This is a genomic window from Vibrio sp. J1-1, assembly GCF_021728395.1.
GTDB lineage: Bacteria > Pseudomonadota > Gammaproteobacteria > Enterobacterales > Vibrionaceae > Vibrio.
In genome coordinates this window covers 114,179-171,849 of record NZ_JAKKCM010000009.1, presented here as the reverse complement: position 1 = coordinate 171,849, position 57,671 = coordinate 114,179, and the positions used below count along the sequence as shown (strand labels likewise).

At 43.9% G+C, this 57,671-nt stretch carries 44 protein-coding genes and 5 pseudogenes (2 of these 49 running past the window's edge); 25 read left to right on the top strand and 24 right to left on the bottom strand.

All coding sequences use genetic code 11. The annotated features are described in order from the left end of the window. The 8 genes and pseudogenes from L3V31_RS15815 to L3V31_RS15775 all read left to right on the top strand — a co-directional run. Nucleotides 1-496, top strand: the final stretch of a protein-coding gene (locus tag L3V31_RS15815) for an MFS transporter (RefSeq protein WP_237317259.1). 794 nt of this gene lie to the left of the window's left edge; 496 of the gene's 1,290 nt are visible here — the last part of the coding sequence; the start codon falls outside the window, past its left edge; it ends in the stop codon at nucleotides 494-496. A 228-nt stretch (nucleotides 497-724) separates the two neighbouring features. After that, entirely contained in the window at nucleotides 725-961 is a 237-nt protein-coding gene (locus L3V31_RS15810; RefSeq protein WP_042487463.1) for a hypothetical protein, read from the top strand. A gap of 327 nt (nucleotides 962-1,288) precedes the next feature. Then, nucleotides 1,289-1,936 carry a glutathione S-transferase gene (locus L3V31_RS15805; RefSeq protein ID WP_237317258.1) on the top strand — a complete coding sequence of 216 codons (648 nt, stop codon included), beginning with the start codon at nucleotides 1,289-1,291 and terminating at the stop codon, nucleotides 1,934-1,936. Between the two features lie 1,122 nt (nucleotides 1,937-3,058). Further along, nucleotides 3,059-3,877 (top strand): alpha/beta hydrolase, encoded by an 819-nt coding sequence (locus L3V31_RS15800; RefSeq protein ID WP_237317256.1) that lies wholly within the window; start codon nucleotides 3,059-3,061, stop codon nucleotides 3,875-3,877. 194 nt (nucleotides 3,878-4,071) lie between these two features. Continuing rightward, nucleotides 4,072-4,449: a cupin domain-containing protein gene (locus tag L3V31_RS15790; RefSeq protein ID WP_237317254.1), complete on the top strand. Its 378-nt coding sequence runs from the start codon at nucleotides 4,072-4,074 to the stop codon at nucleotides 4,447-4,449. A 252-nt stretch (nucleotides 4,450-4,701) separates the two neighbouring features. Further along, nucleotides 4,702-5,166, top strand: coding sequence for a hypothetical protein (locus L3V31_RS15785; protein WP_237317252.1), 465 nt, complete (start codon nucleotides 4,702-4,704; stop codon nucleotides 5,164-5,166). 866 nt (nucleotides 5,167-6,032) lie between these two features. Next, nucleotides 6,033-7,124 (top strand): ATP-binding protein, encoded by a 1,092-nt coding sequence (locus L3V31_RS22090; RefSeq protein ID WP_346014858.1) that lies wholly within the window; start codon nucleotides 6,033-6,035, stop codon nucleotides 7,122-7,124. After that, a pseudogene (locus tag L3V31_RS15775) lies at nucleotides 7,072-7,623 on the top strand (IS5 family transposase); the annotation flags it as partial. The gene L3V31_RS22090 and the pseudogene L3V31_RS15775, both read left to right, overlap by 53 nt. A gap of 285 nt (nucleotides 7,624-7,908) precedes the next feature. Here the strand turns inward: L3V31_RS15775 and L3V31_RS15770 are convergent. The 3 pseudogenes from L3V31_RS15770 to L3V31_RS15760 form a co-directional block, all read right to left on the bottom strand. Next, nucleotides 7,909-8,929, bottom strand: a pseudogene (locus tag L3V31_RS15770) (IS110 family transposase). 51 nt (nucleotides 8,930-8,980) lie between these two features. Then, nucleotides 8,981-9,947, bottom strand: a pseudogene (locus L3V31_RS15765) (ISAs1 family transposase). A 32-nt stretch (nucleotides 9,948-9,979) separates the two neighbouring features. Next, nucleotides 9,980-10,171 (bottom strand): annotated as a pseudogene (locus L3V31_RS15760) (IS5/IS1182 family transposase); the annotation flags it as partial. Between the two features lie 260 nt (nucleotides 10,172-10,431). On the opposite strand from L3V31_RS15760, the gene L3V31_RS15755 reads away from it, so the two are divergent. From L3V31_RS15755 to L3V31_RS15745, 3 genes are all read left to right on the top strand, one after another. Further along, nucleotides 10,432-12,867 (top strand): TonB-dependent receptor plug domain-containing protein, encoded by a 2,436-nt coding sequence (locus L3V31_RS15755; RefSeq protein ID WP_237317250.1) that lies wholly within the window; start codon nucleotides 10,432-10,434, stop codon nucleotides 12,865-12,867. Nucleotides 12,868-12,933: 66 nt separating this feature from the next. After that, on the top strand, nucleotides 12,934-15,729 hold the full coding sequence (locus L3V31_RS15750; protein WP_237317248.1) for a M16 family metallopeptidase: 2,796 nt from the start codon (nucleotides 12,934-12,936) through the stop codon (nucleotides 15,727-15,729). A gap of 78 nt (nucleotides 15,730-15,807) precedes the next feature. Next, complete coding sequence (locus L3V31_RS15745; protein ID WP_346014857.1) at nucleotides 15,808-17,553, top strand: ABC transporter ATP-binding protein/permease; 1,746 nt, start codon at nucleotides 15,808-15,810, stop codon at nucleotides 17,551-17,553. Nucleotides 17,554-17,653: 100 nt separating this feature from the next. Here the strand turns inward: L3V31_RS15745 and L3V31_RS15740 are convergent, their stop codons facing one another. Continuing rightward, nucleotides 17,654-17,983 (bottom strand): hypothetical protein, encoded by a 330-nt coding sequence (locus L3V31_RS15740; protein WP_237317245.1) that lies wholly within the window; start codon nucleotides 17,981-17,983, stop codon nucleotides 17,654-17,656. Between the two features lie 75 nt (nucleotides 17,984-18,058). Between L3V31_RS15740 and L3V31_RS15735 the strand changes: the two are divergent. The 3 genes and pseudogenes from L3V31_RS15735 to L3V31_RS15725 all read left to right on the top strand — a co-directional run. Next, nucleotides 18,059-18,772: pseudogene (locus tag L3V31_RS15735) on the top strand (IS3 family transposase); the annotation flags it as partial. Between the two features lie 187 nt (nucleotides 18,773-18,959). Next, nucleotides 18,960-20,342, top strand: a complete 1,383-nt coding sequence (locus L3V31_RS15730) for an ATP-binding protein (protein WP_237317243.1) — start codon at nucleotides 18,960-18,962, stop codon at nucleotides 20,340-20,342. A gap of 82 nt (nucleotides 20,343-20,424) precedes the next feature. After that, nucleotides 20,425-20,862, top strand: coding sequence for a DUF4157 domain-containing protein (locus L3V31_RS15725; protein ID WP_237317241.1), 438 nt, complete (start codon nucleotides 20,425-20,427; stop codon nucleotides 20,860-20,862). Between the two features lie 113 nt (nucleotides 20,863-20,975). Here the strand turns inward: L3V31_RS15725 and L3V31_RS15720 are convergent, their stop codons facing one another. Then, complete coding sequence (locus L3V31_RS15720; protein WP_237317239.1) at nucleotides 20,976-21,797, bottom strand: hypothetical protein; 822 nt, start codon at nucleotides 21,795-21,797, stop codon at nucleotides 20,976-20,978. A gap of 378 nt (nucleotides 21,798-22,175) precedes the next feature. Here L3V31_RS15720 and L3V31_RS15715 point away from each other — a divergent pair, with 378 nt between their 5' ends. Further along, nucleotides 22,176-22,601 (top strand): hypothetical protein, encoded by a 426-nt coding sequence (locus L3V31_RS15715; protein WP_237317237.1) that lies wholly within the window; start codon nucleotides 22,176-22,178, stop codon nucleotides 22,599-22,601. A gap of 101 nt (nucleotides 22,602-22,702) precedes the next feature. On the opposite strand, the gene L3V31_RS15710 is transcribed toward L3V31_RS15715, so the two are convergent. The 16 genes from L3V31_RS15710 to L3V31_RS15635 all read right to left on the bottom strand — a co-directional run bounded on the left by L3V31_RS15710 (nucleotide 22,703) and on the right by L3V31_RS15635 (nucleotide 44,683). Beyond that, entirely contained in the window at nucleotides 22,703-25,438 is a 2,736-nt protein-coding gene (locus tag L3V31_RS15710; protein WP_237317236.1) for a hypothetical protein, read from the bottom strand. 12 nt (nucleotides 25,439-25,450) lie between these two features. After that, the gene (locus L3V31_RS15705; RefSeq protein WP_237317234.1) at nucleotides 25,451-29,242 is read right to left on the bottom strand and encodes a contractile injection system tape measure protein; all 3,792 of its coding nucleotides are present in this window, start codon (nucleotides 29,240-29,242) and stop codon (nucleotides 25,451-25,453) included. Next, the gene (locus L3V31_RS15700) at nucleotides 29,239-31,608 is read right to left on the bottom strand and encodes a hypothetical protein (protein ID WP_237317232.1); all 2,370 of its coding nucleotides are present in this window, start codon (nucleotides 31,606-31,608) and stop codon (nucleotides 29,239-29,241) included. Before L3V31_RS15700 ends, L3V31_RS15705 begins: the two co-directional genes overlap by 4 nt. A gap of 2 nt (nucleotides 31,609-31,610) precedes the next feature. Beyond that, nucleotides 31,611-32,438, bottom strand: a complete 828-nt coding sequence (locus L3V31_RS15695; protein WP_237317230.1) for a hypothetical protein — start codon at nucleotides 32,436-32,438, stop codon at nucleotides 31,611-31,613. A gap of 2 nt (nucleotides 32,439-32,440) precedes the next feature. Beyond that, nucleotides 32,441-36,487, bottom strand: a complete 4,047-nt coding sequence (locus L3V31_RS15690; RefSeq protein ID WP_237317228.1) for a hypothetical protein — start codon at nucleotides 36,485-36,487, stop codon at nucleotides 32,441-32,443. Then, complete coding sequence (locus L3V31_RS15685) at nucleotides 36,484-36,933, bottom strand: GPW/gp25 family protein (protein WP_237317226.1); 450 nt, start codon at nucleotides 36,931-36,933, stop codon at nucleotides 36,484-36,486. The genes L3V31_RS15690 and L3V31_RS15685 overlap by 4 nt, the downstream gene beginning before the upstream one ends. Before the next feature lie 24 nt (nucleotides 36,934-36,957). Continuing rightward, the gene (locus tag L3V31_RS15680) at nucleotides 36,958-37,257 is read right to left on the bottom strand and encodes a PAAR domain-containing protein (RefSeq protein WP_237317224.1); all 300 of its coding nucleotides are present in this window, start codon (nucleotides 37,255-37,257) and stop codon (nucleotides 36,958-36,960) included. 25 nt (nucleotides 37,258-37,282) lie between these two features. Then, the gene (gene vgrG / locus L3V31_RS15675) at nucleotides 37,283-39,076 is read right to left on the bottom strand and encodes a type VI secretion system tip protein VgrG (RefSeq protein ID WP_237317222.1); all 1,794 of its coding nucleotides are present in this window, start codon (nucleotides 39,074-39,076) and stop codon (nucleotides 37,283-37,285) included. 12 nt (nucleotides 39,077-39,088) lie between these two features. Beyond that, nucleotides 39,089-39,754, bottom strand: a complete 666-nt coding sequence (locus L3V31_RS15670) for a peptidoglycan-binding protein (protein ID WP_237317220.1) — start codon at nucleotides 39,752-39,754, stop codon at nucleotides 39,089-39,091. A gap of 2 nt (nucleotides 39,755-39,756) precedes the next feature. Beyond that, the gene (locus L3V31_RS15665; protein ID WP_237317218.1) at nucleotides 39,757-39,963 is read right to left on the bottom strand and encodes a hypothetical protein; all 207 of its coding nucleotides are present in this window, start codon (nucleotides 39,961-39,963) and stop codon (nucleotides 39,757-39,759) included. Nucleotides 39,964-39,985: 22 nt separating this feature from the next. Beyond that, on the bottom strand, nucleotides 39,986-40,429 hold the full coding sequence (locus tag L3V31_RS15660) for a phage tail protein (RefSeq protein WP_237317216.1): 444 nt from the start codon (nucleotides 40,427-40,429) through the stop codon (nucleotides 39,986-39,988). Between the two features lie 87 nt (nucleotides 40,430-40,516). Beyond that, nucleotides 40,517-40,996 (bottom strand): phage tail protein, encoded by a 480-nt coding sequence (locus L3V31_RS15655; protein WP_237317214.1) that lies wholly within the window; start codon nucleotides 40,994-40,996, stop codon nucleotides 40,517-40,519. Nucleotides 40,997-41,078: 82 nt separating this feature from the next. Further along, nucleotides 41,079-42,632, bottom strand: a complete 1,554-nt coding sequence (locus tag L3V31_RS15650; protein ID WP_237317212.1) for a phage tail sheath C-terminal domain-containing protein — start codon at nucleotides 42,630-42,632, stop codon at nucleotides 41,079-41,081. 226 nt (nucleotides 42,633-42,858) lie between these two features. Next, nucleotides 42,859-43,665, bottom strand: coding sequence for a hypothetical protein (locus tag L3V31_RS15645; protein WP_237317210.1), 807 nt, complete (start codon nucleotides 43,663-43,665; stop codon nucleotides 42,859-42,861). After that, nucleotides 43,665-44,249, bottom strand: coding sequence for a DUF4255 domain-containing protein (locus L3V31_RS15640; protein ID WP_237317208.1), 585 nt, complete (start codon nucleotides 44,247-44,249; stop codon nucleotides 43,665-43,667). The genes L3V31_RS15645 and L3V31_RS15640 overlap by 1 nt, the downstream gene beginning before the upstream one ends. A 203-nt stretch (nucleotides 44,250-44,452) precedes the next feature. After that, nucleotides 44,453-44,683: a PAS factor family protein gene (locus L3V31_RS15635; protein ID WP_237317206.1), complete on the bottom strand. Its 231-nt coding sequence runs from the start codon at nucleotides 44,681-44,683 to the stop codon at nucleotides 44,453-44,455. A gap of 278 nt (nucleotides 44,684-44,961) precedes the next feature. Here L3V31_RS15635 and L3V31_RS15630 point away from each other — a divergent pair, with 278 nt between their 5' ends. Then, nucleotides 44,962-45,321 (top strand): hypothetical protein, encoded by a 360-nt coding sequence (locus L3V31_RS15630; RefSeq protein WP_237317204.1) that lies wholly within the window; start codon nucleotides 44,962-44,964, stop codon nucleotides 45,319-45,321. Nucleotides 45,322-45,457: 136 nt separating this feature from the next. Here the strand turns inward: L3V31_RS15630 and puuE are convergent, their stop codons facing one another. The 3 genes from puuE to L3V31_RS15615 are packed head-to-tail and all read right to left on the bottom strand — an operon-like array spanning nucleotide 45,458 to nucleotide 47,857. Next, nucleotides 45,458-46,387, bottom strand: a complete 930-nt coding sequence (gene puuE / locus L3V31_RS15625) for an allantoinase PuuE (protein WP_237317201.1) — start codon at nucleotides 46,385-46,387, stop codon at nucleotides 45,458-45,460. A 60-nt stretch (nucleotides 46,388-46,447) separates the two neighbouring features. Continuing rightward, on the bottom strand, nucleotides 46,448-47,179 hold the full coding sequence (locus L3V31_RS15620) for an aspartate/glutamate racemase family protein (RefSeq protein WP_237317199.1): 732 nt from the start codon (nucleotides 47,177-47,179) through the stop codon (nucleotides 46,448-46,450). 6 nt (nucleotides 47,180-47,185) lie between these two features. Next, the gene (locus L3V31_RS15615) at nucleotides 47,186-47,857 is read right to left on the bottom strand and encodes a GntR family transcriptional regulator (RefSeq protein WP_237317197.1); all 672 of its coding nucleotides are present in this window, start codon (nucleotides 47,855-47,857) and stop codon (nucleotides 47,186-47,188) included. A 338-nt stretch (nucleotides 47,858-48,195) separates the two neighbouring features. Here L3V31_RS15615 and L3V31_RS15610 point away from each other — a divergent pair, with 338 nt between their 5' ends. The 9 genes from L3V31_RS15610 to L3V31_RS15570 all read left to right on the top strand — a co-directional run. Beyond that, nucleotides 48,196-49,635 (top strand): NCS1 family nucleobase:cation symporter-1, encoded by a 1,440-nt coding sequence (locus L3V31_RS15610; RefSeq protein ID WP_237317194.1) that lies wholly within the window; start codon nucleotides 48,196-48,198, stop codon nucleotides 49,633-49,635. A 106-nt stretch (nucleotides 49,636-49,741) separates the two neighbouring features. Beyond that, the gene (locus L3V31_RS15605) at nucleotides 49,742-50,923 is read left to right on the top strand and encodes an amidase (protein WP_237317192.1); all 1,182 of its coding nucleotides are present in this window, start codon (nucleotides 49,742-49,744) and stop codon (nucleotides 50,921-50,923) included. A 2-nt stretch (nucleotides 50,924-50,925) separates the two neighbouring features. Further along, nucleotides 50,926-52,491, top strand: a complete 1,566-nt coding sequence (locus L3V31_RS15600) for a gamma-glutamyltransferase family protein (RefSeq protein WP_237317277.1) — start codon at nucleotides 50,926-50,928, stop codon at nucleotides 52,489-52,491. After that, nucleotides 52,491-53,720, top strand: coding sequence for an alanine--glyoxylate aminotransferase family protein (locus L3V31_RS15595; RefSeq protein WP_237317190.1), 1,230 nt, complete (start codon nucleotides 52,491-52,493; stop codon nucleotides 53,718-53,720). Before L3V31_RS15600 ends, L3V31_RS15595 begins: the two co-directional genes overlap by 1 nt. A 24-nt stretch (nucleotides 53,721-53,744) precedes the next feature. Next, a complete protein-coding gene (locus L3V31_RS15590; RefSeq protein ID WP_237317188.1) occupies nucleotides 53,745-54,968 on the top strand; it encodes an allantoate amidohydrolase in 1,224 nt (407 codons plus the stop codon). Nucleotides 54,969-54,972: 4 nt separating this feature from the next. Further along, on the top strand, nucleotides 54,973-55,842 hold the full coding sequence (locus L3V31_RS15585; RefSeq protein WP_237317187.1) for a DUF5718 family protein: 870 nt from the start codon (nucleotides 54,973-54,975) through the stop codon (nucleotides 55,840-55,842). Between the two features lie 26 nt (nucleotides 55,843-55,868). Then, the gene (locus L3V31_RS15580) at nucleotides 55,869-56,453 is read left to right on the top strand and encodes a chromate transporter (RefSeq protein WP_237317185.1); all 585 of its coding nucleotides are present in this window, start codon (nucleotides 55,869-55,871) and stop codon (nucleotides 56,451-56,453) included. Between the two features lie 2 nt (nucleotides 56,454-56,455). After that, nucleotides 56,456-56,983, top strand: a complete 528-nt coding sequence (locus L3V31_RS15575) for a chromate transporter (protein WP_237317184.1) — start codon at nucleotides 56,456-56,458, stop codon at nucleotides 56,981-56,983. A 325-nt stretch (nucleotides 56,984-57,308) separates the two neighbouring features. Beyond that, on the top strand, nucleotides 57,309-57,671 hold the 5' portion of the coding sequence (locus tag L3V31_RS15570) for a VOC family protein (RefSeq protein ID WP_237317182.1). 18 nt of this gene lie beyond the right edge of the window; only the first 363 of its 381 coding nucleotides appear in the window; the start codon lies at nucleotides 57,309-57,311; the stop codon falls past the right edge of the window.

Below are 57,671 nucleotides of genomic sequence, written 5' to 3'. Positions count from 1 at the left end.
TCTGGTCGATTTAACATGGTCGATGTCTGAGGTTGGGCTGTTAACAGGAGTTGGCCATTTGCTCGTAATGTTACTCGGTTGTTTGTTAGCAAGTCGTTTTATAAAGAAACACGGTTATCGCGTGACACTCTTGATTGGTCTGACAATGGTAATGTTGGGGGGCTGTCTGTGGGTTATTATAGTACAACAACGGTTTGACGAAGCCTGGGCGATATGGCCAACTTCAGTTGTTACCGGTTTTGGGATGGGATTTGTAGCAGTAAGTACATACACATACTCGATGCGGTTTTCACAACAAACGAGTCAGCCAGCCACTAACATAGCTTTTTTTCAGGGTACTCAAACTTTTGGTGAAATCGTGTTTTCTGCAGCCGCTACAAGTTTATCGGGGGCGGCAGGTTATAGTATTGCCTTGCTAATAGGCGAAGTATTAGCACTCATGTGCTTTTTGGCGCTCTTCAAGTTACAGCATTATCATCACTGGCATAAAGCATAGTTCTACTACGAACTATTCTTGGTGCAGGTAGCGTTGCTCACCACTTAATTGGGTGTTATGTGTAACCGATTTTTTATACCGCGTCGCAGAAGACTCAACAAGTGTTAGAGCCCTCAGATTTACTGAAGTATGGTGGTTCGACTAGATGATCACTTGGGGTAAAGTGCTTAGCTGAATTTCTTCTTTTTGGTTCAATTTTCAAGGTCTTTTAAACCAAAGGAGAACGCAATGAAAAAAGTGCAATTTTTCACAAACGGAGAAGTAACAACGTATGTTGACCAAAACTCAGCTACTTCTTTAGAAGAGGAAAAGCAGCTGTTTGCCCAAGGCTTTGTAATGACAGGTGATGTGATTGAAACTAATGAAATTTCAGATGCACTCAAGCTGCATAAAGAGAACTACGGAAGTGATGTCAAAGATCTATCTGTCTTAGGTATATTGGGTGGTTTGGGCTCGGTCATATAGTATTAACACATAACAAACGCTTTAAGTGGGACAGCCAACGTACGGCATCTTAGTTCAAATGTGCATTTGTGGTTACGGCTGTTATGTTTGAGTGTAGTGCCTTGCGTTGTCTGCCCCTTAAGCGGGCGTTAGGTATTATTCGGTAGGGTTAAAAGTGCAGAGTTACGTTAAAAATACAAACCATTCAAGCAGACCAAAAACGCCTGGAAATCTTAGTTTGCGTTTAGTTTAGTGTTTACGGCAGTTTGCAGAAACGATGTTTGTGCGTTTTTGGCTACTTAATTGGTCGTTATGAATATCCGCACCTATAGAGACAAGGAGTCAATTTTGTTTAAGCTTTACTACTATCCAAACAATGCGAGCTTAGCTCCTCATTTTTTGCTTCATCACCTAAAAGCAGACTATGAGCTATTGTTGGTTGATAAAAAGTCAAACTCTCAAAAATCAGCGGATTATCTTAGGCTCAACCCTGCTGGTCGAATTCCAACCTTGGTCGTCAATGATCAGGCAATTTTCGAAAGCCCTGCTATCTGCATACACATCTGTGAATTACATCCTGAATCCGATCTAATGCCATCGTTAGGTAATCCGAATCGCCCTTTGTTTTTTCAATGGCTAGCTTTTCTAAACAATACGCTGCAAGCTGAACTCATGGTTCGTTATTATCCTCAACGTCATACCAATGATGAAGCTACGATTTCAAACGTTGTAGTGGCTCAAGATGACAGAATTGCGAATGCATTATCTATTATCAACGATCAGCTTGAACACAATGATTACTTACTTGGTGACAGGCTTACGGCATGTGACTACTTTCTATTTATGCTCGCGGGTTGGTCTTTGCCAATAGAAAAATCACCACTTACTTTCGAGTATCTGGCCGCGTATTTGAAGCGGCTTTGCTTAAATCCGACAATTAAAGCGGTTTGTAACATTGAAGGTATCGATCTCAAACCATTTGAATCATGCTCATAACAAAGCGTTGAATAACGGTTCCAAACACGTGCCATTTTCGCTTTGCTCAAAATTGTGGCATACGTCTGTCACGCCTTAACGTGGCGTTATGTACAGCGAGGTGATCATGAAATATCTAACACAAGTTAGATTTGGGAAGTATGTGTTATTTGAATCAATCAGAAACGGAGTCATTTTTGGCGCACTTTACGGGATATCCGGGGAACATGGTGTCCTCTTGTTTTCCGGTTTTGTGCTAGCGGTGGCTGGCATTATTTATGATGGTCGAGATTATCTGCAAGATGTCTACAAAAAACTAACAATCAACGGGACTAATGGAACAGTCTGTTGGGATGGACGTGGCTGTGATGTGGGTATTTCAGGGTTTGGATTATGGTCATCCCTTAAGCTAACTTACATGTTGGGTATGAATAGGCGAACCGTCCGAGTTCCTAGCACAGTATTTAGTTCTGATGTGTGGAAACAGCTCACGGAGTCTCGTACATAGCAAAGCGTTCAAGAGTGACACCCAACATGTGGCATTTCAATTTGAAATTGGCTTCAGTGATTAGCGCGGTAATATCTGTTTTGGCGTTACGGTTAATAATTTTCCATTTGTATAAGGAGCTCAACGATGATTAGCGGCCACTTACTTAAGAAAAAAGAGTTATTGATATGTTTGGATATGTCCAAGTCAGACTATCATGACGAGTTGGGACAAATTTTGGAGCAAGGATTTGAGTCAATAAAAGAAATAAAATGCGTTTCAACGTTGGAGGCGTTGAATGACTACAAAAGACAAGAGAGTCGGCAAGTAACAAAAGGCAAAAGGTCAAAGTTGTTTTATAGTTGTTTGATGTGTTTGTTATCATTTTGTTTAGTAGTACTAAGCGTAGATTTGATCTTAAGTTGTAGTTTTGTGGAGTTGGCTCAGCTGTCGTTTGTACTTTGTAGTCTGCTTTTGATCCGTCAGAAAAATAAACAAGAAACTCAGAAGAATGTCACCTAATAAAGCGTTTAAGCCTGATTCAAAACGCTCGGCATTTTTGGTTTGATTCAACTTTAGCGTTTACGGCACAACGGTTTAGGTTTGGTGGTCGCGTTGTTCACCCTTTAACTAGGCGTCATATTCAAGGAGATTAAATGGAGCTTTGGAGTTTACCGTGTACTTTTGAGTATGAAGGTAGGAAAGTGAAATATGGAATTGAAGGAAACGGAGAACCTCTGGTTTTGGTTCATGGTACGCCTTGGTCATCATTCAATCTCAGGCATTTGATTCATGCGCTTTCGAGTCAGTATACTGTCTACTATTTTGATTTGTTGGGTTATGGTGAATCAGATAAAAGTGATGCGGATGTATCTTTAAAAGTACAAAATCAGTTACTGGACGCTTTGATAGATCATTGGCAGCTGAAATTACCTTTTATCGTGGGCCACGATTTTGGGGGAACAACAGTACTTAGGAATTACTTGCTGAATCAGCGGAAATACAAAAAGATAGTAGTAATTGACCCTGTTGCGCTGTCTCCTTGGGGGGCTCCATTCTTCAAACATATTGAAAAGCATGAGGCAGCTTTTTCAGGAGTACCTGACTTTATTCATTCAGCAATTGTTGAAGCATACGTAAAGACAGCTGCATATCAGCCATTAACTCAAGACACAATTGACGGTATTCTTGCACCGTGGTCGGGAGAACAGGGTAAGAGAGCCTTTTATAGGCAAATAGCCCAAGCCGATTCAAAGTACACGGATGAATTTCAAGATAAATTTTCTAACTTTGACGTACCGACATTAATCTTATGGGGAGAAGAGGATCTATGGATTCCTGTTGAACAAGCTCACGTACTTCATAGTAAAATTAAAGGCTCTAAGTTGGTTACCATTCCTGAATCTGGGCATTTGGTTATTGAAGAAAACCCTGAAATATTGGTCAAAGAGATTCGAGCGTTCTTCGACAATTGAACATAACAGTTATTTTAAAGGGGCTCGGTACGCGTGGCATTTTTACTATGCGGTGGTTTTAGTGATTAAGGCGATTTTTATCAGCATTGGTGTTGCGTTGCCCACCCCTTCGCAAGGCGTTAGTTGGCAATAGTATCCATGAATGTGGCATGCCATCTATAGTTAGATTATGTCTAACTTTGAGGTTGCTAAGCATGACTTATTTTAAAAACCTTGAGCAAATTGTCGCGTCTCTTGAGGCTGATGAATCTACGAAGTGCGATCCTATTAAGAGGGCTTTCGTTTTTGACGGAGAGCATCTGACAGCGAATATTGGGGTCGTCAGGGATAGCGGCAATGCGCTCCACATACAGAAAAATCATGATGAGTTGCTTGTTATTATTGAAGGCAATGTGGATTTTAAGGTCGGGGAGGAAATAAAAAATGTGAACAAGGGTGATCTTGTTTTCATTCCTAAAGCAACTATCCACGGCCCCATTTTAAAGGATGGGCAAAGTTTCGCGGCTCTTTCGGTTTTTGCTCCTTACTTTGATCGAACAAAGAACAACATTGAATGGAACACAGACACTTAGACGGGTGATGATCTCCAAGGCGCAGCAGACAACTGTTTTAGAGGGGTTCCCAACGCTTGGCGGTTTTGGTTTGAATCAGTTTTAGCGATTACGTCACGATGGTTTAGTTCGGGTGGAATGTGTTGTTCACGCCTTTAACCAGCGTTATTTGTTTCCTCAAAGTCGTGAATTTTCTCGCAAAAGTACTTATTTTATAATTAGTTAGAGTTAATCAGTAGTACTCTATAGGTATACGAGTGTGAGGAAAATATTATGTACTTTTGGAATATTGAGGCTTTGAAACGTGACATTGTAGGTGGCAGACTTACAGAAAAAGATAGGTTCGTATACGCACTGATTTATATTGTATTCAGTGCCGCTACTTACGAATACTTTCAAGGCACTAATACCGAATATTCAAATCTATGGGATAAAATAGAGGCAATTGCCAACGTTGTAGTCGTTCTAGCGGGAACCTATTTTACGTACAGGGCTAATGGTGCTAATAATGGAAGAGATTTTTTAGGCCGATATTTCAGTCTTGGTTTTGTAGTAACTATTAGGTTCTTGGTTTTCCTATTTCCAATAGTCATTTTGCGTCTAATGTACGAATCACCTTTTGGAGTAGAAAATGAGGCAACCGTTACAACGCCCTTCGGTGTTAGTCTTGTTATTCTTTGGAGCTGCTTTTTATATGTAAACTTAGCTAAGCACATGAAGTTGGTGAAAAACACATAATAAGTGTTTAATAGAGACACTCAACGCATGGCGATTTTGGTTCAAAGTTCAGATTAAGTGTTTAAGGCGTAATAGTTCGACCTGGGTGGCTTAGCGCTGTCACCCCTTCATGTGGCGTTAGGCGAATAGTAAATGTATACGCAATTCAAAATTGTATTACTAATAATAACTAGTAATAGGTTCAGGGCTATCAGTTGGGTCAGAGCTATAGTCTTTATCTGATTTATTTCGTATCAAATTATTTGTTCTTAGCATTGGTTTTTTAAACTATTTTGTTGCTGATTATTTTTACGGAAATTTTGTTTAAGCCTTTTTTAATTTATTCATGCCTAATGGATTTTGATAGTTTTGGCGATTTATCGCATAAAGGAGTTTGTGTGGCAAATAAAGCAATTTTGCATTCTAAATGGTCTCTATATTTTTGGACCTTATTGTTAGTAGTGCAATCGTACTCTTTTACCAAGGAGCTTGCCGATGGATTTACATTGGAGGCACTATCTGACCCGCTCTTGCCGTTAATCTTTATCATGCAGCATGAGAAGGTTATGTGTAAAGTAAACGTAAGATTGATAACTATATTAGTCTGGTTGATAGTAGCTCTATTAGCATATAATTTAGTGATTAAGCTATCTAACCTCAATTAATATTGATAATTTTCCCAACAAAGCATTCAGCCGGATGAACCGATCCAGTTACACTGAGCGCCGAGTTTAGCCACTTGTTTTAACTCGAATTTCTCTGGACTCATTTGTTAGTAGTGGCTTTGAGGAAGAGTTGTTGTAAGTGGCCATGAATTAGCAAGCTTCGCCTATACTTTTACAGACTGGTTGAATGAGCAATGAGTTGTGTATGGCGGAGATGGCCAAATGGCATTAATCGATAGCGATAACTATGGTGATAACCCAAACAGTACAACGGCAAATATGGTAGCGCTGTATCGGGAGGTAGATTGGCTGACGAATGTTATTAGCCAAGTCATCTGTAGCTACCTAAAACAAGACGGACATGAGCAGCACTGGATTGATATCCCTCCACCAGAGACAGCACCCGGTAGCAGTTTGTATGCTGATATGGTCATCGACTGGCAATTGAATATTTTTGAACGCTTGGCATTAGCGCTAGCAATGGCCCCTTCAATACGCCCTGATGCACTGGATTTCTTTTTTGGTCTTAACGGGATGATTGATCGTCCGTTTACCGAGTTTGGCGGCGTCGCTGACCGAACATTTAGTGGCTTTGTACCGACCGGTCAAACGCTTAACTTTTTGATCAGCGCTAATAACCCTGAATGGCGTGTCCATACGATGTCGATTCTCTCATCCCAACATAAGCTGATGGCAGAACAAGTCACAGAGCTGCTTTCTGTTGATTCAGGAATCCCAAGTTTAGCGGGGGTCTACCGATTAAATGATCACTGGCTCAATTATTTCATTACGGGGGAGCAGCATAGGCCTGAGCTGAGTACGAGCTTTCCCGCGCATCCATTAGATACGCCGCTCGAATGGTCGGAATTAGTGCTGGAGCATAGTGTAATGAGCCAGATTGAGGAGATACGAGCGTGGCTTGCCCACGGTAATACTCTGATGCAAGAGTGGCAACTGGCGAAAAAGGTGAAACCCGGTTATCGGGCTGTGTTTTCAGGGCCACCGGGCACAGGTAAAACGCTAACGGCGGCCTTGCTCGGCAAGTCTACTGACAGAGACGTATATCGGGTGGATTTGTCGATGGTGGTTTCAAAGTACATAGGGGAAACAGAGAAAAATTTATCCCGTGTCTTTGATGCAGCCAGTTACAAAGAGTGGATATTGTTTTTTGATGAAGGTGATGCTCTGTTTGGCAAACGGACTGAAGCCAGTTCTTCAAATGATCGCCATGCGAACCAACTTACCGGTTATCTTTTGCAAAATACAACATCTAGCCATTCATGCCAGTGGTCTCAAGGTTTATGGCGAAGGTGAATGGAAAGTCAAAAACATGGCACCGATGGGAAGTGTAGAGTTTGGCGTAAACTGCATATTGCGGTAGATACTAACACCCACTAAATCATCTCAGCAGAGCTGAGTTTATCAAACGTAACCGATGCCGAAGTGCTACCAAACTTACTTAAGCAGATAAGTCGGAAAATCATTGAGATATCAGGCGATGGCGCTTACGACACAAGGGGTTGTCACGATGCCATACGGTTCAAGCGAGCCGTTCCGCTCATCCCGGCACATTTCTGGGAGAGAGGACATCCTCGCAATTTAGCGGTAGGTTGCCAGAAGCTCTACGGCTCTAACAAAAAGTGGAAAAAGCGGTATGGCTATCATAAACGGTAATGTATCGAGTGAAACAGTTGCGAGGTGGGCAATTAAACTTAGAAATTACAACACTCAGGTTGATGAGACTTACGCTATGATAAAAACGCTGAACAAGCTTACAGGGTTGGGTATGCCTAAAACTCAGTATATTGCCTAAGGATCAACCATTAGGTGGCAGGGGGCCGTCTCTCTGAATTAAGCAACATATATGGACGCACCTCAGGATGCAATGGTTGATTCAATGATACGGTCGCTAACATATATCCGATGTCTTTCTTGGTCATTTGTACGACCTGCGCCATGATGTATTCCGCCCCTTACTGTCTATTCAAAGCCACGGTTTCAACTAACCTGTTGCTTAATCAGAGTGTAGTAAGGATGGTTCACCGTTTTTTCATCAGCTATTGCAAACTCATTTGCTTATAAAAATATTACCTTTCAATCATATAGGTTTGAAAGCACGATTAACGTCATACTCACAATCGGTAGCTAGAACACGCCACACTATACGCCCAAGCTTATTTGCTAAAGCCACTATGGCTTTAGCCTTACCACGTCGTTCAATTAACCCTCGTAACCAAGCTCCCATAGGATCCATGCTTGAAGCTCTGCAACGTAGTACAGCTCTAGCACCATGAATGAGTAGTGTCCTTAGGTTTCGGTTTCCACTCTTTGATAAAGCTCCAAGGTGTACTATTCTGCTTGGGAACTAACCCACACCATGCCGAAAACTGTCTACCATTTTGAAACTGTTCACCAGAGCCAACTTCACTAACAATCGCAGCCGTTAAGATCGGGCCAAAGCCAGGGATATTCTTAATCGCCTTGTAGCGAGGACTAAGCTGGCTCAGTGAAGTTATGTCCTGAGTTACATTATCGATCTTGCTGCTAATGCGGGTAAAATCACAATATAAGTTTTGCAGTAAGTTTCTCATAACATGAGATAACTCATTCTCTGCATCTTCAATGATTAACGGTAAGTGATTACGCAATGCTCTTATTGATGTTGGGAAAACTATCCCATATTCAGCTGTTAGGCCTCTGATTTGGTTAGCGAGAGTAGTTCTTTGTTCGACTAAACGAGAGCGAACATTGCGCAAAGCTTTCAGGTCCTGTTGTTCGATAGTTTTAACTGGCACAAAATGAATATCAGGTCTCGAATAAGCTTCACAAATGGCTCTTGCATCATTTGCGTCGTTCTTTTGTCTACCGACGAAAGGCTTAACATGCTGTGCTGGAATGAGTGATACCTTAAAACCAAGCCTTAAAAAGACTCGCCCCCAATAGTGTGATGAAGCACATGACTCCATAGCCAGTGGAGTGTTATCTGGAAGCTGACGGATTGTATGGAGCAGTTTAACTCGAGCAACCTTACGATTTGACGAGATAGTACCGTCAATATTCAATAAGCATACTTGAAAGTAGTTCTTAGCTAAATCGATACCGACAACTTTAATAGACATGGCTGTTACTCCTGATCTTAATGGCTGTACCTGTAGTGTGGTACAACAATGTTAGAAGGGAGATGCGTCCATCACATCAAAGCCCACGGACTCTTTAACCAGAGACTTCTTAAACAAGTTTTGTACAAAACGGTGGCAACAAGCCATGTTCAATGCTGAATCACTAGCATGGATCTGTTGTTCGTCTTCTTTAAAGATCACATCCAATGCGCGATGTTGTTGGATCTCTATATGTCAGTGCTTTCTAGAAGCTTGCGCGGCTAACTCAAGGGACAAGTGAGCTGTACACATAAAATGAGGCCTCATAGCTTCCTTTATCCCCGATGCTTCGGTCTCTGACAACGGCAAAGATGCTCTTCACCATCGACCATTTTTCTCTAAGAGTCGTACTAAAGCGTGCTGGCAGTGTATAAACTTCACGAATCTCCGTACGACCATTTCCCTTGTCGTGCGTAGCGTGAGACTTGTGCTGCTCTTACGGCAATGCCCAATAATTCTGGAACTGAGCATCCATTTCATTAAGCAGTGCTGACTGGTTTAGTTTGACCTGAACCAGTATGGAGCCTCCCTTACAAACAATTTTTTTGGAGCGTTTCAACCTGACAATGAAGGGCATCAGCCATCAGCAAACAGCCTGTGATATCTAAAGAATCGGGCATATTTCTAATCGCATCGATCTCCTTGCCTTTTTCTTTACAGGGACGATGAGTAAGAGCCAACCCTTGCTCAACATCAAACGCTGATAACATATATAGGGGGTTATCAAGCTTACTCGCCTTTGCCATCCACTCTCATAATAGCGGTCATGCTATGGCGAGTGGGGGATCCTGTTTTCATAGGGTAGATGCTGAGGTAGCCAATCCATATTACTCTCACCAAAGTCTTTGATATCACTCCATTTATGTTGACCACAAAGCATGGCAGATATAACAAGGAAAGCGACTTCAATAACAGGATATACCTGATTAATATGCGAGCGGGTGTCAAGTACTTTGTCTAAGTGTTTGATGATGATCATTTCGTTTACCAGTAGTTCTGACTGAAAGGTCTGATCGATATAATGCCTTTTATCATAAGGGCGGTTTCGATAGCCGTATCGGAGTATTTAAAGTCTCTACCTCATTTCCCATGATGAGTATTACATTTTCACGCTTTGAAAAATCCAAAAAGTTACGTTACCACGCTACATAATGCACGGTTGTACTTGCTCCAGTTTGTGATTTTAGCTTTTGACTGACCCATTTAATTGCGCGTTCAATCATTGATATGAGAACAAGCCTCAATTATCTAGAAAGGTTCAATTCGATTTGAGCAACAAGGCCGTACTGATTACTTCTTATAAAAAGTAAGTTTTTTAACCAGATATTTATATTATCCTTTTTTATTGTATGGTTATTGTGGTACTGTATAGAAATGGCAATTATTATCATTTGCATTTATGTTATAATTATAAACCCGTTTAAGCAGTAGGTTGTTTTATTATGTTGTTTCAGGAAAGAAAGTTGACGAAGCTATACGTGAGTATGGCTTTCATTTTGTATGGTCCAAGCAGTTTTGCCCAAGAGGAGTTGACACAAACCGAGTCTGCTTCTGCTGAAAGTGAAGAAGTTGTCACCGTAATAGGTTATAACATCGCACTAAGTCGACTTGAATTAGAGCAGTCTCCTCAGCAAAATCCAACCCTTTCCCAAGCACTAAAACATGATTCGAGGGTCGGTATTAATGATGCACAAACCTCGATGCAAGGTGGTGATTTAACTCCAGAAGAAATCTCTTTGTCTGGCGCTCGCCCGCATCAAACTAAATATACTATAGATGGTGTAGGGGTTAATAACAGCACTACCTTCACTAGTGATAGTGACCTGCCTGCACAATTGTCTTCGGGTCACACTTCTGGTTACTTCGTTGATACTAATTTAGTGGATGGTGTTGAAGTGCTTGATCACAATATTAGTGCTGAGCATGGTGGGTTTACTGGCGGGGTGGTGAATGCCAACCTACGCAAACCGACTGAAGAGTTCACCATTGATTATCAATACAGTATGAATGATAGTGACTGGAATGCTTCGCAAAAAGTGGGAGAGAACTTTCAGGACAGTTATGGTACGCCGAACGATGGTTCCGGTAAATACCAACCTAACTTTCAGAAACGCATGCACAGCCTGCACCTTGGCGGAGCAATCAATGAAAATCAAAAGTTGGCTGTCAATGTAAGTCATCAGAAATCAGAGATTCCTCTAGCCAATAGTAAAGATGTCGATCAAAGAATGGATAATATTTTTATTACCCATATTTGGGAGTCAAGTCGTTGGCGTACAACGACGGATGTACGTTATACCGAGCATGAAAGCAATAGCTTCATGAATGATAGTAATAGTGACAATGCATACCAAGAAAATAGTGAGACTCAAAGTTATCACACTGGTGTCGGCGCAACTTTTAAGCTAGATGGCTTTTTTTCAAGTGGACATTGGCAAAGTTCTTTATCGTATGATCGCCTCAGCGACAAACGTAAAGCTGATAGCGATTACTTTGTCACTTATATGATCCAAGGAGAGGACAGGTATAATTTTCATAATGAAGGCAGTTATGGAAACTTGAAACAAACCCAAGACTCATACCAGCTTAAATCTGCTTTCAATTTTGCATCGTTTAACACTTTTGAGCTTGAGCATAAAGCAAACATTGGTATAGAAATTAATCATCAAGTTGCGACGGTAGATAGACCTCAAGATCACGTTGTTTACCAGTATCGAGACCTGTTAACGAGTGACCCATTTATATCTACATTAACTCGTTACCAAGCCGCTAACTATGATGCTGATGCACAACAATACAGCTTATATATCGATGACAATATGCAGTGGGGGCAGCTAGGTGTTTACCTCGGCGGGCGTGTCGATCATATGAGTGTTTTCGATAAAACCGTTTTCTCTCCTCGTTTTACCACTAACTGGGATTTTGATTCTGTTAATACTAACCGAGTGACTTTGGGCGCTAACCGTTACTACAGCGCGAATTTACTCAGCTGGGCTTTGCAAACAGAGCAACGTCAGTACCAGTCGTTATCTAAAACCTGCGATGCTATTGATGGTAACTGGAATAACCTTGACTCTACTAATTTAGCTTGTAGTTCTACTACTGATTATGAAGGCTTAGACTTATCTGATGCAGATATCCCTTATTCGGATGAACTCAGTGCATCATGGGCAGTTGACGTAAATAATTTTGCTTTTAACACAGTATATATCTACAGGAAGCAGCGTGATGGCCTCACCTATTCAACTGATACAACTTCAGGTACAGCTACGCTTTATAACAATTTGAAAACGGATAACCATATAATCAGCCTTGAAGCTTCAACAATTAACCCTTATGAAATATTGGGTGGATATCTCAATGCCAACTGGAAAATCGCTTACAACCATCGCAAAGGTTTTGGAGACGTAAAAAATACCTACGATGCATCTAATGATTTGAGCGGCGGATACCAAGACGAGTGGGTATTATTCGATGGTGAATTAGTTCGTTACAACGAAATGGACGTCAGTGGTTATCAATCTCCAATTAAAACTAGTCTTGATTTTAATATGTACTGGCAAAATGTAGGATTAGTTTGGAATAACCGAGTTAATTACCAAGCTGGAAAAAATGCAACCGCTTTTGCAGGTATGGAAAGTGTTGACATTGATGGAGAAACGCAACGTTTAAATTCATTGTTAAAAACTGAACTTGATGACTTAGTTACATGGGATATGGCGGTGAATTGGACTCCTACTCGCCTTGATAACCACGTCATTTTGGGATTAAGTGTTACTAACCTTCTCAATACTCAAAAAGTTGTATCTATTTCAGGCTCACAAGCAGGTACTGCTGTTCCTAACGAGTATTACAACACGGGTAGACAAATTTGGTTAAACGTAAATTTACGTAATTAATCATTTAACTTGGATTTTATTAATATTACATAAGGGAGTGGTAGGTTTTCCTGCCACTCAATTTCAATGAAAAAATATCTATCCATTATTTTCTTTATTTGCATACTCTCTGGTTGCCAACAGTTCACCTCTAACTCGGCTGATAAAAAATTAGCACTGCGCCAAGACTTGATTCAGGGGCAACTTGATAACGGTATGAACTATATCTTGGTCAAAAATAATCGCCCAAATAATAGAGTTTCATTGCAGCTTGTAGTTCACGCTGGTTCTTTGGTTGAAGAAGACGATCAAAAAGGCATTGCTCATTTAGTAGAGCATATGGCGTTTAATGGGACCACACAATTTCCATCGAATTCAATTATTGAACACCAAGAATCATTGGGTATGGTGTTTGGTCGTGATGTGAACGCGATGACCGAATACTACACCACATCCTATTTTTTGCACCTGCCAAATAACTCAGAGCAGATGATGTCTGAAGGGTTTAATATGCTAGCTCAGCAAGCAAGTGCACTTGTTTTTAAACAAGATGAGTTGGAAAAAGAGCGTCCGGTAGTAGAGGAGGAATGGCGCAGAAGTCGTAATATGAAATCTCGCTTAGGCGCAGCAACCCGTGAAATTGTGCTAAGTGGTAGCAGATTTGGTGAACGTGAACCGATTGGCGATATGGATTTGGTACGTAATATCGGAGCTGATCGTATTGAAGCGTTTTGGCAGGATTGGTACCACCCAAATAATATGACTTTGATAGTCGTCGGTGCGACAGATAAAGCGGCAGTAGAAAACATGTTGGCTAAGTATTTCGCTTCAATGCCAGCGAAAGAGTTACCTAGCCGTCCAGATTATACGGTTCCGCTAGATAATCAATTAAGGGTTGAAGTGATTAAAGACAGTGAGATCACGACTGAAGCACTCTCTCTTAACTTCCGTGAAGAAGAAAAAGTTCCACATACAGAATCAGAGCTATACACCAAGCTGCTTAATGAGATAACTGTTCAAGTTATGAATAAGCGACTTCGTGAACTGTATAAAGTAGAAAGCGATAATGTAAGTAAAATGATTATGATCTCTCGCCCTATGGGAAGTGGATACCGTAATTATCGCTTAATGGCTCTTTTGACGACTGACAATTATTCAGCAGCTGCCGATGAAGCATTTTCTCAACTGAGTCGATTTGCTGAACATGGTTTTTCTGCAGAGGATCTAGCTACGATTCGCAGTAGTGTCGTCAATACGTACTCAAAAGCTGCAGATGCGCTTCGTGATACGACTAACCGCCGTACTATGATGTCGATCTTTAACCGTATGCGCATGCAAACACCTTATGTGGATGCTGACGAAGAGCTGAAAGCGGTTATCAAACTGACGGATGCGATGACGGTTACTGACGTGAATGTCAATATAAAGCGCATTGTGTCGACATTAAACCCAATCGTCATTGCTCAGATCACGCCTGAAAATCAGGTTAAGCTGCCAAATGATGAACAGCTGTCGGTCGCTTGGGAAAAAGCAAAGTTAACATCTCAACAAGCTATCGCTGGGGTTACCGTAACTAAGCCTTTGATGGAGAATATCCCACAAGCAGCTAAAGTCACTTTTCATATCGAAAAAGATGGCGTTCAAATCTGGACGTTGGAAAATGGCGTCACAGTACGCTTTGAATACAGTGACGATACTCCGAATCAACTGTTGTTAGATTATCGAGGTTGGGGTGGCACTCAAGTACTACCTATAGAGCTACGTCGTGCAGGTTTACAGCTACGTCAAATGAAGAGCTTTGGCTATGGTGGATTTAGCAGTGATCAGTTGACGATTCTAAATGCTGAATACCCTAACCGTATTATGGCTTTTGTTGATCAGAACCGTCATGGGTTTAATGGTGTTTCTGATGTGCGTTCTCTTGAAAACTGGTTACAGAACTTGCACCTGCAAATTACACAGCCACAAGTCGATGCTGAGATCTGGCATGCGACCACTCAATTACTAGAGCGTGGCATTGAAAATCGTCAAAAGAGCTCAAATGGTCAATTTAACTCAGCTATCGATGCGGTACGTTACGTTAATAACCCAGAAAAATTGAGCTTAACCAAAGAAGAGTTGAATGTTATTGGCACAGATGATTTATTAAAAACCTGGAAGCTGCTGTTCTCTAATGCGAACGGACATCAGTTAAATATTGTCGGCAACGCAAAAGCGGAAGACGTTATTCGCTTAGCTCAGATCTATGTCGGAACGCTGCCAGCCTCTTCAGAGGGAGCATTTTCTCAAAATGAGCTTCCTAAGTTAGGTAGCGGTAAACACCAAATCCATATTGCATCAGGTGAGGAGCCGATCGCGGTTACAACCTTAATCTTTAATCAAGAATTGCCTTTTGATAAAGATGTAGAGAACGAAGCGTACTTACTAAGCAGCATCATATCTAATCGTCTACGTGTTTCACTACGTGAAACGGCTGGTGGTGTTTACTCTGTAAGATTTGGTGTTCGTCTGGATCGTTCGCGCGACCAAGCTCATGGCTTAATCAGCTATAGCCATGATCCAGAGCGTGGTGAAGAGTTAAAATCTCTAGTAATGGCAGAGCTAGATAGACTTCTTACTGATGGTATCAATGCAACCGAGTTAGAAGAAGTCGTTGTACAAACTAAGCACGCACTTCAACCAGATAATATTACCGATCGTCAACGCATGAAGTACTTAGTTTCTGCTTCTGAGTATGGCGATAGCTTAACGGCAATTTCCGATTATCTTGCTTGGGTTGATAGTGTAAAACCTGAAAGCTTAAATAAGTTGGCTCAAACTGTCATTAAAACGAATAACTGGATTGACGCGACGCTAGTTCCTGCGAATTTTACTGTGCAATAAAACCCTACGCTCCAGTTGCCTCACTTTGAGGTAACTGGGTGAAAGTCATAAACGAGTAAAGCACATGCATTAATTTCAATGCATGTGCTTATTTATGTATTAAAGAATATGTCGATACTAAAACAGTTTTTTTCTATAGCTAAACCTTATTGGTTAAGTAGAGCAAGTCTGCTTACTTGGGGTATTTTTATTACCACTGTGACTGTTTCACTCTTATTGGTACAGGTAACAGTAAAGCTCAATGCTTGGAATAAAGCATTTTTTGATGCGCTGGCTGCTTTAGATGGACCCCTGATTTATGACTTGCTAATACAATTTATTGGCTTTGTTGCAGTTATCGTTGTAATGAAAGTCTATGCCAAATGGTTACAGCAATGGGCTGAAATACGTTGGCGTACTTGGCTGACTGAGCGTCTTGTTGGTCGTTGGCTCAGTAATCAAAATTTTTATCATTTAACTATTATTGATGAACCTGATAACCCTGATCAGCGTATCGCCGAAGATATAAAAATTTTAACCACAGAAACGCTTAATTTAATTCTTGAGCTAATAAAAAGTGCGGCGACCTTAATTGCATTTAGTGTGATCCTTTGGAACCTTTCAAGTAGTTTCTTACTTCCTTTATTTGGTGATATAAAAATTTCGGGCTACTTGCTTTGGCTAGCTGTTATTTATTCAATTATTGGCGCTGGAGTTACGCACTTTCTTGGTCGTAAATTACATAGCCTCTTTTATCAACAACAAAAGCGTGAAGCAGATTTTCGAGCTCGTTTATTAAGAAGCCGAGATAGTGCAGAACAAATTGCACTGATGAAAGGACAAAGAATAGAAAAAGAACAACTTGAATTTCAGTTTAGTGATATTTCAAGCAACTGGAAGACTTTGATGAGCCGAGAGAAGAAACTAGGCATTGTCGTTAACACGTATAAGCAGATAGCCGCCATGGTTCCGTACTTCGCTGCAATTCCAGCATTAATGGCGAAAATCATTACGGTAGGAGGTCTGTTTCAAGTAAGAATGGCTTTCATGAAAGTCTACTCTTCTCTTAGCTGGTTTATTTTCCGTTATGACGACCTTACCTATTGGAGTGCTACGGTTGTACGTTTGAGTCAGTTTATAGAAGCGATGGAGAAGTCAGAAGAGCTGTCTCGTAAAGAGCAAAAACAGTCGACAACTGACACTCATACCGCTGGCATTCAATGTGAACAGCTATCGGTATGTAAGCCAAATGGGCAAGTTTTGATTGATAACCTCAACCTAGATGTAAAATCTGGTGAGTCTATTATTATTTGGGGGGCGAGTGGTCTGGGTAAGTCAACTTTGCTGCGTACTCTATCTGGGATCTGGCCTTTCTATCAAGGGCGATATCATACAAACGATTCAAATGTACTTGTTCTGCCGCAGAAGCCTTATCTTGCTCAGCGATGCTTACGAGAGTGCCTGAGTTATCCTGAGCACCCGTCAGAACATAACGCTGCATATGAACTGGCATTAGAGCTTGTTGGCTTACAACAGCTTATACCTGAGTTAGACAATAAGATTGAATGGCAATCAAAACTATCAGGGGGCGAACAGCAGAAGTTAGCTTTGGCGCGCGCGTTAGTTCTAAAACCTAGCACTTTGGTTCTCGATGAATCGACTAGCAGCCTTGATGAATGTACTGCATATGATTTAGTTAAGTTAGTACTAGAGCAGCTGCCAGATAGCACTATTTTGATGGTTAGTCATCAAAGTCATCTTCAGCCCCTGTTCGAAAGAAGCGTAGAACTGGAAAATACCGAGCAGAAAAACGCAAAGTTAAGACTAGATGTGGTAGCTATCTAAAGGTTCAAAGCTCGCATTTGGTTAACCGTTGCAGTGTGCTCGGTAATAAAGCGCTGTCTTACCCGATGCGTAGCTTGTAAAGCAAGCTGTTCGTGCGACTTCAAAGAAACGCAACGCATAGTGCTGCGGCTACCTGCTTCCGCAATTCATTAAATTCGTTTTTGTTTGATTTAAGGTAGGGTTTAACAAACTGAGCTGGAATGATTTTTACTGAAAAACCAGCGTCATTAAACAATCGTCCCCAATATTGGGATCCTGGGCAAGCATCAACCGCGATAATCGTAGGTGGAGTATTTATCACAAACTTTTTGAGTTGTTCTCGGTTGAGCTTTCTACGCCAAAGCACGTGTCCTTGACGATCCATAGCTACAACGTGGAACCAGTTTTTACCTAAGTCAATACCATAGATATATACCTGAGAATTAGACATAGTCGCCTCCTTGTTTATACTCCTCAACTGAGTAATAAGTATAAGCTTGAGGAGGAGCAGACCATCCCATTAAGCCGCAGTTTACTTCGCAAGCCAGTCCGACTGAGGTACTTCTTTATCAAAGCCAATCAGTCTATTTGGCCTGTTCGACGGATGTGTAAAATCCTTGGGGTTCATCCCAGTGGCTATTATGCCTGGCTAAAACACCCTGACAGCAAACAAGAGAAACGGCGTAAATATCTTCTCGGACTTATCAAACAGTTTTGGTTGGAATCAGGCGGAGTTTATGGCTATCGAAAGATATACAGTGACCTACGAGATGAAGGTGAATCCTGTGGGATCAATCAAGTGTATCGCTTGATGAAGCGAGAAGGCTTACAGTCACAACGCGGGTATCGTAAACCCAGAGCTAAAGTGGGTACTGAACATGTCATTTCAGCTAACAAATTAGCCAGAGAGTTCAACCCAACGGATCCAAACCAATCGTGGGTGACCGATATTACTTATATAAAAACACATGAAGGTTGGTTGTATCTTGCCGTTGTCGTCGATCTTTTTTCTAGAAGAGTGATTGGTTGGTCGATGAAAAGTCGAATAACTAAAAAGTTGGTTTTGGACGCGCTTTTAATGGCTATATGGCGCCGTTCTCCAAGCCAAAAGGTGCTCGTACATTCAGATCAAGGCAGTCAGTATACGAGTCACGACTGGAACAAGTTCTTAAAGCAACATGGACTGGAAGCCAGTATGAGCCGTCGAGGTAATTGTCACGACAATGCTGTGGCAGAAAGCTGGTCCGATCCAGTTACACTGAACACCGAGTTTAGCCACTTGTTTTAACTCGAATTTCTCTGGACTCATTTGTTAGTAGTCGCTTTGAGGAAGAGTTGTTGTAAGTGGTCATGAATTACCAAGCTTCGCCTATACTTTTACAGACTGGTTGAATGAGCAATGAGTTGTGTATGGCGGAGATGGCCAAATGGCATTAATCGATATCGACGACTATGGTGATAACCCAAACAGTACAACGACAAATATGGTAGCGCTGTATAAGGAAGTAGATTGGCTAACGAATGTTATTAGCCAAGTCATCTGTAGCTACCTCAAGCAAGAAGGGCATGAGCAGCACTGGATTGATATCCCTCCACCAGAGACAGCACCCGGTAGCAGTTTGTATGCTGATATGGTCATCGACTGGCAATTGAATATTTTTGAACGCTTGGCATTAGCGCTAGCAATGGCCCCTTCAATACGCCCTGATGCACTGGATTTCTTTTTTGGTCTTAACGGGATGATTGATCGTCCGTTTACCGAGTTTGGCGGCGTCGCTGACCGAACATTTAGTGGCTTTGTACCGACCGGTCAAACGCTTAACTTTTTGATCAGCGCTAATAACCCTGAATGGCGTGTCCATACGATGTCGATTCTCTCATCCCAACATAAGCTGATGGCAGAACAAGTCACAGAGCTGCTTTCTGTTGATTCAGGAATCCCAAGTTTAGCGGGGGTCTACCGATTAAATGATCACTGGCTCAATTATTTCATTACGGGGGAGCAGCATAGGCCTGAGCTGAGTACGAGCTTTCCCGCGCATCCATTAGATACGCCGCTCGAATGGTCGGAATTAGTGCTGGAGCATAGTGTAATGAGCCAGATTGAGGAGATACGAGCGTGGCTTGCCCACGGTAATACTCTGATGCAAGAGTGGCAACTGGCGAAAAAGGTGAAACCCGGTTATCGGGCTGTGTTTTCAGGGCCACCGGGCACAGGTAAAACGCTAACGGCGGCCTTGCTCGGCAAGTCTACTGACAGAGACGTATATCGGGTGGATTTGTCGATGGTGGTTTCAAAGTACATAGGGGAAACAGAGAAAAATTTATCCCGTGTCTTTGATGCAGCCAGTTACAAAGAGTGGATATTGTTTTTTGATGAAGGTGATGCTCTGTTTGGCAAACGGACTGAAGCCAGTTCTTCAAATGATCGCCATGCGAACCAACTTACCGGTTATCTTTTGCAAAAGATAGAGGACTTTCCCGGAACAGTCATTGTTGCGACCAACCTGAAAAGCAATATGGACGAGGCATTCACTCGTCGATTCCAAAATATGGTGCATTTCACCATTCCTGGTCCTGAGGAACGCTTACAGCTGTGGAAAAATGCCTTCCACAATGTATGTGACCTCGCTGATGACGTCGACTTAAACAGCGTAGCCAGAGATTATCAGATGGCGGGTGGTCAAATAATTAATGTCCTGCGTCAATGCGCTCTAACGGCAATACGTCGAAACGAACGAATGGTATATCAACAAGATATCATCTCCAGCATTCGGAATGAGTTCAGGAAAGACAACAAACTGGTCTAAATTGGTGTTTGCGCTTTATTGCATAATATGTGTTCGATCCTAGACTCAATGTAAGCTAGAGCAACGTTTGAGGATAACCAAAGTGTTTTCTGAGCTTAAAAAACAATCGAGTTCCCAGCCCCAAGGTCTTGTCCAACGTAAGTCTGGTCAATCAAACGCGCAAGTGTTGGAAGATAACCGCGAGTCTAACGCTATCCAACGTAAGCCGAATCGCACAGGCCTACCGGACAACTTAAAGTCTGGTATGGAAAGCCTTAGCGGTCAGAGTCTTGACCACGTAAAAGTGCACTACAACTCTAGCAAACCGGCAGCCGTTCAGGCTCACGCGTATGCGCAGGGCAGCGATATCCACCTTGCATCCGGACAGGAAAAACACTTACCTCATGAGTTAGGGCATGTTGTCCAGCAAATGGAAGGGCGTGTCAAGCCAACAACCTCAGTAGGAGGAATGGCGGTAAACGATAACCCATCACTGGAAAATGAAGCGACAGAGATGGGGAGTAGGGCTCTTAAGTTTTGATAACTAGCCACATAAAAGTACATTAGTTTTTCTAACTGTATAACAAATGGCTTAATATTTGAGTTCTTTTTGTGTATAACGCGAAACTACTAAGTCAATACTCGAAATAAAATTTAGTTACCAAGTAATTTGTTCGCAAGTCCTGAAAGTTGTCCGTTGATATCTAAAAGTAAATTGGTCATCTCTTCATCAGAAATTTGAGTGTATCCTTGTCCTGAATTTAATGCGCTCATCACGTGCTGTAAGTTCATCCAAGAATGTTGAACTGCACCAGCAGCTGCCTCAATGGTACTATTCAAACGAGGCTCAACGGCTACCCCTCTTGCACCAGCCGCGGCATTTAGTCCCCCCATAGCCGGGACCAAGTTATAGATATCGTTGTAGTACATCTTGGCATCCCAGAAAGAATACGTCTGATTTGTGCCATCGTTGTTCTTTCTATCCATTTCTGTTGAAATTCGATCCCAGCTGATTTGATGATCTAGCTGAATTCCCTCAACATTTACTTGTTCCCCGTTTGATGCTCTGATACTAACAATTCTGTTGCCCTGCATAGTTGGATTATATCGTTCAAAAACTTCATACCTTGTATTTGTTCCAAACCCAAATCTTGCACGTGTATGAGCTGCTGAAGAGAATGTAGTGTCTTGTCCACCGCGCGCACGATATGAACCAGTATGAGCCTGAGGCTTAAATGGAGTTCCATCACCAGGGACATTTCGCTGAACGACAGAATTATTATGAATACTTCCTAGCTTAGTCTTTCTTTTGGCTTGAGAAATTCTATTTACAAGGTTTGAAAGGTTGGGGTGATCTTTAACCTCTGTACGATTATCTTCAAGTTGAAATGCTCTTTTCTCTTTATCTCGTTTTTTGAGATTACTAGGAATTGAACGGTTTTTCTGATCTTTAGTTTTTTTAGAATATGTGAACATTTACTAGCCTCTCTCTGTTAGTCATTTTGTCTAACTAAAAGGTGTCTATCAAGTCGGTGGCTATTCAAACTTTAGGAACTTAGTAAAGTATAGCTATTTGAAGCTAAGCTTGTTTGTATGCTAGACACTCTTTTCAAAATCATCTCTAAACTTATTCAAATGGTTAGTAACTCAAGTCATTATGTTTAATCAGCATATGTTGAAAGTTGTATGGGAAACGGAGCTTAATAAGGAAATATTGGTACTTTCCTAGTTGTCAGGAGCCATCGTTAAAGGTGGATAGTGCTATACTAGACGTGTTGAATATCTAATTTCGTAAAGATATCGATGTGACCTAATCAAACCAATCAAAACCAACATCAGGAAATTGGTGGGAAAATGTATACACAAATCGACAGTTCTAAAAAATGCTCTACAGTTCAACTCGCTGCTATATTGGGTCAGCGTAAGAAAAACTTGAGTCAAAGAGCGGGATTAGAAGACAATCGGCGTAAAGATACCTCTAAACAAAGATTACAAGACGGTACTCAAAGTAGACATCAACTCCAGAGATTAAAATTAGTTAGTTCCGGTGTTATACAAAGTAAGGGTATTAATTTTGATGCTGGTCAGGGGTCTTTATGGCATGTTCATAAAGACCATGTGAAATACAATGGTGATGATAGTTCTCGAGTAAATTTCACTGGACGTTCAAAAACACTTATAAAAAAGAACATGGAGATTTACCACAACACCTTGTCTCATAGCCAGAATAGGCATCACACATATTTAGAATGTAGAAAGTGGATTAACAAACATCTTTAGTTCACATTAATTACATCGCCACAGCAAAGCCCCAATTTATACACCCAAATAATCGGGGCTTATTCTAATTAGCAATTAGTTTTCAATCTGGTTCTGAAGCCCTACGGCTTATCCCCCTCCATTGTCAGCCATCTGACCACCAACAATATCCATATAATCAACGCCATAAACCCAAGCAATATCGGAACCTGATAGGCTTTAAAGTATGGGTCTGCGACAAATACCAACATCAATGCAGCCAGAGAACCGATACAGAGCAAGACGAATGGTAGTTGAACGAGGTATTTTCTGAGTTCGTAATACCAGTTACTGATGATAAGTACGGCGGCAATACCAATAAAGACAACAAACAGTATCGTACGTAGCAACCATCGGTTTGGACAGATCCAGTCCATAACAACCAAGATCTGCGCTTGTAACGCAGCGAACATTGATGGTAGCGACGAGGTTTTAGGATAAAAGGTGTCGTCCACCAATTGCTGGCTCAGGTCATTCAGTGGGACAGGTTGGTAAGCTGCTCCGATAAAGCTCCAGCTTGAAAGGCGAAGTAACTGTGTCAGCTCGATTTCTGAATTGCGATTAAACTCGGTGATGAGCATAGGGACAATCTGTTTAAACAGCTTTTCAACCGCGAGCTGATCGCTTTGGTTACTCAACCAGTGGTGAAATTCCTGTATTTGTGTTCTCTCTTGTTGTGCGATGGCGTTTTGAGACGAGCTGTTTTGACTATTTGCTCCATTAGCTTCAGTCGCATTAACCTGCGGGCGTACGATCATCAAGTTTGTTACTTGGCTCAGTGCATTTAAGTTATCAAACTGATAGAAACTGGAAGAATCTTCACTAAGAACCTGATTCGCGAGTATAACGATATTAAGAAAATAGCGATCGTGTGGTGTCGCTACCACGTCGCTACTGCTGGAAATGTTGGTTCCTTCCTGCTTAAGAAGAGCAAATTTGAGTTCGCGCACGAAGGTAATAAATAGCTGCTGGCTTTGCGACGTTTTAAGTACTGATAAGTCTATATCCAGTGTAATACCATCCCCGATACTTGGAACTGGCTCCATACCCAATGTCATAATTGGTTTCATACGGTTGATGATGGTGCTGTCGAGTGGTTGATCAACGGCGTCGACCAATTGTTCGATTAACGGCTTATCCAAAAGCTCGATTAGGGACAACATAGTTAAGTTTCTTGGTGTGGTTACAACAAGGTCGACTTCGCTGCGGTATCGATGAGCCAATCGAATAAATTGAGTATTATCTGGCTCCGGCTTCCAATTAGGTGGTAAGACTAGCAAGCTGCCACTGTTGCTGGGTTTCGCTACAGCACCCAAAAATCCGATGCGATCAAGCTGACTAAAATTGATGACTTGCTGTTCTTCGGATTGATACCAGTATGGAAAAAAGCCATAGAAAGTTGCGTCGTTAAAAATGGAGTCGCGACTGTCCTGACAACCACAACCCGGAGGTGCTTCCCAGACGATAGGTGTACTCGTATCGGGAGCAAGGCCAAGCTTATAAGCGACTTTCAGTGCTTTATTAGCATCGCTCGACGAAGTATCTATACCTTCAAGCGTCATTGCTGCTTGCATTAAATACTCGCTGGCGAAGACTTGATTAGCAATAGGTTCAAGTTGTTTTTGCAGGCTTGCGGGTATGACATAAATGTTTTGCTTTTGCAGTGCGGTTGCAAGGGCATCGCTGTTTAATTGCCAGGTTATTAAAGGGGCTGTAGTTTTCGTTGTCGCACTGGTGCTGCTTTCAGTCACACTCTTTCCATCATCAGCCGTTTGTTGGCTGGTGTCAGCGCTGTTATCACTGCTAGAGCTAGAGCTAGAGTCATTCGAGGTGCTTGCATTAGTAGTAGCGCTGCCACTTGAGTCTGAAGCAGAAGCGCTATTTGAATCAGCACTTGTACCTGAAGTTGACGAAGTATTTTGCGTTGAGCTAGAACTCGAATCAGAAGAAGTGTTATTGGTATTTGAGCTAGAATCTGAAGCGTCACTGTTCTTGCTGGTTTGGGATGTGGTGGTGCTTTCGGTTTCACTATTACTTTGTGTCGCTTGGTCAATGCTCTGAGATTGAATAAAGCTGTTGAGGTCCAGGGCGGGGTTGAAGGTGACATCAAGCTGATCAATAAGTGTCACTAACTGGTTATAAAGTTCGTTTCTCTGTGAGAACTGTTGTTTTCCTAACGCAGTGAGGGCCGCGAGTGTGGTTTGTCTGTTGAGATCATTATCTGTCAGTTGGTAGTAATAGCTTGGTATATTGGCTTGCGAGCCAGATGATGAAGAGTCTGTAGAGCCCGGGATCAGATCGGGCGCTAAGAGTTGAGCCAGTTGTGATGAACTCAAACTTAGCAATTCACCTGAGTCGACACTGTCTCTCCAGTTCGGAAATACGGCACTGATCTCTGCAGCACGAGTGAGATCTTTTAGCGTTGTATCAACGAAATCAGAGTTGCTGCCAGAGGTTTCTACCACTGTGTCTGCAACATTGAAATCATTACAAAAATTAATCAGCCACTGGCGAGTCACTGGCCCGAATATGCCATCGGTCAGCATTCTTCCATTGGATTTTAATGCCGCTTGATACGTCGCGTCAGGCTGGTAAATTACCTTCAATTGTTGCTGAATGACGCGTCCCTTATAACGGGTATCTTTGGTCGGTAATTGGCCGCTACAACTGTAGGCTGAAGTCGATGCCGATGGAGCTTGAGCCGACACCGATAAAAAGGACACCCAGATTATCGTAATCAGTAATAGCCAACGCAGCACAGTGCGAGCGTGGTTTACTAGATGATGACTATGAATCAGGTTCAGGAAGAAATCATTCATGATAAGTTATCCTCACCGCCACATGACAAACAGAGGTTTGTCCATCCATGGGAATTTGATGGTTTGGAAGCTCCAGGGAATTTGGTCTAACAGCATGTCAAACGCACCGGGGATTACGCTAAGTTGCCACTGTTTTTCTTCGTCTAATAGTTGGCCTTCACGCTGTATAAATGTTGTTCTCAAGCCTTCTATCGATGTTGAACCAAGCGCGCTCCAGTGGCTGATGATGGCATTGAGCAGACCATCGATCATAGAGACAGCCCCGTTTGGTAAATCCACTTGGCTTGGGATAGGAGTACTTATCGGTATGCCACATAAAATCTTATTCAGTGGCAGCACGTACTCAGGTGCTTTGCTTCGGCCATCAACCATATATTGCAGGCAAAACAGCGCTTGGTATTTTGCCGCCTCACTGACGAAGGCTTTGCCATCCGTGAGGTTGAGCCGTTGAAAGAGAGTCGGAATATAAGTAGAGGCGATCACTAAGCCTGCATTATTGATGCTTATCGGCTCTGATGTTTTGCTCTCTTTTTCATTTGGGTCTTTCCACAATAACGGCTTGCTTTTAATCTCTGAACGTCTTGGTTCTATTGCATTATAGAGACGTTGAACTTGCGGTTGTGAACGGTCGAGACCGGCTGGTTGATCTGGGGTTGTTAACTTTTTAGTTGAGGTGTTGCGACTTATCTCTTCTAACAGCGGAAAGAGTGTTGATTGGCGAGATAAGTTAAGTTTCTCTGCCAACTGTTTTGTTTTGTCTATTTTATCATCGACTTCGTGTTTACTCACAATCGCGGGATACGCAGTGAGGTCATCCAGCACTAAATGCAGCAATTGAGCGGTACTTCCCATGCTCCCTTGAAGCAACAAGCGGTGATAGATGACACGCCAAAATACTTGTCTCCATTTTTGTGTCTTTCCCATCAACACAGAAAGCGCCTGATATAGGCTAACCATGACAGGTACGAACTCGTTACGTTGTTGCGCGAACACTTGAAAGTGATAGTGGTCTGTCAGTCTGTCTATCCAACTCGTGAGCTTTTCTGGATTGAGTAGCTCCGCCGATAGACGCGTCCATAATGCGTGATGATGGCGACTCAGTGCCAGCTCCAATTTGGCCTCATCAAATTGACTCGATTGCAGAAAATCCCAATTGGTAATGTGGGTGATGGTTTCATCTTGTGACAAAGAGGCAGAGAGCCAAAGTTGTCGTTGAGACGATGAAAGATCGGTTCCAGACGTTCGTTCCATTAACACCTGTTCAAGCACAGCTTGAATGTTGCTGTCTATTATTCGAGTGCTATTGAGCTGCTCAGAATTGCGCTTACCTTTGCTCAGCATTGTATGAGCAAGTTGGGCGACTTCTATTTGGAAGTGATTGCTCAGTGTTCGAAGAATGGAACGCAGTGCCGTTTCTGCTGAGATTGATAGTCCAGTTTGAGTCAACGCTGCATCCCATATCCATTGCCAAATCTGTCGATCAATCGATGACCTGATGCTGGTTTTTGAATGAGGAGTTAAATCATGCATTGAATCTGTTATCCATGAGCGGATAGAAAGGACATCAAACGCAACACTTGAAAGGGCTTTATTCACCAGAGCGAGCAACTGGATGAGTGTGTGATCATCAAAGTTTTGAATCCAATGTTTTTGTATCGTGCCTGACTGGCTTAACTTAATAATCACGGCCGCAAGTGATCTAGCATCGAGAGAAGAACGCGCAGTTTTCAATAGCCGCTGCCACTGTTCGGGCTTCGCGTCTGCCAGTGCCTGAATCATCTCAACAGGAACATTTATGTGGCTCGAAATAACGGTGTTTAACCAGTGTTGCTCTGCCTGAGGAAGGGCATGTGCTTCTTGTGGAGTCTCTGCAGTCATATTGTGATTGGAACGCTTTGCTGCTGGTAAAAGAGAGCGTAACGACTGAACAAGCCGGTAGTTAGTTTGAGCATTTAATGAAGAAAGCAGCGATTGAACCAAGTCGAGATGGTGTATATTTCGGTGCGAGGCGATTTGATGCGTGAGGGACAACAAGTAACTGCGTTTATTAAACTCACTGCCACGCTCAACCAGCAAATAGCTGAGGGTAAATTGCCACAAGCTGCTGCGTAGAGCATGGTCTTCAACTGGCTTTGACTGAGTTTTAGTCACGATGGTCTTTTCTAAGTGATGACGATTGGAAATGATGTCGTGAACCACTTCGTTTGCTCGTGGTTCAATAATGTCGATGAATCGAAATAGAGTGGAGTCGGAATAGCGTTCGCTCCAATGCTGGCGTACGGCGGCGAGTTGTCCAATCCAAAGCAATAATCCTTTGATAAAGCGACGTTCGTCAGGCAATGCGCGAAGCAGGCTCTTTTCGTCTCCATGTTGGAGAATCAGTAAGAGGGCATTAAGAGAGTCTGAGTTACTTGCTTTGGTTGTAACACGCGTGTTCTCTTGATCAAGTTTATTCCACGAGATTTGGATTTCGTATGCCTCTTTATCTGTATCGCTAAGTGATGCTTTGTCTGCGTTATCACGGAAAATGTCGGGTTCTATGGCATCCAATAAGTTGATCATTTGTTGTCTGAGCCCACTTTCGATACCGGTCAACTGGAGTCTATTACGAAGATCTGAAAATAACGCCGATGCGTTGAGGTTATACATGGCGGCCATTTTTACGATCACGCTTTTCATGTATTGCTGTTTGTTGAAGCGGCTGCCACGCTCGACCAGCACGTAATGGAAAGTGAAGTGCCACAGCTGATGTGTTAGCTGTTGGCCTGATGTTACAGGGGTATCGGCCTTCGAAGTGGTTGCTGTTTCCGAAGCTATAGAAGCCAGCCATAACTGAGGACGCGATAAGAGTTGTGCCAAAAATGGATAATGCAATGGCTCTAAACGTTCTAGTAAAGAAAAACGTCTATGTTCGTCGAGTGACTGGATCAAAAGCAGGGGCAAACGTGGGTCTCTGCTGTGTTTACTCAACGCAAAAAGAATACTCGATGCGTATTGCGCCATGAGTCGATTCCAATGCGGTAGCAGCGCAGTCAAGTTACGGCTTGAAATCGCGGCATCAATATACTGGTTCCAATGATGAGAGAGCAGCGTTTTCAGACTTGTATCATGTTGAACGCCACCTGTTTCCAGTAACGCGATCATTAGCGCGAAACGATTTTTGGGGCTCAACAGTGGCAAAAGCTTCGCTAGTGAATGATCTGGAAGTTGCGTTGCCAATCTTAAACAGAGGGTTTCAGAGTTATCTGCGAACTCAAGCGCATCGTTTATGCGTTCTGGATCGTTGAGCAGAGCCTCTATTACCCCGGTTTCGGACAATCGCTGTTGATGTTTAAACGGCCACGCGAGTTGCCCGGTTTCGATAAAATGCCACGCTTTCTGCCAGCGATACTCACTGAGTTCATGTTGATTAGCGCCATTCTCGATACTTTCACTTGCTTGGTTTTTCAACATGTGAATGTTCGATTTTCGCATCTTGGTCGAAGCATCCAAGTTAGTCTGACGGTAAAGCGCTTGGTACAACTGCCTCAAGATCTGCGTTTGCAGGGCAGGGCGTAGATCTGTACTCGAAATATCGCCAGTATCGAGCTCAATTCTATCAATGCAAATAACGATATCTGGAGAGCAAATCTGGTTAAGAAGTTCATCCATAGCAGGCAGAAGATCGTTTATTAGCCATTGATACGCTTCCGCTTCAAACTGTTCAGCATCGACCGCGTTATCAAACTCGATAGCAAGCTCTACTTGTCTGATTAAGTGGGCTTGAGTTTCAGGTTTATGCGCTATTCTTTCAGCTTTGATCATAAGATTAGCGCCTCCTGCGCGGCATCTGGTTTTTGCAGGAACGTTAATAGGTCCTTCGCCATCTCGTCACATTGTTGATTCTGCTCGCTACTAGATAGCTGGATGGTTGACGCTTTTTGTTTTCTCCACGCGTGATAAAGATTTTCAAACTCACAAAAGGCATTGAAATCTAACCACATTAAGTGAACACAAAGATGAGCCGGAGTATTGGTTCTGATTAGTTGAGCCACTTGTTGCCGGAACAATGGACTGCAGTGTCGGGCGGTGAATCCCGGCATAACCACGCAGACCTGATTGGCCAGCGATTCAATATCGCTCTGTGGATGGCGGAGTGTGATTGGCTCCACCACGTGCAGTGTTTCTGACTGTTGATTGATTTCGACCAGCCAAGCTTGCAACCAATGGCAAAAACGTATCAGCTTTTGTTTGTGGTTATAGCGACCTATGTATAGCCAACGTTTGTCATCTTTTGTTGCCATATCAAAGAAGAGGCGGTAGTCACCCGTCCTTGAACGCTTGAGTATTCGGTAGCGTTGATTATCGAGGCCAAATTGCAACAGCGATTCAGGTAGCGTTTGAGCATCTAACGCGTAGACCGAAGAGCGAATTTGACGTTTTTGCTGGGTAGAAAGTGATATTTTCTCTTGGCTTTCTGGTAGCGTTTCAAGGTTGGACAGTACGGTTTCTTTGAGTTCGAAAACTGCTTTTTGTCCCATATCGCTGCTCAGATAGTCTTCGTCAGAGACGATGTTCAAAAGGTAGCGACTGATATTGAGGTTTGTCCCCTCATCTTCATTCTTCAAGGCGTTCATGCCGAGCAGAATCGATAACCTTTGTTGATATCCGCCGGTGTGACTGGGATTAAGCAAGTTATTACCTAAACCTCGCTGATTACCAATGGTTGCGATGTTGCGAATAAATCGTTGTTTGTGTTCTAGCAACAACCAATCAATATCTTGTTCTCTACAATATGGGTTAAACGCACGATGAAGCGTATCGGGGTACTGTTCGCCATAAAGTGCGATCAGGTAGTCGTAGATTCGACCTTTACGCTCCGGAAAATTATCGAACTCGGATTGCAGCGCTTGCAGTTTCGACTTGGCGTCGGCAGGGTAATGGCTGTTGATATCGTTGAATTCTTGAGGCGTCAGCGTGTGGACATGGTAGCTAGTCGGTTGATTTAATGAAGTTGAAAACAGCTCGGGCAGCTTTGTAAGATCCTCACAAAAATTGGCCATCAATTGATCAAACAGCAACAGATAACTGCGTAATTGATGGCGCTGTGCCTGAGATTTTGGATCGTTGCCAGTATTGGTTTTTGTGGCTAATTGATAGTTTCGCGGGAACAAGGTTTGGATAGAGTCGTAACCACTGAGATCGCGATGATGACCGGATGGGAGTGGCATCTCTGTTGTTAAATGGTGACGCTGTATGGTTTGCTGCTGCAATTGTTGCTCAATTTGAATGACCACATCGGCAACGTCCAGGGCAACAAGATGCTGGTTTTGTACGATACGAAGGCGAATATCTGAGTCGGCTTCTGGCATGATTAAACTGGCGTACTCAGGAATCTCTGATATTGCCACGATGGGTTCATCAGGTCGTGTTTCGGCTTCGAACCTGATACCTCTCACTTGTTGAATACTGGTACAGCTTAGAATCAGGTCTTCGAGCTCACTTAAGTCTCCGTTGGTTCTTTGTCTTAACCAATGCGCGCACTGATAATAGATGTGAGCGGCTATCTGATTAGCATCGACACCATCATTACTTATCTCGATAGTCGCTGCCAGGTGAATGCAAGTTTCTCCGATAACACTCACTTCTTCGATGTCTTCGCCTAACCCTCTTATCTGATGGTAGGTTTGAAGAATACTCTGTATCGTATGGTCGCTTTTTTCCGGATTGGACTCATCGCCCATGGTTTGTGTAGCATGTTGTTGGCGTCGATAGAAACGTTGCAGCAACCCCGAAATTTGATAAAGGCCCGAGCTTGGATATTGTTCTGAGCTTTGAAACCAAACTTGTTCCAGCTGCGGCGTGGTTCTGACAATAAAGTCTTGGTACTCGCTGGGTATTTGAGGCGGGGGAGACAAAATCTCATCGGGGCGAGCTAATCCGTAATATGGATAATCAATGCGACCGTAATCGTCCGCCAAGAGATCGCATACCGCAAAATCACTGCGATAGATAATATCGGTAAGCGCAAAACAGACCTGTTCTAGAATGGTGACGCCCGGGTCGTGGGTGTTGTAGTCTGTCCAAACTTTGCCACCTAATTGTTGGATATAGGTAATACCAAGCTGGAACAAGCGTTCAAACTTATCCGGATCATTTTGATGTTCTTGCTTCGATATGGTCACAGACATAATCAGGCCTGTTTATCCTCTTGAATAATCTCGCAATTGGTCATGTAGTCGTCATCCCATAATTTCGTGATGTGGTAGCGGATATATCGGTTGTCTCCGTAACTGGTGTTAGTTCGAATTTGTAGTCGATAAGGTCGCTTAGTGCCTTTTTCAGTTTCATGCAGCCACCTCAGTTTTAACTTGTCCGCAGGGGAGCGGAAGAACGCGTGTTGCGCCTTAATCGGATTTTTCCTGCGCCATTGCCACCACCAGTGATTCGGTGCGCAGGTATTAATGGCTATCGCGTGGAGCATCGCATAGCGGCCTGTGTGGCGGATGCCGATACCCGCTACCACTTCAAGCATTTGGCAACCCTCTAATGTTTCCGTGATGTCGTGCCATTTGCCGTCTGCAGGAATCAGAGCGTCGACCGTTACTGCACCTCTTCGACCTTGTGAGGAAACGGTGCCTTTTACATCCAGCTCATGTTCTGGTGTTTCGGTTTTTATCCCGACATTACCACTCGGGGTGAGCGTCAAATTGGTTTCGGGAGCGTCACCTTCATCTGAATCTGTGGCATTGGTGAGTGGGTTAGCCTTAAAGTGCAGATTGGTGGTCTTTGCAGCCAAACCTACGTGCCAAAGCGCGGTATTGCGATCACTTTGCTGGTAGAAACTCAGCAAGTGCTCCTGATCTAAAGCGGTCAATTGCAAACCAGTTGCAGGCGGTTTCTCAAATCCATCCTCAACCTGATTGACGCAGGAGTCGATCAAGTCAGCGAAATGCTCTGCAGAGGGCATATTGCCAGGTTGAAAAAAGTTCTTGAGTGTACTTCTATTGCGTTTTGGCATAGTTATTCCGTCCCCTTATGATGCTGAACAGGAGTCTCTTCATCGTTATGTGATGATTGGGGCTGAATGTTGTTATTGATGATGAACTCTTCGCCGATAACAAGGTCTCCTACACCAGCAGCAATAGGTACCGCTTGCTGATGCTTGGGCGCAATCGTGATGAAATGGTGTTGGGATGGCACCAGTAAATACCATGGAAGTTCAGCGCCGATTGGCTCTTCAGTACGTGCGCTGTCTTGTAAGTGATACTTGCTGGTTGAATGGTGGCTAATTTTAAGTACTGATAGCCCACTGACGCTGGTCACCTCTTTTTGTTTGCCGATGAATGCGGCTAATTTTGACAGCGATAACTGCCACCCCAAACCCATATTCATACCTTCGCTGTTCCAAGGGCAAAGCGTCTTCATGATGGCGTACTCCAACTGACGTAACCCTAATCCATGGTGCGTACCTTCAGTGAACGTTACAGAGCAGCGTACTTGTAGCGTTTCATACCCCGGGTTGCGGACATCAATGTGTGTGTGGGGACGAGCGATAGTACGGAGGTAATCACGTATCGCGATAAGCGTGGTGGAATCGATGTAACGCTGCTGGCAAGGGTTGTGATTGCAGTCATTGTGAAGCGGTATAACCGTGAGCAAAATGTGTCCGGGCTTGTGTTCGATAGAGTCAAATTGCTTAGCCGCGAAACAGTTCACTGCGTTGATATCCGGAAACTGTTCCAATACTAAACGCTCATAGTCCCACGGTGTAATCGCTCTTCCTTTGTGTCGCAAGTGTTCACTGGTTCTTGTGACCCAATGATCAAAAGTCTCATCTGGTTTTAATTGTTGTATCGGAGTGAGTTGCGTAATGGCGCCCAGATTCGCAGGCTTATTCAGACACTGCCAAGACGCAAAGGGTGGGGTTTGAGCTTCTGCATTCCGCCCACCTTCAACTTGGATGACGTGCGTCGCAATTTGGTAACATTTTGAATATTGATCAACGCCTTGGTTGGTACTGACTCTAAGCCAATATAAATCCGACGGCATAATATTGTGCTCGGTATTGATGGCATCCGGAATATCCAAAGTGATGATGCCGGACGTCAAAAATCGGTGCGTTGTGTCATGAATGATGTGTTTTGCCGGAAGCTCGACCCATTGTTCGCCCACAAGGTAATACCACTGATATTCCGTAGACGGATAAGGCGTCAACATCTTTGCTTTATCACCGAGCAGAAAATAAAGATTGAGGTAGCCGGAGAGCTCTGACGCCGTTAAGCCGATAAACAAGTGACTGTCTTCTTTGTAGTGAGCCAGGATGCGAGGATAAGCGAACTTGTGTTTTTCGTTTCGCGGATAGATTTCCACTTCACCAAATGGGTGAAGGTGGATCATTCGACACTGGGTTTTCGTCGTCATATCACCCAGCTCGACTTTGTGTCTGGCTACATAGTTAATCGACAGACGGTTTAACATCGGGGTGTATGGCGCTTTTGGCAAAGGTTGCTGTTTTTTCGATTTCGCATTCGCCGTCAGTGTCTTACTCAAAAGCAATCCATATTGATCGTGCCCAAAAGCATCCATTGGTGTCACCAGGGTGATCTTAAACAGACCATTACGAATATTTGACTGAGGGCTGTAGGGTGTCTGGGGCCACGTTTGAGTCGTTGGCGTATAGCTGTTACTGATATTGCCGAACGTTAAAATATTCTCGCGATCAAGTGCGCCGTCTTGCGGTGAAAACAAACTCTGTGGACCATCATCTGTCGTATCCCATCGCCCGTTATTCAGTACTTCTGTGACCACTTTGAAACTATGGTTTCGGTAAGGGAAAGGATACTCGTTGTAGTGGTCACGGAATCCATCACTTCCCTGTGGTAATCCAGACCAATCGAGGTGATAAGTGAGCTGTTTAAGGTGCTTGGTAGCGAATTCTTTACTTGCGACAACTAAATAAGAGCCATCTTTGGGTTGGGCTCCAAGTGGCAAGAAGGGTCGGCTTGGATCGGCCTGTCCATCCTGATTAAACAGCTGTACTTGTGTTGCTCCTTTTACACGGCATTCCATCAAAAGCTGAGCGAATTCAAAATCGCGGAAGATAGTGTAGGGGAAGCAATTACTCTGCGCTTTTAAGCACAGTTTTAACGCTGGCGCAGTAAAACTCCATTTCGAGTTGTGAACGGCTGAGGTCGGTACTGTTGTTGCAGGGAAACCCGGGTCAAGTCGGATATGAAGACCAAACCCCATGGTAAAGTCGCTGTCATTTTCAATCGGAATGATCTGAGCACAATCGACGAGTTGCCATCCTTCTTCAGTGGAAATGGCGACATCAAATATCTCTTCAAATAATTGGTAGAAGGTTTGAATACGCGAATAACCGAGCAGCAAGTTTACCGTCGAGTTGGCCGACTTATCGAGAACATGATCATCAATCAGTTGCTGAGTCAGCGTCTTTATCTTGTCTATATCTTCACTTGATAACCATTCGACGTGATTTAATGCATAGCGTGATACTAACTGCCCGAGCACCCGGAAAAATCGCTCTTTTTGCTCCATCACGTGGGTATTTTTCGTGGGCTGTTTGGCGACTTCCTCTAACAGAGCAAGTAATACACTACGATACACGGTTCGAAGTTGTTGAGTGGGCTCTCTGTCGGCCAACTGTAATATCCTATCGTCGTTGACTTTGTCGACAAGTGCTTTGCTTTGTATTTCGTATAGCCAACTTCCAATCACAGGCACTTGCAATAAAACGATTTCATTAACAACGGCTTCAAGCGCATCTCTAAGCTTACTGTCCTCTTGCGGCAAGGAGCGCTCCTGATCATGTTCGATATAGAGCTGAGATAATCTTTGATACACAATGCCATTGCCCACTTCTTGTAGTTGAAACTGTAAAGTGAGCTCTCGATGTCCTTCAGCCAAAGAAAGTATTGGATCAGAAATAACAAGCCCCAGATGTTCCTCCAGGCTGTCATCATCTAACTGCTGGCTACCAAACATCTTGAAGGCTTGAGTATTGTCGCTTTGAGCACCAGTCTGCATTGGATCAAGCTCAATCTTTTGACGACTAATACCAGAATTAAAGCCAAGTTCTTTCTCTGGAGAAATCAGAGGATCACGGCGAAGGGTAAAACCAAATGCTTTTTTCACTTCCGCGTCGGTGACTGACATGGCGTAGTTAGTACGAAATTCTATTGGCTCAAATGTCGCTGTATTGCCGGGCGTGAAGGTTTGCCCTTTATTGATGACAACAGGCGTCTTGCTCGCCTTGCTTTGAGACAACTTGATAAAAACAGGCGCTTCCTCGGCGCTTTGTGGATACTGGTTCAAAACGTCTTGGTAATAAAACAGAAGATGTTTGTGAGTAAACTGATTGATCTTGTTTTGAGCGCGCTTAAACAGTTTTACGAAACTTAGAAACAGAGCAAGTTGTGGAGGGTGCTCACCATGATGCAGAGATTGCTTGAAGGTATCACGACAGTCTTGCTTTAAAGAATCAATCATTACCAGAATCTTAGACAGACAATGTTGTGCTTCCTCTTTGATGTTGGTTATCTGAGCTGCTTGTTTTTCGCTCTGGGATGAATCCGATAGTTTCCACAAAGGGTCGAGATGCTCGTACTTATTGATGAGGTTTTCGGGCGTGCAATTAAATAGTTGTTGTAATGGGGCATTGAGTTGAGCCTGATAGCGGTTGAGCAGGCGAAGTTTTAACTCATAGCTTATTTCTGGTGAGCTCGGTAAGTGTCGGTACCAGCTGTTTAACAGAGTAAAAAGGTGAAGGATAAATTCTAACGTTTGCTCTTCATCCAGACACTGTGCTTGTTTGAACTGACGTTTTAATGCTGATTCATCCATGCTCAGTATTGCAGCGCAAACCACCAGCTCATTTTGTTCAAACATCGCACTCCAATTCCCTTTTACCTTCTTGTACTCATCAATATAAGGAACAAGCTCGGCAAACTTTTTCGCCCACAGAATGAGCTGTTCGAAGCTGAGCTCGTAGGGTTGAAAGAAGTGCGGGGTAAGTGCGACGTTACCTCGTTCATTTTGCTGCGTCATAACGCATCTCCCGATCCGAGATCAGGCAGAAGATCAGGACTAACGAGAGTACCTTCTTGCAGATAAAACGGATACACCATGTTGTCTCGCGTATTGGTGGTGACAATCTGATAATCAAGCTCAATCATTATTTTTCCGTCTAGCGGAACGGGTGTAAGCGTTAGTGAATCGAGGTCAATACGTGATTCAAACAGCAATATCGCCTGGCGAATCTCGTATTCCATCTCAGTCAATGTTGTTTTAGTCAGTTCAGCAAAAACATAACGGTTAATTCGGCACCCAAACTCAGGGTGCATCAGGCGCTCGCCAGGCGAGGTGGATAGAAGAATCGCAAGGCTCTGTTTGATGTCTTTTTCGTTACTGCACAGTTCGACCGAGCAGTTATCGGAGGTAAAGGTTGGAGGAAACGCCCAACCAGTCCCCAAGAATCCATTGTCTCTATCCATAATCCAGTCCCTTTAAATTGAAAACTAGCCGCCAATCATCACCGTGAAACAACCCATGGCAACATTGCCACCGTGATTAGTGGTGTCGCCAATTCGCGCTGCGGGTTTTCCGCCAATCATCACGGTTGCCGAACCTTTTATGATGGTGGACGGAGGACCAACACACGTGCATGAGTCACCGACGACCGCGGCGGGGATTTTCCCGATTAAAACCGTGGGGACGCCTGGCCCAATAACCGGACCTCCGACATGGGGAACGGGAGGAACGCCTGGCGTCGCCATTGGACACACGTGCATATCGGTAATTCTTGCAGCTGGTGGCATGTTGATGTCCTCTTTAAATCAGTCGTTAATTGATATTGACGATTGCGCCTTTAATGGTTGTATTTCCTGAAGCAGACAGTTCCGCACTGGCAGAGCCTTTGGCGGTTAACGAAGTGGTGGCGTCTGCTGAAACGTTCATGCCTTTTATATTGGCGTCTCCAGTCGCTTCGATACTGGTATCACCGGTTGATTTCAACGAAATGTTTCCGCCTGCCGAAATGGTTATGTCTTTAGGAGAATCCAACGTGATTCCGCTCTCGTCTAAGGTGACGGTATTGCTGTTTTGATCGGCTAGCGTAATTGACTTTTCATCGTCACTAATGGTGATCGAATTCTCACCGGGCGTAGTGATGGTGATGATCTTTTTGTCATCGTCGAACTCTATTTTGAGTTTGTTTTTAGTCACTATCGCTTTGGTGTCGTTCTCTTGGGTGAGTTCGTAAGGCATGGCTTTTTTACTGCTGTACAAACTGCCGAGAATGATTGGCTGGCCGGGATCTTGGTTGATGTAACCAAGCACAACCTCGTCGTCGATTTCAGGAATAAAAAAGTTGCCACTGTCGCTGGTTGCGTAGTAACTGGAAAGCCTTGCCCAAACCTCGTTATTGCCATCACCTAATGCGGGTACTTTTACTTTGATTCGGTATTGGGTCTGTGGGTCTTCATTGAGCTGAGTTACTACGCCGATCTGCAAACCGTCAACGGGAGGAAGCCATCCCGAGGCGGGTGGGGCACCGTGGTCACGATGCTCTGCAGACCATACCGGAGCAAGCCCCAAGTCAACGGTCGTTAGCCACTGACCTTGCTCGATTCTGTGATGTACTGCGCCGATATAGTGAGAGCCGTTGAATCGATCGCCAACGCCAGCTAACTCGATAAGACTATTAATTTGCGCTTTTGAATTACCCTGAAACGTGACAGTGCCACGTACTTTAGAAAGCATCGACTTCGCACGTTGTCCTTTCGCCCAGTTAGTCAGACTGTCTTGGCTGTAACTGGCGGAAGTTTGTATTCGATATTCTTCAATACTTAGCACGCTTGCCAGTTCACTGGCCTTTAAATTCCCCTGATTACTAATCTCGGTCGCTGCAGATTGTTGCGATAGCATTGCCTGTGTACTGGGGTCCCACGCGGTACTAGTGACGTTTTTAAATTGAAAGCGAGCGTCGACTTCGGCACAGAGGTTTATCAGATCGGTGCCGTACGTAACGACAAGTGCCGCAGAATCACTAACGGAAGGAGCCTCTACCAACAGTTTGTTTTGCTGGTTTGCTACCACCAAGCCATTTGCTTCAGCACGAGTCAGCATAAAGTCCCAGTCGCTACAGTTAAACTGAACCAGTTCATCATGTTGGACTGACGTACTCTCAACGCTGTCAGCCGTGATACTTGAGTAGTTGCTGATAAGAGAATTAATGATGTCGCAGTCTTTTTGTTTCAAATAGCATTGGCTTTTTCTCGCTATCGTCATGGCGACCGCTTGATCTTTGCATGTCACATTGAGTGTGGTTTGGTTGTTTTCACTGATGCGAATAGCATGATTGGTCACCACGCCTTCGAAGATGGTTTCGTCTTCCGTTCCGTAGCCTGCATCGATAGTGATCGTTGACCCTGGCTTAAATGTGTTTCCTGAGCTGACTTCAAAAGTTTGATCAGCGATGTCTCCGTCACGGATCTCAAGCTCTGCATAGGCAATATGGTTTACCTGATAAAAAACATTGACCGAGATAATGCCAATTGAACTCTCAATGACATTGCCATTTGATTTGATGGTTAGTGTGACAATGTCACTATTAGTCTCGGTTGGAGATTCAGCCATGTTGCCTCACTTTTAACTCAGTGGTGGAAAATAGAGCTTGGTTCCAGGTGCTATGTTTCGCACACTGGGCAATTGGTTGTATGCCGCCACTTTGGAGTAGTAGGAGCTGTCTTTGTAAATTTGATGGCAAAGTCCCGGTAAGGTATCACCCGCTTTAAAAACGACATGATGCGTTAAGTCGGGAGAAGACTTCTTGGCAAGCGCTTCTTTCTCCTGCTCAGTAAGAAATTGAGTAAAGTTCAGGGTGGCAGTTGCACGCAAAGGCACACCACTCGAATCAAAGAGTACGTAAGAGACGGACATGGACGTGAGGCGTCCGCGAAAGCTAAGTGCGGTTCCCCAACTGATTTTGACAGGGTTCGGTTCGTGCTGTTTTCCGTTATAGTCGTAGATCACTTTTCGTAACAGGGTCAGTTGGTCTTGAACGGACTTTCCTTTTTTATACTCAACCACACCCGTCGCATCGATCATAATTTCAAAACTGAGTTTTTCACTTTGGTAACCCTGAAACTGCACCGTAGGCGCAATATCCCCTTGAGATTGTCGGTGTTTGCAAGGGTCGTCGGTATAACCAATGCCATAATCCTGCCTTACTGAATTTGGATTTAGCATGGCATTAAAGGTAGTTGCGGTATTGCCGGACGCTGCAATCGACTCAATTTTTAGTTTATCGACCATGCTTAGCGCTCTCTCGTTTCTTGCTGTAGTTTACGGTGCATCCACTTTATGGTTTGGAATTGCGCCGTGTGTTGAGAAGAAACCTCGGAGAGTGCTCCAGCGCCTTTATCCGCGCCGTCACATCGGTGCTCCTTTTGTTGTTTCTGTGATTCTTTTTCTTCGGTCGCGACATTGGAACGAATCGACATTTGTTTGATTTCTATAGGCATACGTTAGTCACCTCGTGAACGGCTATTTTGTACGGCTTGCCCTGCTGTAACACAGTTCAACTTCTTCAATCGCAACGTCATTTTTCGTCGAGCTGAACCCTTCAATTCGCCACTTAACGGGGTAGGCGTTATAGAGCACCCATACCCTGCATGGAGAGCCTTTTTCATCAAGCAATCGTACCGATACCGTTTTTGGGACGATTGCTTTGGAAAGTTGTGCTTCAAGCGAGTCCTGACACCATTTCACCAAAGCCGAGCTTGAATCCGCGATTCCTCGTTTAAGCGTCAGATTAGAGTGTTTGATCACTTTAGGTAGGTGATAGACCAGATTATTGCCGCCTTCCTGATAGTCCTCGGTAACAATTTGAGCTTCTAAACCAGAAATCTCCTGAAAAGCAGAGTCATCTTGGTTGTTACCAATCACTACGCTGAAGTAAAACGCGGGTAGGGGCCATTCATCTGCCATAAGCTCTGATCTCCAAAAACACTTTGCATACCACAAATAGGCTTGGTCACGGCTTCATGCAACATGACCAAGCCAATGAGTCAGACACTAAGAGGTTGTGATTTCTAGCCCTTCATGTGCCAGCTCTATGGTTTCAACGGCGACCTCATTACCGTCGGACTTCAAGTCGGTACCTGTTACTTTGGTTGGCCACGCATTTTTAAGCTTCCAGCTCATCACCACACCAGAGCTTTCATCCAGTAAGTTGATGGTGACGGCGGTTCGAGCAATGGTGTTCATTTGGATCTTGCTAAACCAGTCATAGAACTTGTTATCACTCTTAAAAATGCCTTTCTTAAGAGTGACGTTACTGGTTTTTACAAGTCCCGGCATTTTGATCGTTGAGAACACCTTGCTGTTTCCTGCGCGGTATTCAATTGGCTGGGCTTCAGTATCCAGGCCCGATACCTCCTGGAATGCGGCGACCATACTTGCGTCGGCTCCAGCACCACCGTCCCATTTGACTTCAAAATGGAATTTGGGCATCGGCCATACGGTTTCTGATTGAGCTGAACCATCATCTGCCATGGTAGTCTCCTTTCTACAATTCGTTCATAAAGTGACGAAGGACTACGGCTAAAAGCCTTCTGCGCTTTTGAGTACTAAGTAATTATGATTCTTGCATTTTTTGCTGGAAGGTAATCTCAATGAATTCAGCAGGGCGGCTAATGGCAACCAGCACCGTAATTCTCAAAATACCTTCTAGAATATCGTCGCCGGTCATTGTTTTACCCAGCCCGACGCTAACGCTGTAAGCCTCACCAGGGGATGCCCCCGCCAGACCTCCGCGTTTCCAAATGCCGTATAGGAAGTTACCAATCATGCTTTCCATCGATACCCAGGTACTAGAAACATTGGGCTCAAACACATAAGCCTTTGAGGCAAGTTTGATAGATTCTTCAAGCATAATCATGGTTCGACGAACGTTAATGTATCGCCAGTCAAGGCTGTTACCATCAAGTGTGCGTCCACCCCAAACTAAGGTGCCTTCACCAACAAATGGTCGAATCGCGTTAATGGATTTACCCTGAGTAGTAACGTTGAGATCTTCTTGTTCGTCATCGCTGATATTAACCGTTGGAGAGACAACGGCGTTTAGGCTGACGTTGGCTGGTGCTTTCCATACACCTCTGGAATTATCGACCATGGTATAGATACCAGCCATCGCTGCCGCTGGAGGAAGTATGTTTTGCTGGCGCTTCACTTCCTTCATGATGGTTTGGTAAAGCGGGCTAATTGTCTGTAGTACCTTATTAAGCAGTACCTGCTCTTGATCAGCTAAGTCTGTGGCGAGCTTGGCAACTTCATCAAGCATCTGTTGTTTTCGCGTGACGCGAAGTTTATTACCGCCGCTGTTGAGCTCATCATCGGAAAGGCCATCAAGATCTTTAAATGCCTCGTTGACTTCATTGGTGATTAATTCGGAAAGCTTGTCTAAGTTGCTGATGTTATGGAAGTTCACGTCACTGTCTTGAACAATGGAAGTATTGAGCCAAGGGTAATAGGCAGATGAGTAATCCAAGTAGTTGATGCCAAGTTTTGAGCGGAAGTTTTCTACACAGTCACCACTTGGGTCCTGACGATCTTTAAATCCCTCCCAGATGTCGAGTATCGCTACTCTATTTTTCATCTTACCGCCGCAATGACCAAGCATAGCTTGCTGGACATTAATACACCCATCTTCCTCCAGTTGCACACTCTCAGGGATCACTAGCATGGTAGCCTCAGGCTCTTTAATCAGTGGGTCAATCCCCCCTTTCAAAACGCCTGGATCGAGGTCGTCGTTATAGCTACCGACTGAGACGATGTAGCAAGGACCCCCACCATTTTGGAAGAAAAACAGCATATTGTGATAGAGCGTGTAACGTGTATTTGATTGCTTTATCTGATAAGCCGTGCCTTGCTGACGAAAAGCGACCGCGGCACTCGCATCATCACCAGCTTCGCTGATCTCAAAGGTTGGTAACGGTGCGCCGCCAAAGTACTGGCGAAACTCGGACATCGACGTGATGCGCCAAGGTACGTTACTCAGCGATTTACCGCCATTTTCAGCTTTCTCTGTATAGCCAATAAACGCTGGCACAGCAGTAGCGACCTCGACAACAGAATTGGGGAAGGCATTTTTCTCAACTATGTAAACGCCCGGTGTTTTCATTACAACCATAGTTAAATCCTTTAAATGAGAATTGAATGGTTACCAAATGCTCGCGATTAGCAGAGTAAGACTTCACCCAGTACTGCTGTCATAGCGAGGCAGTTACTATTAGATAATGTAGTAAACAAAATGCACTGCATTTTAATTAATATTAGATGTGCAAACTGATTTTTGTATCATTAAGATTTATTTGGAATGTAAATCACTGTTTTGAATTTAAAAACAGTTTTTATTGCTAAGCCAAAAAAATATGGCACAGCCGTTGAGGTTGATGATTCACTGCTTCAACCTCAATGTGTGCAGGGCTGGCGGAGGCGAGACGACGGTAAATGATTTTATGGTTTGCTTTGAGTTGAAATGACAAATCAGAATGGTGCAAAACGGGCAATGAGGTATTTGAGCGGAAAACTAGGCAAGGCTTATGATTGAGATGCTGTATACCAATATTTTCAAATGTATGTTTGCCGTTGGAATCGATAATTTGATATTCCTTCGACTCATTGGATGTAAAAAAGTAATACTGCCAATAAGCGTAAGTGTGGCTGTAATTTAATATTACTTGGCTGTTTTCATTATAAAAATGTTCTTTATTAATTGTCAGATTTATTATTCCGACGAGGTTTTGGCTTAATTCAAATTCTGAGATAGCAGCGTATTGATCACCGTTGATAAAATCTTTAGAGGTTAACCATTGTTTGGGTGACAGCGAAAGAGGGGACTCACTATTTAAATGTATCTCGAATAGGGCTACCGACATTGGAGTGGACAGTGGTATATCAGTATAGTTACGAAATAGTGCGTCGTTACTGAACACTTTAAATTGCAATAAAGTGGGAGAGTTAGGTGCAGAGATCTCTTTCAACATGTCTACATCAGCCACAACACATAACCCATTTACCGTCGGTTTTAAAAACATATAGTGCTGTTTTAACCATTGAACGGTATTGTCCGTCGGCACGAGATTAATCGGTACTTTCGCGTGACTGTTAGAAAAGTACTCATGATTTACAGAGAGAGTAATATAGGGGGCATAATTCGACATTATTGCTCCCTTTTTTGTAAGTTAGATTTGACGAAGTTTAATGGCCCAGATTGTAGCAATACCGCTTCACTGTTAGGGATTGCTACACGAACCTGATAAACACAGGACGGCAGGTAATGAGAACCAAGCATACTCCACATATGACTCAGGTTTGCTTCAGAGAGCGTTGCCATCTCCATCGCTATTTGTTCGATAAACTCAGGCATGTCGGGGGAGTTCTGGCGATTGAATAACGGGTTTCGATTAAAAAATGCCAGCAAATGGGACAATATTTTTAAGCCATCTGTGTAATTGGATGCTGAGAAGTTTGCTGCAACGACCACGGAAACCGCTAAATATAGAGGCTTGTTTGATATTGCGGATCGAGAAGTAGGCTGGAAAGCTGCAATATTTCCTCCCTTAGAAAAGGGATCTCTTTCAAGGCCGCTAATAAAAATAAGCACTTTATTTTCATTAGAGCCATTACTTTGCTTGTTAATATCAGAAGGGGAAGCCACAACGACTAAGTTGTCTGACAAATCAAAAGCTGAGTTTATTGACTGATTCATGCGTTCGCACAGGTACTCAAGACAGCTATCTAACATAGGTTTCTCACTCTCGGTTAAAACTTAGTTTAGCTAGGTTTAATTGAATTGCTGTGCAAGTGATACAAATTCTTTGTGGTATTGGAATTAATTTGGCTACATAAAAGGCATGACGAGTAGGTTGCTTTTGAACGGTTTTACGTTGAAAAGGAGGATTCAAAAAAGGCCCGGTTGAGATACGGACCTTAAACAAGACAAATAAATTACCGTTCAGGGGTTTCCAGTAACTTGATGACGCTCTCTACGGTGTTGTTAAGAGCCTCGCTATTGTCGAGTTTTCCAGAGCTTGCCGGACCAAGTGCACACGTGTACAAAATAAGCTGCTTATCGAAAGGCAGATCGAGCTGCTCATATAAGTCTTGGCGGATTTTAGCGTGTTGTTCTGGTTCTTGGCTGGTAAGGCTAACTAGCGTGTCATAAATAAGATTTTTCATGGTAATCAGGTTTGTTATTGTTGGGGGTGCATATAGTGTAATGGTTTGCAAGACGAAAATCTGACGCTTGGGTCACATATCACTTGGTTTGAGGGGTATTGATCCAAATCAATAGATGAATAATTCGATGTGATTTTTATTACTAGTGGTTTCAACTATCCTACTGCGTGGATGTGCACTAAAGCTGAAGAAATCATTAAAGATTTGAGCAAAATCCACCTTAAGCGCCAATTTATAAGCTTTAATGTACGGAGATAAGCGAAAGAAAAGGTGACAATATGTTAAGTAAACTAAACAATCGTCTTTCTACCGTGGCAGAACACATGGCTGACCTTGAATATCAGCTTGGCACCTATCTCCAACCGGGGCAGTATTCTTGTGTCGTCAAAGGTGAAGAGGTATTTCTAGAGTATCAGCACGATCTGGAGTTTGAGAATGCTTCTGGCCAAGCGGAATCGCTATTGAGACTGTTCAATATCCCATTGAGCGGTGACGAGAGAAAGCTGCTGGTTGAGGTGACAGGTAAGGGCAATACAACCAAGCTGCACTTGAATCTATCCTGCGATAATGAACATGACCTCTTGCTCAAGTATATTTGCTCCGAGCTTTTGTCTGCTTTTCGAATCTTAGAAACATGATATGAGTTAATGCTCAAAGATAAGTGAAGGTATTTGAAGAGGCAGTGACATCGAGAGTTATTTAAAGCTCTCGATGTACCTAGCTGCCAGCGACGTAATACTCGCAAGATTAGATACCTATTGAGTCAAAAGTCACTTACGCTGGTGGATGATTTTCAATCCAGTGTCTCGCAATGTCTTCACGGGTCGCTACCCAAACCGCGTCATGAGATTGAATGTAATCTAAGAAACGTTTTAACGCTTTAAAACGACCAGGCTTGCCAACGACGCGACAGTGCAGACCGACCGACATCATTTTTGGCGTTTCTGCCCCTTCTTCGTAAAGGCAGTCAAAATGGTCTTTCAGATATTCAAAAAACTCTTCCCCGTGGCTAAAGCCGTAAGGAGAAGAAAAACGCATATCGTTGGTGTCTAATGAATATGGAACCACCAGGTGTGGTCGTGTACTGCCTGCAGTGTTTTTGTCTGGTACTTGTGTCCAGAAAGGCAGGTCATCACCGTAATAATCAGAATCGTAAAGCAGCCCATCTTGTTCTGCGACAAGTTGACGTGTATTTGGCGAGTCACGACCGGTGTACCAACCGATCGGGCGGGCACCTGTCAACTCTTCAATGATATCCAGAGCTTGAATCATGTGCTCGCGTTCAACGTCAATTGGTGTGCTCTGATAGTGGAGCCATTTGAGACCGTGACAGGCAATTTCATGACCTTCTTCAACGATAGCTTTGGTTACTTCTGGGTTACGCTGTAGTGCAGTCGCAACACCAAACACGGTAAGCGGAAGCTCGCGACGCTTAAACTCGTTTAAGATGCGCCAAACACCAACACGGGAACCATATTCGTAAAGTGACTCCATACTCATGTGTCGGTCTTTATACGCTTCCGCACCTGCGATTTCAGATAGGAATGTTTCTGAATGCTCATCACCGTGGAGCACGCAGTTTTCTCCGCCTTCTTCATAGTTCAGAACAAATTGGACTGCTATTTTAGCTTTATCAGGCCAATTGGCGTAAGGCGCATTATTTCTGCCGTAGCCGATATAGTCGCGAGGGTTATTTTCTTCCATAAAGTTAACCTTGATATTAATAATTTCTATCTCAAAATCGGGATAGGGTTTTTGGTGTTTTTATTGTGTCCAGTGTTTGAAAATACCGTGGATTGGCTTCACCAAAGGCGCGGCATACTGACCACTTTTCGATGTTGTTAATTTGAGTTGGTGCAGAGATTCTGCGAGTTTCACTGCTGCAGCAACGCCATCAATGACGGGTACATTCAGTTCTTCTGCAAGCTCGTTAGCTAAGTCAGACATGCCAGCACAACCGAGTACGATGGCTTCGGCACCATCTTCTTGGATTGCTTTACGGCATTCTTCAGCAAGTAGCTGATAAGTTTGCACACTTAGGGATTCTAGCGCTAATACTGGAATGTCAGTTGCTCGTACACCGCTGCATAAATGATGGTAACCGTATCTTTGCAGAAGGTGCTCACTCGCAGGTAATGTTCTGCTCATTGTTGTGACAACACCAAACCGGTAAGACACTAAACTTGCAAGCTGGAACGCTGCACCAGCAATACCAATCACTGGTTTGGTCGCAATTTCGCGTGCTGCGTCAAGAGCCGGATCACCAAAGCAGGCAATAATATGTGCATCCACACCTTGCTCTTCTCCTTTATGAATCACATCAAGAAGTGCAGCAGCAGCAAGTGTCTCGTCAAACGCACTTTCAATGCTTTCCGGACCGTTTATTGGCGAAGAGGCAATGATTTCTGTACCAGTCAAGGCCACGGCTTGTGCGCAAATCGCGATTTTATCAGTCATCCCCTGACAGGTGTTTGGGTTGATCAAATTGATTTTCATTTTGTATTAGTCCGTTTCGCAAAAAAGTTGATGAAAATTAACCGGCTCTTTAGATTTCGATTCCAACTCCAATGACGATTTGATCACTACCAAGTGATGTTTCATCCATTGCTGAGCTTTTTCATCCTGAAAGTTGTCGAGCAGTTCTATAAGTTCTGAGTGAGAGCCACAGTCGCAGCTCACGCTATGTTTTGAGCCGTACGCAGCGATAACGAGGGAAGAGCGGTAACAGAGTTGCTCTACAAACTCAGCTAATACGGAGTTCCCCGATTGCTTGGCAAGCTCATAGTGAAACCTTGCTGTTAGCTGAATAGATTCGGCTAAATCACCATGTTGGGTCGCTTTTTCTTCCTGGCTTACGATGGAGCGCAAGTAGTTGGACTGTTTCTCGTCCCAATGACGCAGAATGTCGGTGATCAGCAATGGTTCAAGTAAAATGCGGCTGTTCAGCACCTCTTCAGCTTCCTGTTTACTCGGGCTGTTCACGTGTGCGCCTTTATTCGGTTGAATAACCACAAATCGTTCAAGAGCTAATCGTTGCAAAACCTTTCGAATGCCGGTTCGGCTTACACCAAAAGCTTCTGACAGTTTGTCTTCAGGAAGACGTTCTCCAGGTTCAAGTTTGTGCTCAACAATCGCCTTTAATATTTGTTGATAGATCTTTTCATCGTTTGACATAGGTAATCGATCCAAATTTTTTATCCAACCCAATAAAGCAATATGTATACCACTAAACATTCTTGCATGCATCATTGTATACAATATATATCTAAATGTTTGCCAATTTTAGTGTCTATAGTGATTGTCTATTCAAATTACTTGACCAAATGGACGGGTAAGTTGAGTATGTAGGCACGGCTTGTGGCACCAAAAACGTGCGCCATGGTCAAATCTGGTGCGCCATAATGGCGATTTCATGGGGTAAGTTTCACGAATTCTTTGTATGACGGGGGTTTTAAGAATTGGCACGCTAATTGTATTTGGGATTGTATACAATTAGAAATGGAGATAAGCACATGAAAAAGGAATTACCTGTTAGTCCAAGGCTAAGCAATGAGGATCTAGCACCAGAGAAGGAACAGAAGTGGGGTTGGTATAGCATCTTCGCTTTTTGGATGTCAGACGTGCACAGTGTAGGGGGATATGTATTTGCAGCGAGTTTATTTGCGCTTGGATTAAATGGTATTCAAGTGTTCATTAGTTTGTTGGCGGGTATATCTATTGTATTAGTATTTGCCAACTTGATGGGTAAACCAGGACAGAAAGCGGGTGTCCCGTTTCCGGTTGTGGCTCGTATGTCGTTTGGTGTTTTTGGTGCAAATATTCCAGCCGTAATTCGAGGCATTATTGCTGTCGTTTGGTACGGGATTCAAACCTACTTAGCATCGAGCTCATTTATTATCTTGTTGCTCTACTTTTTCCCATCAATGGAACATTTAGCAAATGATTCGTTCCTAGGACTCTCTTACCTAGGCTGGGTCGGCTTTAGCTCAATGTGGATACTACAAGCTATCGTCTTTATGTTCGGTATGGATATGATTCGTAAAGTGATTGACTGGTCTGGTCCTGCGATTTACATCGCGATGTTTGCGCTTTGTGCATACATGATCAATCTTGCCGGTTGGGAGAACATCAGTTTTAATCTTGGTAAAGAAACGCTAGTTGGTTCTGAAGCCATCATTCAAATGCTTGTCGCAACGGCATTGGTAGCGGGTTACTTTGCTGGTCCGACACTTAACTTCAGTGATTTCTCTCGTTACTGTACAAGCTACAAAAACTTGAAATTCGGTAACCTGTTAGGTTTACCACTAAACTTTATTGTGTTCTCTCTTTTCAGTGTGGTGATTGTATCAGCATCGATTCCGGTGTTTGGCGACATGATTGTTGATCCGGTTGAAACGGTGAAGCGTCTTGATTCTGGCTTGATTACTGTTCTTGGTGCGCTGACCTTTATTTTCGCGACTGTCGGTATCAACATTGTGGCTAACTTTGTTGCACCAGCATTTGATTTCTCGAATGTGTCACCACAGAAAATCAGCTTCAAAATGGGTGGTTTCATCGCAGCGTTTGGTTCAATCCTACTGACACCTTGGAATCTGTTTAATAACCCAGAAGTGATTCACTATACGGTTGACGTTCTGGCCGCGATGATTGGTCCACTATACGGCATCATCATTGTTGACTACTTCATTATAAAGAAAGGACAAATCGATATTCCGTCGCTTTACACTGAATCACCACAAGGTGAGTATTGGTACAAAAATGGCGTCAACATGAACAGCGTTTACGCACTAGTGATAGCAAGTATTGCTGCCATTATTGCGACCTTCTTTGTGACTGAATTAGCGAACTACGCGTTGTTTATCGGTGGTTTGGTTTCAGCAGTTGTGTACAAACAGTTGATGCAAAAAAAATTGTTTTGGGTATCAAAGGCAGCTCTAGCAAAGCAACAATAAAGAACTTTATGTGTGGCTTTAAATTGAATTAAATCGCCGACTTAAAGATAAAGTAAACAAGTAACTCAATAATTGGTTGCTTGTTTACTTCAAAGGAATGAGAAGAATGGAAATCGATCAACGTATTTATTGTACCCAAGGGCCTGATTACCTCTCGGCTTTAAAGCAAGGCTCACTAAATGGATTGAGTTTTGTCTTTAAAGATCTCTTTGACGTAGAGGGATTCGTCACTGGTGCAGGAAACCCGAAGTGGCTAGAGACTCACAGTAAAGCAGAAAGTACTTCGCCATTAATCATCTCTCTTTTAAATGCAGGTGCAGAATGCAAAGGCCGAGTTCAAACGGATGAGCTAGCTTACAGCCTGAATGGTATTAATGTTCATTATGGTACTCCGGTTAATCCGCTCGCACCTGACTGTCTACCTGGCGGTTCTTCAAGTGGTAGCGCTGTCGCAGTAGCAAAAGGTGACGTTGATTTCTCCATTGGTACCGATACTGGCGGTTCCGTTCGTGTACCAGCGAGTTACTGCGGTCTTTTCGGCTTACGCCCAACGTTGGGTCAATTGTCACTAGAAAGCAGTTTCACTCTGGCTGAAAGCTTCGATACAGCCGGTGTATTTAGCCGAGAACTGTCAACGCTAGAAAACGTCTATGCATGCATTAGCCCTAAAATTCAGCCTCAAACTGTCGCGCAAACCCTTATTTTAGATGAAAGCTTGTCGAAGACTTTGGGAAGCGAGCGCCTACCAGTGCTGAAACAGTGGGCTGACAATGCAGATATTCAGATTGAGTATAGCAATGCGTTACAAGACGCCGGCTATGACCTGAGCGAATTGAGTGCACTATTCAGAACTATTCAAGGTTATGAAATTATTGATCGTCATAGTACATGGCTAAATGAGTGGCAGCATACGTTGGCACCAGCAATACAAGAGCGAGTAGTATGGGCGCGCACAATTTCAGCTCAAGCCTATCAACAAGGGAAACAACAACAAGCGAAGTTTACCAGTTGGCTGGCTGAGCAACTGGCGGATAAGAAAACATTGTGGGTATTGCCTACCACCCCAGGAAAATCACCTAAACTCATGACTCCAGATGCAGATTTAGCGGAATATCGCTCTGATCTAATGGGGCTAACCAGTCTCGCGGGTTTAAGTGGATTCCCTCAACTTCATATCCCAATGAATAACATTACAAACGGACCTTGTGGTGTGTCGTTACTTGGTTCTGCTAACAGCGAATACGATCTGATTGCGACAGCGTCGGCCATGATCAAAGGAGAGTCTTAATGGTGTTTCAAACCGCATTTACCGCCCCGCATCACAAAGCAACCGAAGTGGGAAAACAAATCTTAGAAAAAGGCGGAACGGCTTCTGAAGCAATGGTCGCGGCTGCTTCTATGATTGCGGTTCAGTACCCGCATATGAACGGCATAGGAGGCGACGGTTTTTGGCTGATCAGTAAGCCGGGTGAAATACCAGTTGCGATTGATGGGTGTGGAGCGGCGGCACTATCTATTGACCCTGACTACTACCGTTCACTGGGTACTGAACTGCCAGAAAAAGGTGGTGAAGCATCGATTACCATAGCTGGTACGGTAGCAGGCTGGCAAAAGGCGTTGGAAATCAATGGTGGAACACTCGCGTTAAGCACTCTGCTGCAACCTTCTATTGATGCAGCACGAAACGGCATTGAGGTGACTCAGAGCCTTGTTGATGCCAGCGTAAAAACGTTTGAGCGTTTAAAAGGTGAAGCAGAATTCAGCCGCTTGTTCCTGGATAACGGTGAAACGCTAAAACTTGGTGCAACAGTGGTAAACCCTGCTCTGGCGAAGACACTGGAAAGACTAGCAGAAGTAGGGTTGGATGACTTCTACCGAGGTGAAATTGCAGCACTAGCCGCGAAAGAGCTGCAAGAGGCGGGAAGCCCGCTAACGATTGAAGATTTTCACCAGCATCAGGCATTGGTTACGACCCCGCTAAACGTTGAGACCTCAAAAGGCCAGCTTTATAACCTAGGAGCGCCAACTCAGGGGCTTGCATCGTTATTAATTTTAGCGATATACGATCGCTTAGCATCACAAGCAAAGTCAGAGCTGGATCATATTCATTTACTCGTCGAAGCGACGAAGCAAGCATTTATTATTCGCGATAAAGTCGTCACCGATGAGTGCTATTTAAGTAAGCCACTGCAGGACTACTTAGTTCAAAGTGTGGTGGCTGAGTGCGCAGAGCGTATCTCACTAACCGAAGCTCAGCCATGGCCTTATCAGGCAAAACCGGGTGACACCATTTGGATGGGCGCAACCGATCAATACGGTACGATGGTGAGTTTTATCCAGAGTGTTTACTGGGAGTTTGGCTCCGGTGTGGTACTTCCTTCGACCGGAATTATGTGGAACGTCAGAGGCAAGAGCTTTTCTCTGGATAGTGAACACCACAATGCTTTAGTACCTGGCAAAAAGCCGTTCCACACTCTGAACCCAGCTTATGCTGAGCTTAAAGATGGCCGACGCATCGTATACGGAACGATGGGCGGAGAAGGGCAACCGCAAACTCAGGCGTGTTTATTTAGCCGCCACATATATCAAAACATGTCACTGCAACAAGCCGTGTCGATGCCTCGATGGCTGTTGGGTAGAACATGGGGTGATGCAACAAACAATTTACGACTTGAAGAAGACTTGTACAGCGAATACGGGCAAACATTAACGCAGATGGGCCACCAAGTGACTCAGGTAGAAAACTTGAGTGAGCTGATGGGCCACGCGGGAGCAATAACCCTAGATCAGCAAGGACAGGCAGATGCAACGAGTGACCCTCGCAGTGATGGCGAACTATTTTTAGGAGAGAGATAATGACAACTCAAACGCTATTTGAAACTTTGAACCCACCACAACGTTTGTTGATGGGTCCTGGCCCAATTAATGCCTATCCACGCGTGCACCAAGCCATTTCACAGGCTTTAATCGGCCAATATGATCCGGTCATGACTGGCTACATGACGCAAGTTCAGTCGCTGTATCGCGGCGTATTCGAAACACAAAACCAGCAAACCATGTTGGTTGATGGCACCGCTCGTTCTGGTATTGAGGCGGTGCTTGTCTCAGTCATTAAGCCGGGCGATAAAGTTCTCATTCCTATTATCGGTCGTTTTGGTCACCTGTTGAGTGAAATCGCCAATCGTGTTGGCGCAACAGTAAAAACCATTGACGTTGAATGGGGTGAAGTATGTCCACCTGAACTGGTTGAAAAGGCAATCAAAGAGTTTCAGCCAAAACTGCTGGCGACGGTACAAGGTGATACTTCGACAACCATGAACCAGCCATTGGCAGAGTTCGGTGAAATCTGTAAGCGTCATGGCGTGCTGTTCTACTGTGATGCAACCGCATCGATTGCAGGTAATGAACTTAAAGTCGATGAATGGAATCTTGATGCGGTTTCAGCTGGCCTACAAAAATGTCTGGGCGGTCCTTCTGGTAGCTCTCCTATTACGTTGAGCGATCAATGTGCTGAGCTTATCAATCGTCGTAAACACGTAGAGGCAGGTATTCGCACTGAGCACCACACGGCAGGTGAAGAAGAAATCATTCGCTCAAACTACTTTGACCTATCGATGATCATGGATTACTGGGGCCCTGAGCGTCTTAACCACCACACAGAAGCGACAAGCATGCTTTACGCGGCGCGCGAATGTGCACGCATCTACCTTGAAGAAGGCGCTGACAACGTGATTGCTCGCCACAAGCAAGCGGGTGATGCACTAGCATGTGGTCTACGAGCGATGGGCTTAGAGCTGTTTGGTAACCAGAAGTACAAAATGAACAACGTTGTGGGTGTCTACATTCCTAAAGAAGTGAACGGCAACAAAGTACGTCAGGAGCTGCTTAACAGCTTCGGCATTGAGATTGGTACGTCATTTGGTCCGCTAGACGGCAAAATCTGGCGCATCGGTACCATGGGCTACAATGCACGCCAAGAAGCAGTATTAACCACGCTTGCTGCGCTGGAAGCCATCCTTATCCGCAATAAAGCCAAAATCATTCCGGGCCAAGCAGTGATTGCAGCGATGGAAAAATATGTTTAACGCCATTGAGAGGGTGAATCAAGGATGAGCAAATTGGATGCCCAACGCATTATGGAGCGTGCCGATAAACTGGCCACGTTTACCTCGATGCACGGTGGTTTAAAGCGTACTTACTTATCGCCAGAGCATAAGCAGGCGCACCATCAACTCGGCGAATGGATGCAGCAAGCTGGGCTTGAAACATGGCAGGACAGTGTTGGGAACCAGTGGGGAAGGAAGGTATCTTCCAACCCTACCATGCCAACGTTAATTATCGGCTCTCATAGTGATACTGTTGCGGATGCGGGTAAATATGATGGAAATTTGGGGATACTAGTCGGAATTTCCTCGTTGGAGCAGCTCAAGAATGTCGAGCTGCCATTTCATGTCGATGTCGTCGCGTTTGCCGATGAAGAAGGCACGCGCTTCAACAGTACATTGATTGGTTCAAGCGCGGTAGCGGGTGTATTCGACCCAAACTGGCTTTCTCTCAAAGACAATAATGACATAACAATGTCACAGGCAATGGTTGAGTTCGGTCTATCTCCAGAAGAGGTCGGAAACGACAGCCGTTCGCCAGAAGGCGTGTTGGCTTATCTAGAAGTGCACATTGAGCAAGGTCCTGTGCTCGAAGCTCAGAACCAACCTGTTGGCGTTGTTACTGGCATCGCTGGTGCAAAACGTTTCCAGTTTCATGTCAAAGGCTTAGCTGGTCACGCTGGTACGGTTCCAATGGACATGCGTATGGATGCCTTGTGTGCTGTGGCTGAAATGATCACTACGATTGAACAGTATGGCCGAGAAAACAACGTCGTAGCGACAGTCGGTAAGTGTGAAGTCGCACCTGGTTCTGTGAATGTTATTCCTGGTGATGTTAACTTTACCTTAGACATTAGAAGCCTGGAGCAATCAGATCTTGAGCGTGCTTGTGATGATCTACTGACTTCACTTAACGCGATTGCTGGGCGTCGTGAAGTTAGCTTCTCGGATAAACTACTGTACCAAGCGAATGCCGTGCCGTGTAATGCTTCACTACAAAGCCAGTGGGGTGATATTGTTGCGCAAGTAACAGCATCTGAACCGGTATTCCTACCAAGCGGTGCGGGTCATGATGCGCTGGCTATGACTCACCTCACCGAAGTAGGCATGTTGTTTGTTCGCTGTGACAAGGGTATAAGCCACAACCCTCTGGAAAATGTTCAAGAGGACGATGTAGCGGTTGCTCTAAAGTGTTTAACAAAAATGATCCTTGCCCAGCAGGAGCAATAAGCGGATGGAAACAAAACAAGAACTGACTCATTCAGTCGTTCTCGGCATTGCAGGAAACTCTCCGGGTTATCTGGCACAGACCGGAGAGATATCGGCATTCAACGAGCTGCAAAAGGCGGAGCTGCAGGAAGCACAGCGCCCACGAGCGCTGTTTCCGATGTTCGTTCGTCAGCTTGGTGACTCTTACCTCGGGCAAATGCCTTTCAGCTCATCCACATTGGTGCTGCCTGAAGAGCCGGATGCCAAGGTTCAGATGGAACCTGAGATTGCGATTAAATGCAGCGTTACCTATACAGAGCAAGGCCAAGTGGCCGCTCTTACTCCTTTTTCGCTGACGTTAATCAACGATGCAACCTACCGCAATAAAGCGGTATCTAAGCTAGCTGAGAAGAAAAACTGGGGTTCTTTTAGCAAGGGGATTGCTAAACAGGAGCTAACGATTGAATCATTTTCGGCGCAGACACCACTCGATCACCTTAGACTGTGCGGCTTTCATGGTCGAAATGGTCAGTGGCACTTGTGCAGCCAAGATGTGTCGGTAACAGAATACAACGTCTTCTACCAATCGTTAACCGACTGGTTAGTAGAGACAATTAACCACCAAGCCGATGATGGTGCCATGCATAATACGCACAGTTTGTTCGTTGAGGCGAATCAGCCAAGTGAAATTACCATCGCGATTGGTGCGCCGTGTTACACATCCTATGGAGAAAACCATCAGTTACTTGATGGTGACCAAGTGTTTGTTTGTGTATACGATAGCAGAGAGCACCAGTTAAGTGATATTGAAGCTATGTTAGATAGCCCACAAGATCAATGGATAAGCGCTTCGAGTATGATGTGGCTAGAGCAATCCGTTTATAAAAAACAATAAAATAAGTAGCAAGGTAAGAAAGAACGATGAAAACACAACGAGATTTGGCCAGTGCATTCTTTCGCATTGGTTTGTTTGGATTTGGTGGCGGCCCCACGATGATCCCTTTGGTTCATAAAGAAGTGGTCGACAATTATAAGTGGATGACTGATGACGAGTTTGCCAACGTACTCGCCATCGGTAATACGCTTCCAGGTCCGATCGCGACAAAAATGGCGGGTTATATTGGCTATAAAGTGGGTGGAAAGATCGGGTGTATCAATGCAGTGATCATGACAATTATCCCACTCATTATCGTCATGATTGCGGGATTAGGCTTACTCAATGAATACCGTGATAAACCATGGGTTGCCGGTATGGCTCAAGGAGTTTTGCCCGTTGTCTCCTGGATGATGGCCAAGCTGACTTATGATTTCTTGCTCAAGGGTTACAAATCACTCGGTGCAATTGCAACCGGTATTGGTATTGCGCTGTCTGTTTTGTTTATTGTGGTATTGGGTGTACATCCGGGGTTGGTTGTCGCGGCAGTGCTTCTTGCCGTGTTGGTGAAACCTGACCCAAAGCCTAGTGTAGCTGAGCAAAGTTTAAAACCAGAAAATAAAAAGGGATAAACATGCAACTTTATATCGATATCTTCCTGGCATTTTTTATTCCTAACATCGTTGGTTATGGTGGTGGGCCTGCCATCATTCCTTTGGTTGAAGCACAAGTTGTAGGTCAGTATGGTTGGATGAATGCCAGCCAGTTCGCTGAAGTATTAGCGTTAGGCAACGCGCTACCAAGTCCGATTGCGACGAAAATGGCGGGTTACATAGGCTATGAAGTTGGAGGAACGCTTGGCGCGTTTATCGCCGTGTTCGCGACGGTTGCGCCTACCATCATCATCATGGTGATTGCGATGAGTGTATTGTACAAGTACCGTAATTCACCAAAAGTAAAAGCGCTAGGCGCGTGGGTTTTACCAATCATTTTCACCTTGATGTTATTGCTGAGCTACAAACTGATCATGTCTGGTGGCGAGGCTGGTTGGGGACATTTTGCGTTCCTATTTGTTGTCGCGGGTCTGTGTCTGGAAAAATTCAAAGTCCACCCAACTTATGTGATTTGCGCAAGTTTAGCCTATGGCGCATTCTTGCTTTAACTTCACTTAACTAAGCCGTTTAGTTAGATAGGTAAGACTGGGCTGATGCGATATGGAATCAGCCCAGCTTTTTTTAACCTTTATCAAAATACCTAATCCTTTCCTAATTTCCTGACTATATTAACGTTTCACGCGGCTCATTCGACAAACGATAGCAGTGACGATAATGTGTTGTTCTCCGAATTTACCCTTTACTTTTCCATTATATTAGCAAAATAGAAAGTACCATATTACGTGCTTCACACCTTAACAAAGCATCAATAGACATAAGAAAGTTGATATAGCAGAGTAGGTTAGTTCAACAACACTCTAAAAGGACGTATAAATGTTTAGTCACGTTATGGTTGGCTCGAATGATATCGATAAATCCAAACAATTTTATGATGCCATCTTGGCAGTTCTAGGTTACCAAGAAGGTGTGTTAGATCCGCATGGACGCTGTTTCTATTTTCATCCTGAGGGGACTTTTGCGATTACCGCGCCAATCAATGGTGAAGCTGCAACTTCAGGAAATGGTATGACGATTGGCTTTAAAGTGGAGAGCCCAGAGTTAGTCGAGTTATGGCATAAAGCCGGGTTGGAATGTGGTGGTGTCGAGTGTGAAGATCCACCTGGGGTAAGAACGATGGGCACACGTGAAATGTACCTTGCCTATTTACGTGATCCTGCGGGTAATAAGCTTTGCGCT

Bases quoted from the DNA above. Each gene is read 5' to 3' on its own strand.
- vgrG (WP_237317222.1), bottom strand. From the start codon at position 39,076: ATGGCTGAATCTCCAACCGAGACTAATAGTGACATTGTCACACTAACC.
- L3V31_RS15590 (WP_237317188.1), top strand. From the start codon at position 53,745: ATGAGCAAATTGGATGCCCAACGCATTATGGAGCGTGCCGATAAACTG.
- L3V31_RS15810 (WP_042487463.1), top strand. From the start codon at position 725: ATGAAAAAAGTGCAATTTTTCACAAACGGAGAAGTAACAACGTATGTT.
- L3V31_RS15800 (WP_237317256.1), top strand. From the start codon at position 3,059: ATGGAGCTTTGGAGTTTACCGTGTACTTTTGAGTATGAAGGTAGGAAA.
- L3V31_RS15700 (WP_237317232.1), bottom strand. From the start codon at position 31,608: ATGTCTGTGACCATATCGAAGCAAGAACATCAAAATGATCCGGATAAG.
- L3V31_RS15665 (WP_237317218.1), bottom strand. From the start codon at position 39,963: ATGCCTATAGAAATCAAACAAATGTCGATTCGTTCCAATGTCGCGACC.
- L3V31_RS15730 (WP_237317243.1), top strand. From the start codon at position 18,960: ATGGCATTAATCGATATCGACGACTATGGTGATAACCCAAACAGTACA.
- L3V31_RS15715 (WP_237317237.1), top strand. From the start codon at position 22,176: ATGTATACACAAATCGACAGTTCTAAAAAATGCTCTACAGTTCAACTC.
- L3V31_RS15670 (WP_237317220.1), bottom strand. From the start codon at position 39,754: ATGGTCGATAAACTAAAAATTGAGTCGATTGCAGCGTCCGGCAATACC.
- L3V31_RS15655 (WP_237317214.1), bottom strand. From the start codon at position 40,996: ATGGCAGATGATGGTTCAGCTCAATCAGAAACCGTATGGCCGATGCCC.
- puuE (WP_237317201.1), bottom strand. From the start codon at position 46,387: ATGGAAGAAAATAACCCTCGCGACTATATCGGCTACGGCAGAAATAAT.
- L3V31_RS15575 (WP_237317184.1), top strand. From the start codon at position 56,456: ATGCAACTTTATATCGATATCTTCCTGGCATTTTTTATTCCTAACATC.
- L3V31_RS15585 (WP_237317187.1), top strand. From the start codon at position 54,973: ATGGAAACAAAACAAGAACTGACTCATTCAGTCGTTCTCGGCATTGCA.
- L3V31_RS15740 (WP_237317245.1), bottom strand. From the start codon at position 17,983: ATGTCTAATTCTCAGGTATATATCTATGGTATTGACTTAGGTAAAAAC.
- L3V31_RS15685 (WP_237317226.1), bottom strand. From the start codon at position 36,933: ATGGATAGAGACAATGGATTCTTGGGGACTGGTTGGGCGTTTCCTCCA.
- L3V31_RS15695 (WP_237317230.1), bottom strand. From the start codon at position 32,438: ATGCCAAAACGCAATAGAAGTACACTCAAGAACTTTTTTCAACCTGGC.
- L3V31_RS15660 (WP_237317216.1), bottom strand. From the start codon at position 40,429: ATGGCAGATGAATGGCCCCTACCCGCGTTTTACTTCAGCGTAGTGATT.
- L3V31_RS15705 (WP_237317234.1), bottom strand. From the start codon at position 29,242: ATGATCAAAGCTGAAAGAATAGCGCATAAACCTGAAACTCAAGCCCAC.
- L3V31_RS15650 (WP_237317212.1), bottom strand. From the start codon at position 42,632: ATGGTTGTAATGAAAACACCGGGCGTTTACATAGTTGAGAAAAATGCC.
- L3V31_RS15605 (WP_237317192.1), top strand. From the start codon at position 49,742: ATGGAAATCGATCAACGTATTTATTGTACCCAAGGGCCTGATTACCTC.
- L3V31_RS15620 (WP_237317199.1), bottom strand. From the start codon at position 47,179: ATGAAAATCAATTTGATCAACCCAAACACCTGTCAGGGGATGACTGAT.
- L3V31_RS15690 (WP_237317228.1), bottom strand. From the start codon at position 36,487: ATGACGCAGCAAAATGAACGAGGTAACGTCGCACTTACCCCGCACTTC.
- L3V31_RS15790 (WP_237317254.1), top strand. From the start codon at position 4,072: ATGACTTATTTTAAAAACCTTGAGCAAATTGTCGCGTCTCTTGAGGCT.
- L3V31_RS22090 (WP_346014858.1), top strand. From the start codon at position 6,033: ATGGCATTAATCGATAGCGATAACTATGGTGATAACCCAAACAGTACA.
- L3V31_RS15785 (WP_237317252.1), top strand. From the start codon at position 4,702: ATGTACTTTTGGAATATTGAGGCTTTGAAACGTGACATTGTAGGTGGC.
- L3V31_RS15750 (WP_237317248.1), top strand. From the start codon at position 12,934: ATGAAAAAATATCTATCCATTATTTTCTTTATTTGCATACTCTCTGGT.
- L3V31_RS15615 (WP_237317197.1), bottom strand. From the start codon at position 47,857: ATGTCAAACGATGAAAAGATCTATCAACAAATATTAAAGGCGATTGTT.
- L3V31_RS15595 (WP_237317190.1), top strand. From the start codon at position 52,491: ATGACAACTCAAACGCTATTTGAAACTTTGAACCCACCACAACGTTTG.
- L3V31_RS15580 (WP_237317185.1), top strand. From the start codon at position 55,869: ATGAAAACACAACGAGATTTGGCCAGTGCATTCTTTCGCATTGGTTTG.
- L3V31_RS15630 (WP_237317204.1), top strand. From the start codon at position 44,962: ATGTTAAGTAAACTAAACAATCGTCTTTCTACCGTGGCAGAACACATG.
- L3V31_RS15720 (WP_237317239.1), bottom strand. From the start codon at position 21,797: ATGTTCACATATTCTAAAAAAACTAAAGATCAGAAAAACCGTTCAATT.
- L3V31_RS15710 (WP_237317236.1), bottom strand. From the start codon at position 25,438: ATGAATGATTTCTTCCTGAACCTGATTCATAGTCATCATCTAGTAAAC.
- L3V31_RS15635 (WP_237317206.1), bottom strand. From the start codon at position 44,683: ATGAAAAATCTTATTTATGACACGCTAGTTAGCCTTACCAGCCAAGAA.
- L3V31_RS15640 (WP_237317208.1), bottom strand. From the start codon at position 44,249: ATGTTAGATAGCTGTCTTGAGTACCTGTGCGAACGCATGAATCAGTCA.
- L3V31_RS15645 (WP_237317210.1), bottom strand. From the start codon at position 43,665: ATGTCGAATTATGCCCCCTATATTACTCTCTCTGTAAATCATGAGTAC.
- L3V31_RS15680 (WP_237317224.1), bottom strand. From the start codon at position 37,257: ATGCCACCAGCTGCAAGAATTACCGATATGCACGTGTGTCCAATGGCG.
- L3V31_RS15610 (WP_237317194.1), top strand. From the start codon at position 48,196: ATGAAAAAGGAATTACCTGTTAGTCCAAGGCTAAGCAATGAGGATCTA.
- L3V31_RS15745 (WP_346014857.1), top strand. From the start codon at position 15,808: ATGCATGTGCTTATTTATGTATTAAAGAATATGTCGATACTAAAACAG.